This window comes from Rhodococcus sp. NPDC059179 (genome assembly GCF_042754885.1).
GTDB lineage: Bacteria > Actinomycetota > Actinomycetes > Mycobacteriales > Mycobacteriaceae > Rhodococcus_G.
This window is the reverse complement of record NZ_JBHZBV010000002.1, coordinates 344929-401729: the sequence shown is the minus strand read 5'-3', so window position 1 is coordinate 401729 and position 56801 is coordinate 344929. Positions and strand designations below refer to the sequence as shown.

General features: G+C 68.8%; 55 protein-coding genes (1 of these 55 running past the window's edge). 36 read left to right on the top strand and 19 right to left on the bottom strand.

Annotated features, from left to right (window positions below; all coding sequences use genetic code 11):
• Window positions 1-46 precede the first annotated feature (46 nt).
• Window positions 47-400: a VOC family protein gene (locus tag ACFXMV_RS06810; RefSeq protein ID WP_378501700.1), complete on the bottom strand. Its 354-nt coding sequence runs from the start codon at window positions 398-400 to the stop codon at window positions 47-49.
• 114 nt (window positions 401-514) lie between these two features.
• On the opposite strand from ACFXMV_RS06810, the gene ACFXMV_RS06805 reads away from it, so the two are divergent.
• A complete protein-coding gene (locus tag ACFXMV_RS06805) occupies window positions 515-1564 on the top strand; it encodes a biotin/lipoate A/B protein ligase family protein (RefSeq protein WP_378501701.1) in 1050 nt (349 codons plus the stop codon).
• 181 nt (window positions 1565-1745) lie between these two features.
• On the opposite strand, the gene ACFXMV_RS06800 is transcribed toward ACFXMV_RS06805, so the two are convergent.
• Entirely contained in the window at window positions 1746-2102 is a 357-nt protein-coding gene (locus ACFXMV_RS06800) for an Rv2640c family ArsR-like transcriptional regulator (protein WP_378502786.1), read from the bottom strand.
• 92 nt (window positions 2103-2194) lie between these two features.
• Here ACFXMV_RS06800 and ACFXMV_RS06795 point away from each other — a divergent pair, with 92 nt between their 5' ends.
• From ACFXMV_RS06795 to ACFXMV_RS06730, 14 genes are all read left to right on the top strand, one after another.
• Window positions 2195-2677: an ArsI/CadI family heavy metal resistance metalloenzyme gene (locus ACFXMV_RS06795; RefSeq protein WP_378501332.1), complete on the top strand. Its 483-nt coding sequence runs from the start codon at window positions 2195-2197 to the stop codon at window positions 2675-2677.
• Between the two features lie 153 nt (window positions 2678-2830).
• Window positions 2831-5860 carry a toll/interleukin-1 receptor domain-containing protein gene (locus tag ACFXMV_RS06790; protein ID WP_378614224.1) on the top strand — a complete coding sequence of 1010 codons (3030 nt, stop codon included), beginning with the start codon at window positions 2831-2833 and terminating at the stop codon, window positions 5858-5860.
• Window positions 5861-5919: 59 nt separating this feature from the next.
• Complete coding sequence (locus ACFXMV_RS06785; RefSeq protein ID WP_378501333.1) at window positions 5920-6447, top strand: hypothetical protein; 528 nt, start codon at window positions 5920-5922, stop codon at window positions 6445-6447.
• A gap of 55 nt (window positions 6448-6502) precedes the next feature.
• Window positions 6503-6850 carry an MmcQ/YjbR family DNA-binding protein gene (locus ACFXMV_RS06780; RefSeq protein ID WP_378502785.1) on the top strand — a complete coding sequence of 116 codons (348 nt, stop codon included), beginning with the start codon at window positions 6503-6505 and terminating at the stop codon, window positions 6848-6850.
• Between the two features lie 67 nt (window positions 6851-6917).
• Window positions 6918-7337 carry a group 1 truncated hemoglobin gene (locus ACFXMV_RS06775; protein ID WP_378501151.1) on the top strand — a complete coding sequence of 140 codons (420 nt, stop codon included), beginning with the start codon at window positions 6918-6920 and terminating at the stop codon, window positions 7335-7337.
• 11 nt (window positions 7338-7348) lie between these two features.
• Window positions 7349-8032 (top strand): ribulose-phosphate 3-epimerase, encoded by a 684-nt coding sequence (gene rpe / locus ACFXMV_RS06770; protein WP_378501152.1) that lies wholly within the window; start codon window positions 7349-7351, stop codon window positions 8030-8032.
• Between the two features lies 1 nt (window position 8033).
• The gene (gene ribD, locus ACFXMV_RS06765; protein ID WP_378501153.1) at window positions 8034-9095 is read left to right on the top strand and encodes a bifunctional diaminohydroxyphosphoribosylaminopyrimidine deaminase/5-amino-6-(5-phosphoribosylamino)uracil reductase RibD; all 1062 of its coding nucleotides are present in this window, start codon (window positions 8034-8036) and stop codon (window positions 9093-9095) included.
• Window positions 9096-9108: 13 nt separating this feature from the next.
• Window positions 9109-9732 (top strand): riboflavin synthase, encoded by a 624-nt coding sequence (locus ACFXMV_RS06760; protein WP_378501154.1) that lies wholly within the window; start codon window positions 9109-9111, stop codon window positions 9730-9732.
• A gap of 94 nt (window positions 9733-9826) precedes the next feature.
• On the top strand, window positions 9827-11080 hold the full coding sequence (locus tag ACFXMV_RS06755; RefSeq protein WP_378501155.1) for a bifunctional 3,4-dihydroxy-2-butanone-4-phosphate synthase/GTP cyclohydrolase II: 1254 nt from the start codon (window positions 9827-9829) through the stop codon (window positions 11078-11080).
• On the top strand, window positions 11077-11574 hold the full coding sequence (gene ribH, locus ACFXMV_RS06750; protein WP_378501156.1) for a 6,7-dimethyl-8-ribityllumazine synthase: 498 nt from the start codon (window positions 11077-11079) through the stop codon (window positions 11572-11574). The genes ACFXMV_RS06755 and ribH overlap by 4 nt, the downstream gene beginning before the upstream one ends.
• 47 nt (window positions 11575-11621) lie before the next feature.
• Window positions 11622-12020 carry a PH domain-containing protein gene (locus ACFXMV_RS06745; RefSeq protein ID WP_378501158.1) on the top strand — a complete coding sequence of 133 codons (399 nt, stop codon included), beginning with the start codon at window positions 11622-11624 and terminating at the stop codon, window positions 12018-12020.
• 99 nt (window positions 12021-12119) lie between these two features.
• Complete coding sequence (locus tag ACFXMV_RS06740) at window positions 12120-12320, top strand: dodecin family protein (protein ID WP_378501157.1); 201 nt, start codon at window positions 12120-12122, stop codon at window positions 12318-12320.
• 139 nt (window positions 12321-12459) lie between these two features.
• Window positions 12460-12783 carry a PadR family transcriptional regulator gene (locus ACFXMV_RS06735; RefSeq protein ID WP_378501398.1) on the top strand — a complete coding sequence of 108 codons (324 nt, stop codon included), beginning with the start codon at window positions 12460-12462 and terminating at the stop codon, window positions 12781-12783.
• Window positions 12780-13745: a permease prefix domain 1-containing protein gene (locus ACFXMV_RS06730; protein ID WP_378501399.1), complete on the top strand. Its 966-nt coding sequence runs from the start codon at window positions 12780-12782 to the stop codon at window positions 13743-13745. The genes ACFXMV_RS06735 and ACFXMV_RS06730 overlap by 4 nt, the downstream gene beginning before the upstream one ends.
• Window positions 13746-13752: 7 nt before the next feature.
• Here the strand turns inward: ACFXMV_RS06730 and ACFXMV_RS06725 are convergent, their stop codons facing one another.
• A complete protein-coding gene (locus tag ACFXMV_RS06725) occupies window positions 13753-14094 on the bottom strand; it encodes a YciI family protein (protein WP_378501400.1) in 342 nt (113 codons plus the stop codon).
• A 342-nt stretch (window positions 14095-14436) separates the two neighbouring features.
• Window positions 14437-16377 carry a gamma-glutamyltransferase gene (gene ggt / locus ACFXMV_RS06720; protein ID WP_378501402.1) on the bottom strand — a complete coding sequence of 647 codons (1941 nt, stop codon included), beginning with the start codon at window positions 16375-16377 and terminating at the stop codon, window positions 14437-14439.
• A gap of 131 nt (window positions 16378-16508) precedes the next feature.
• On the opposite strand from ggt, the gene uvrC reads away from it, so the two are divergent.
• The 8 genes from uvrC to ACFXMV_RS06680 all read left to right on the top strand — a co-directional run bounded on the left by uvrC (window position 16509) and on the right by ACFXMV_RS06680 (window position 25228).
• Window positions 16509-18683: an excinuclease ABC subunit UvrC gene (gene uvrC / locus ACFXMV_RS06715; RefSeq protein ID WP_378502784.1), complete on the top strand. Its 2175-nt coding sequence runs from the start codon at window positions 16509-16511 to the stop codon at window positions 18681-18683.
• A gap of 25 nt (window positions 18684-18708) precedes the next feature.
• Window positions 18709-19575, top strand: coding sequence for an RNase adapter RapZ (gene rapZ / locus ACFXMV_RS06710; protein ID WP_378501168.1), 867 nt, complete (start codon window positions 18709-18711; stop codon window positions 19573-19575).
• Complete coding sequence (gene yvcK, locus ACFXMV_RS06705) at window positions 19572-20594, top strand: uridine diphosphate-N-acetylglucosamine-binding protein YvcK (protein WP_378501166.1); 1023 nt, start codon at window positions 19572-19574, stop codon at window positions 20592-20594. Before rapZ ends, yvcK begins: the two co-directional genes overlap by 4 nt.
• The gene (gene whiA, locus ACFXMV_RS06700; RefSeq protein WP_027499697.1) at window positions 20585-21568 is read left to right on the top strand and encodes a DNA-binding protein WhiA; all 984 of its coding nucleotides are present in this window, start codon (window positions 20585-20587) and stop codon (window positions 21566-21568) included. Before yvcK ends, whiA begins: the two co-directional genes overlap by 10 nt.
• Before the next feature lie 55 nt (window positions 21569-21623).
• Complete coding sequence (gene gap, locus ACFXMV_RS06695) at window positions 21624-22643, top strand: type I glyceraldehyde-3-phosphate dehydrogenase (RefSeq protein ID WP_378502783.1); 1020 nt, start codon at window positions 21624-21626, stop codon at window positions 22641-22643.
• A 5-nt stretch (window positions 22644-22648) separates the two neighbouring features.
• Window positions 22649-23860: a phosphoglycerate kinase gene (locus ACFXMV_RS06690; RefSeq protein ID WP_378502782.1), complete on the top strand. Its 1212-nt coding sequence runs from the start codon at window positions 22649-22651 to the stop codon at window positions 23858-23860.
• Entirely contained in the window at window positions 23860-24645 is a 786-nt protein-coding gene (gene tpiA, locus ACFXMV_RS06685; RefSeq protein WP_378501895.1) for a triose-phosphate isomerase, read from the top strand. Before ACFXMV_RS06690 ends, tpiA begins: the two co-directional genes overlap by 1 nt.
• 133 nt (window positions 24646-24778) lie before the next feature.
• Window positions 24779-25228: a nitroreductase family deazaflavin-dependent oxidoreductase gene (locus ACFXMV_RS06680; protein WP_378501894.1), complete on the top strand. Its 450-nt coding sequence runs from the start codon at window positions 24779-24781 to the stop codon at window positions 25226-25228.
• A gap of 71 nt (window positions 25229-25299) precedes the next feature.
• On the opposite strand, the gene ACFXMV_RS06675 is transcribed toward ACFXMV_RS06680, so the two are convergent.
• Together ACFXMV_RS06675 and ACFXMV_RS06670 are read right to left on the bottom strand one after the other, a co-directional pair.
• Window positions 25300-26229 (bottom strand): tyrosine-protein phosphatase, encoded by a 930-nt coding sequence (locus ACFXMV_RS06675; protein ID WP_378501893.1) that lies wholly within the window; start codon window positions 26227-26229, stop codon window positions 25300-25302.
• 189 nt (window positions 26230-26418) lie between these two features.
• A complete protein-coding gene (locus ACFXMV_RS06670) occupies window positions 26419-27336 on the bottom strand; it encodes a tyrosine-protein phosphatase (protein WP_378499279.1) in 918 nt (305 codons plus the stop codon).
• 210 nt (window positions 27337-27546) lie between these two features.
• Here ACFXMV_RS06670 and secG point away from each other — a divergent pair, with 210 nt between their 5' ends.
• The 3 genes from secG (at window position 27547) to ACFXMV_RS06655 (ending at window position 31334) form a co-directional block, all read left to right on the top strand.
• On the top strand, window positions 27547-27780 hold the full coding sequence (secG, locus tag ACFXMV_RS06665; protein ID WP_378408093.1) for a preprotein translocase subunit SecG: 234 nt from the start codon (window positions 27547-27549) through the stop codon (window positions 27778-27780).
• An 85-nt stretch (window positions 27781-27865) separates the two neighbouring features.
• Entirely contained in the window at window positions 27866-30682 is a 2817-nt protein-coding gene (ppc, locus tag ACFXMV_RS06660) for a phosphoenolpyruvate carboxylase (RefSeq protein ID WP_378499278.1), read from the top strand.
• A 31-nt stretch (window positions 30683-30713) separates the two neighbouring features.
• Window positions 30714-31334, top strand: coding sequence for an isochorismatase family protein (locus tag ACFXMV_RS06655; protein WP_378499277.1), 621 nt, complete (start codon window positions 30714-30716; stop codon window positions 31332-31334).
• 32 nt (window positions 31335-31366) lie between these two features.
• Here ACFXMV_RS06655 and ACFXMV_RS06650 read toward each other — a convergent pair whose 3' ends face one another.
• A complete protein-coding gene (locus ACFXMV_RS06650) occupies window positions 31367-31909 on the bottom strand; it encodes a hypothetical protein (RefSeq protein WP_378499276.1) in 543 nt (180 codons plus the stop codon).
• A 94-nt stretch (window positions 31910-32003) separates the two neighbouring features.
• Here ACFXMV_RS06650 and ACFXMV_RS06645 point away from each other — a divergent pair, with 94 nt between their 5' ends.
• The 3 genes from ACFXMV_RS06645 (at window position 32004) to ACFXMV_RS06635 (ending at window position 35182) form a co-directional block, all read left to right on the top strand.
• The gene (locus ACFXMV_RS06645; RefSeq protein WP_378499275.1) at window positions 32004-33635 is read left to right on the top strand and encodes a LuxR C-terminal-related transcriptional regulator; all 1632 of its coding nucleotides are present in this window, start codon (window positions 32004-32006) and stop codon (window positions 33633-33635) included.
• Window positions 33636-33752: 117 nt separating this feature from the next.
• Entirely contained in the window at window positions 33753-34403 is a 651-nt protein-coding gene (locus ACFXMV_RS06640; protein ID WP_378499274.1) for a hypothetical protein, read from the top strand.
• Entirely contained in the window at window positions 34400-35182 is a 783-nt protein-coding gene (locus ACFXMV_RS06635; RefSeq protein WP_378499273.1) for a class I SAM-dependent methyltransferase, read from the top strand. The genes ACFXMV_RS06640 and ACFXMV_RS06635 overlap by 4 nt, the downstream gene beginning before the upstream one ends.
• 276 nt (window positions 35183-35458) lie before the next feature.
• Here the strand turns inward: ACFXMV_RS06635 and pgl are convergent, their stop codons facing one another.
• From pgl to tkt, 5 genes are read right to left on the bottom strand one after another with little or no spacing between them, the layout of a single operon-like run.
• The gene (pgl, locus tag ACFXMV_RS06630) at window positions 35459-36208 is read right to left on the bottom strand and encodes a 6-phosphogluconolactonase (RefSeq protein WP_378499272.1); all 750 of its coding nucleotides are present in this window, start codon (window positions 36206-36208) and stop codon (window positions 35459-35461) included.
• Window positions 36201-37109, bottom strand: a complete 909-nt coding sequence (gene opcA / locus ACFXMV_RS06625; RefSeq protein WP_378499271.1) for a glucose-6-phosphate dehydrogenase assembly protein OpcA — start codon at window positions 37107-37109, stop codon at window positions 36201-36203. Before opcA ends, pgl begins: the two co-directional genes overlap by 8 nt.
• A gap of 19 nt (window positions 37110-37128) precedes the next feature.
• Complete coding sequence (gene zwf / locus ACFXMV_RS06620; protein ID WP_378499270.1) at window positions 37129-38733, bottom strand: glucose-6-phosphate dehydrogenase; 1605 nt, start codon at window positions 38731-38733, stop codon at window positions 37129-37131.
• A complete protein-coding gene (gene tal / locus ACFXMV_RS06615; RefSeq protein ID WP_378502781.1) occupies window positions 38678-39811 on the bottom strand; it encodes a transaldolase in 1134 nt (377 codons plus the stop codon). Before tal ends, zwf begins: the two co-directional genes overlap by 56 nt.
• A gap of 5 nt (window positions 39812-39816) precedes the next feature.
• On the bottom strand, window positions 39817-41919 hold the full coding sequence (tkt, locus tag ACFXMV_RS06610; RefSeq protein WP_378502780.1) for a transketolase: 2103 nt from the start codon (window positions 41917-41919) through the stop codon (window positions 39817-39819).
• Window positions 41920-42181: 262 nt separating this feature from the next.
• Here tkt and ACFXMV_RS06605 point away from each other — a divergent pair, with 262 nt between their 5' ends.
• Complete coding sequence (locus ACFXMV_RS06605) at window positions 42182-43165, top strand: heme o synthase (RefSeq protein WP_378501468.1); 984 nt, start codon at window positions 42182-42184, stop codon at window positions 43163-43165.
• Window positions 43166-43789: 624 nt separating this feature from the next.
• Here ACFXMV_RS06605 and ACFXMV_RS06600 read toward each other — a convergent pair.
• Window positions 43790-44755, bottom strand: coding sequence for a quinone oxidoreductase family protein (locus tag ACFXMV_RS06600; protein WP_378501469.1), 966 nt, complete (start codon window positions 44753-44755; stop codon window positions 43790-43792).
• Between the two features lie 33 nt (window positions 44756-44788).
• Here ACFXMV_RS06600 and ACFXMV_RS06595 point away from each other — a divergent pair, with 33 nt between their 5' ends.
• Complete coding sequence (locus ACFXMV_RS06595; RefSeq protein WP_378502779.1) at window positions 44789-45154, top strand: hypothetical protein; 366 nt, start codon at window positions 44789-44791, stop codon at window positions 45152-45154.
• Between the two features lie 91 nt (window positions 45155-45245).
• On the opposite strand, the gene ACFXMV_RS06590 is transcribed toward ACFXMV_RS06595, so the two are convergent.
• From ACFXMV_RS06590 to mptB, 6 genes are all read right to left on the bottom strand, one after another.
• Window positions 45246-45653, bottom strand: a complete 408-nt coding sequence (locus tag ACFXMV_RS06590) for a hypothetical protein (protein WP_378502381.1) — start codon at window positions 45651-45653, stop codon at window positions 45246-45248.
• 103 nt (window positions 45654-45756) lie between these two features.
• Entirely contained in the window at window positions 45757-46707 is a 951-nt protein-coding gene (locus ACFXMV_RS06585) for a heme A synthase (protein ID WP_378502382.1), read from the bottom strand.
• Between the two features lie 75 nt (window positions 46708-46782).
• A complete protein-coding gene (locus tag ACFXMV_RS06580) occupies window positions 46783-48243 on the bottom strand; it encodes a hypothetical protein (protein WP_378502393.1) in 1461 nt (486 codons plus the stop codon).
• A 57-nt stretch (window positions 48244-48300) separates the two neighbouring features.
• Window positions 48301-49095 carry an ABC transporter permease gene (locus tag ACFXMV_RS06575; protein WP_378502778.1) on the bottom strand — a complete coding sequence of 265 codons (795 nt, stop codon included), beginning with the start codon at window positions 49093-49095 and terminating at the stop codon, window positions 48301-48303.
• Complete coding sequence (locus ACFXMV_RS06570; protein WP_378499909.1) at window positions 49092-50036, bottom strand: ABC transporter ATP-binding protein; 945 nt, start codon at window positions 50034-50036, stop codon at window positions 49092-49094. The genes ACFXMV_RS06575 and ACFXMV_RS06570 overlap by 4 nt, the downstream gene beginning before the upstream one ends.
• A complete protein-coding gene (mptB, locus tag ACFXMV_RS06565; protein ID WP_378499916.1) occupies window positions 50033-51694 on the bottom strand; it encodes a polyprenol phosphomannose-dependent alpha 1,6 mannosyltransferase MptB in 1662 nt (553 codons plus the stop codon). The genes ACFXMV_RS06570 and mptB overlap by 4 nt, the downstream gene beginning before the upstream one ends.
• A 244-nt stretch (window positions 51695-51938) precedes the next feature.
• Between mptB and ACFXMV_RS06560 the strand changes: the two genes are divergently transcribed.
• The 5 genes from ACFXMV_RS06560 to ACFXMV_RS06540 form a co-directional block, all read left to right on the top strand.
• Window positions 51939-52607 carry a helix-turn-helix transcriptional regulator gene (locus ACFXMV_RS06560; protein WP_378499917.1) on the top strand — a complete coding sequence of 223 codons (669 nt, stop codon included), beginning with the start codon at window positions 51939-51941 and terminating at the stop codon, window positions 52605-52607.
• 61 nt (window positions 52608-52668) lie between these two features.
• On the top strand, window positions 52669-54126 hold the full coding sequence (sufB, locus tag ACFXMV_RS06555) for a Fe-S cluster assembly protein SufB (RefSeq protein ID WP_378499910.1): 1458 nt from the start codon (window positions 52669-52671) through the stop codon (window positions 54124-54126).
• Window positions 54126-55325 (top strand): Fe-S cluster assembly protein SufD, encoded by a 1200-nt coding sequence (gene sufD, locus ACFXMV_RS06550; RefSeq protein WP_378499911.1) that lies wholly within the window; start codon window positions 54126-54128, stop codon window positions 55323-55325. The genes sufB and sufD overlap by 1 nt, the downstream gene beginning before the upstream one ends.
• 37 nt (window positions 55326-55362) lie before the next feature.
• Window positions 55363-56154, top strand: coding sequence for a Fe-S cluster assembly ATPase SufC (sufC, locus tag ACFXMV_RS06545; protein WP_378499912.1), 792 nt, complete (start codon window positions 55363-55365; stop codon window positions 56152-56154).
• A 4-nt stretch (window positions 56155-56158) separates the two neighbouring features.
• On the top strand, window positions 56159-56801 hold the 5' portion of the coding sequence (locus tag ACFXMV_RS06540; protein WP_378499913.1) for a cysteine desulfurase. Its footprint extends 653 nt past the window's final position; the window shows 643 of its 1296 coding nt (coding positions 1-643); it begins with the start codon at window positions 56159-56161; the stop codon falls past the right edge of the window.

Sequence of the window (56801 nt, the reverse complement as noted above, 5' to 3'; positions counted from 1 at the left end):
GTGAAGGTGGAATCGAGCCAGAGGCCGCCCCGCCCGCGGACTCGGGTCAGTCGCGGTGCTGCACGACATTGACGACGGCGCCGTCCGGGGCGCGCACGAAGAATCGGCGCACACCCCATTCCTCGGTGGCGAGCGGGTGCACGATCTCGTAGCCGAGCCGAAGGGCTTCGTCGTAGGCGGCGTCGACGTCGTCCGCGTGGACCGAGATGACCGAGTCCTCGGGGGCGGTGGCGTCGTGGGTGACGAGCTGGACGTGCGCGCCGGTTTCCGGTGAGGCGAACCGGGCGACCCAGCCCAGGTTGAATTCCTCGGTTCGCAGGCCGAGGAATTCGGTGTAGAAGCCCTTCGCGCTGTCGATGTCGGCCACCGGGAGATTGGTGGTGATGCGGGTGACTCGCATTCTGTTCTCCTGTCTGCGCCGGATGTGCCTCGATGATCGTCGGAACGCTGACGTGTGTCGACCCGAGCGCTGTGCCAATCCGGGGGCGGGACGCGCGGCCGTTAGGCTGCGGGGATGCGTGGCGAGTACAAGGTTCCCGGCGGCAAGCTCGTGGTGGTCGACGTCGTGGTCGACGACGGGCGGTTGTCACGGGTGTCGCTGTCCGGCGACTTCTTCTTGGAGCCGGACGACGCCCTCGACGACATCGTGGCCGCGGTGACGGGCATGTCTGTGAATGCCGATGCGGCGCAGCTCGGTTCGGCGATATCGGATGCCCTCGATGACGGGGCGTCGATGATCGGTTTCACGCCGGACTCCGTCGGCATCGCGATTCGCCGCGCTCTCGGCCACGCGACCAGCTGGCACGACCACACTTTCGACGTGATCGCGCCGGTGGTCATCGACCCGGCCATGCATGTCGCGCTCGACGAGGTGATCACCCGCGAGGTGGCGTCCGGCACGCGCGGCCCGACATTGCGGTTCTGGGATTGGGACTCGCCACTGGTGGTGCTCGGCTCCTTCCAGTCGGTGCGCAACGAGGTCGACGAGGAGGCGGCCGCGCGCCACGGCATCGGGATCGTGCGGCGCATCTCCGGCGGCGGCGCGATGTTCATGGAGCCCGGCAACTGCATCACCTACTCGCTGTCGGTGCCCACGTCGCTGGTCGATGGGCTCAGCTTCGAGCAGTCCTACGAGTTCCTCGACCAGTGGGTGATGGGCGCGCTCGCCAACGTCGGCATCACCGCCCGCTATGTGCCGCTCAACGACATTGCCACCGACCAGGGCAAGATCGCCGGGGCCGCCCAGAAACGAATCGCCGCAGGCGCCGTGCTGCACCACGTGACCATGGCCTACGACATCGACGCCGACAAGATGACCGAGGTGCTGCGCATCGGGCGGGAGAAGATCTCCGACAAGGGCATCACCAGTTCCGGCAAGCGGGTCGACCCGATGCGGTCGCAGACCGGCATGACCCGTGACGACATCATCGCCGCCTTCATCGCGCACTTCCGTGCCCGCTACGACACTCGCGAGAGCGTATACACCGACGCCGAACTGGCTGCCGCGCGCGAACTGGTCGAGACCAAGTTCGCCACCCCGGAATGGACGTATCGGGTGCCGTGACCGATGCGAAAGCCATCGGTGAAGGGCTGACGAGAAGCTAGGAGTTCGGCCGACGGGGTAGCCGTCAACCGAACTGGTCCGGCCGGGCGGGGTGGGTAAGCCGAGTAGCGACGTAAGCGAACGGGTGGTTGTCGGAGCGTTCGTCGAGAGGCGATCTCGATAACCGCCCGTTCGGGACGGTCTAGCAGCAGTTCGGGTCGAGCACGAGGCGCAGCGCCTCGAGTGAGTCGGTGCGGGCGCGGTAGTAGACGTTCATGCCGCGCCTGGTCGATTCGACCATGCCCGCCTTCTTCAGCTGGGCGAGGTGATGGCTCGCCGTGGACTCGGTCAGGTCGATCGCGGCGGCGAGGTCGCAGGTGCAGGCCTCACCGTCAGGGCTGGTGAGCAGGATCGACATCAGTTTGATCCGGGTCGGGTCGGCGAGCGACTTGAGGCGGAGCGCCACGTGCAGCGCGGCCTCGTCGGTCATCGGACCCGCCGCCACCGGCGCGCAGCAGATCGGTGCGGTCACGTCCAGCAATGGCAGGGCCTTTGGCATGACATCCATCATGCCAGCGTCTTGACATATGTCAAAAAGGTGCCACAGTTGTAGGCAGTAATTCGATATATGTCTCACCAATGGAGGTTCTCATGTCACGCGTACAGCTCGCCCTCAACGTCGACGACCTGACCGAATCGGTCGCGTTCTATTCGAAGCTGTTCAACACCGAACCGGCCAAGCTGCGCGAGGGCTACGCGAACTTCGCCATCGCCGAGCCGCCCCTGAAGCTGGTCCTGCTGCAGAACCCGGGCAAGGGCGGCAGCATCAATCATCTTGGCGTGGAGGTGGAATCGAGCGAGATCGTGCACGAGGAGATCGCCCGGCTGACCGGCGAGGGACTGTTCACCGACGAGGAGATCGGCACCACCTGTTGCTTCGCGACCCAGGACAAGGTGTGGGTCACCGGGCCCGCTGGTGAGAAGTGGGAGGTGTACACGGTGCTCGCCGACAGCGAGACCTTCGGCACCGGCCCGGCCTCGCTTCAGATGGCCGAGAGCGCCGCGCCCGCGGGTGGAGTGTGCTGCGCGAGCACGGCCGACGAAGCCGAGCCCGCGCAGGGCGCCTGCTGCTGAGCATCAATCCGGTGCCCGTCCGTTTCTGACGGGCGTGCACCGGATGAACTCTGCGAAAGCCGAGTAGTCGACTACCCGCGACATCCGTTCCCGGCTGCGTCAGGCTCAGAGAATCCCGTCCATGCGAATCGATATCGCCTGGAGATCGGGGAGATGGCCATGGGTGCTCAGGCTGCGGAGGTTCGGGAACAGCAGGCTGGGGGACAAGGGGAGTCGTTCGCCTACGACGCCTTCATCTCTTATGCCCACGACGATCGGCCGGTCGCCGCCGGGATCCAGAAGGGCCTGCACCGCATCGGCAGGCGAATGGGCCACCTGCACGCGCTGCGGGTATTCCGCGACGCCACCGACCTCACCGCCAGCCCCGACCTGTGGGGCAAGGTCGCCGACGCAATGGACCGCGCCCGCTATTTTCTCGTGGTGCTCTCCCCGCACGCGGTCGCCTCGGGCTGGGTGAACAAGGAAGTCGCACACTGGCTGCAGCGGCGCGGGCCGGACCAGCTGCTGTTCGTCGTGGTCGGCGGCCAGCTGGAATGGGACGAGGAGAGCGGACGGTTCGACCCGGACCGGTCCGATGTGGCGCTGCCGGTGCTGACCGAGCCCGGGGCTCTTCCCACCGAGCCGTTCTACGTCGACGTCAGCGAGGACGCGCCGTGGGATCCCCGGGCGCCGATGTTCCGGGAGAAGGTCACCGACCTGGCCGCCCCGATCCACGGCAAACCCAAGTACGAGCTGGCCAGCGAGGATCTGCGCGAGCAACGCCGCTTCCGACGGTTGCGGCGCGCCGCCGTTGTCGGTCTGGTCCTACTGACGGTCCTTGCGGTCGTCGCGGCAACGATCGCGCTCGTTCAACGACAAGAGGCGATAAACCAACGGAACCAAGCAATAGCCCTGCGGCTGGAGTCCGAAGCTGAATCCATGCTCGCCGGCGCCCGCACCCGCGACGACGTCCGTGCAATTAACGGAACGCTCGCCGCACAGCAGATCTCGTCGACGCCTCATCCCGGCGCCGCGCTGCGAACGCTCGACGCCATGGCATCGACTGAGAAGATCATCAGGACCGGTTACCCATACTCCATCCCGACGGCCGCCAACGTCGATGACCTGAAGCGTGCAGTCGAAACAGCACGGCCGGTCTTCAGCATGGTCCTGAGCCCGGACGGTCGCCGCATCGCAACGGGTGGAGTCGAACTGAGGCTATGGGACGCAGACTCGGGCGAGCAGGTCGATCTACCGTTCCGATCGGATCGTGGCGCATTCGCCCTGGCCTACAGCCCTGACGGGCACAGAATCGCGTCCAGCAACGCCGACAACAGCCTCCAGCTTTGGGATGCCGACACAGGGATGTCGATCGGCGATCCCCTCACCGGTCACACGAATCTCGTCAACAGGATCGTCTTCAGTCCCGATGGTCATCGCCTCGCGTCCGCGAGTGCAGACAAATCGATTCGTGTGTGGGACCTCGAGCCCCGTCTGTCCGGTGCTCCGCTGCACCATGACGGCGCCGTGCTAGATGTGGCATTCAGCCCGGACGGTCATCGCCTCGTCTCGGGCAGCGACGACAAGACAGTGCGGGTCTGGGACGTCGACCAGGGGGAGCTCGCCGGCGAACCCATGCGACAGCACGGGAACCGGGTGTGGAGCGTGGCGTTCAGCCGCGATGGCCGCCACATCGTGTCGGGTAGTGAGGGGGTCGCTCCCGGCGCGGGCGCGCCGAGCGGCCTGACCGCGTCGATCATCCTGTGGGATGCCGAAAACCGCATGCCAGTCGGGGAGCCTCTCGCCGGTCACGACGGTGTCGTCACCAGCGTGGCATTCAGTCCGGACAGCCACCGCATCATTTCGGGGGGATCCGACGGCGGCCTGCGCCTTTGGGAAGTCGAGACCGGCAGGCAGATCGGTCCGACGCTGCTCGGGCACACCGGATACGTCAGGAGCGTCGATTACGGCACCGTCGACGGGCATGGGCGCATTGCCTCGGCCAGCTTCGACGGAACAGTGCGGGTATGGCGAGACGACCGGCAAGGGGGCGTCGGCCACTCGTGGACAGAGCCAACCACTCCGTCAGGTGCACCTGTTGACGGACCCATGCTGGCGATGGCGCCCGACGGACGACGGATGGTGCGAGCCGACGCGAGCCTCGACGCCATGTGGGTACTCGACCTCGACGAGGGAAGTGCGGTACCCGTTCAGCGGCCGTCCGCCGAACGCCCAAGCACCCTTGTTATCGCCGACTTCAGCCGGGACGGAAGTCGCATCGCATTCGCGCGTGAGGACAGGTCGATCGTGGTCATCGACGCCGACTCTGGCGGAGTGCTCCGCGTCATAGCAACGGGTTTCGAAGGCGCTCTATCGAGTCTCGCGTTCAGCGCCGATGCGCGTCTGATCGCCGCGGGCGGCGAAGATAAGTCCGTCCAGATATGGGACGTCACCTCCGGACGGGAGGTCGGTGTGCCGCTCACCGGTCCAACGGGCAGCGTGTCACATCTCGTCTTCGGTCCCGACGGACGGCGGCTCGCCGCGGGTGAGGGCACGTCGGTGTGGATCTGGGACGTCGAATTGGCGCGGCCGATCGGTGGGCCGTTGCAAGGCCACGAGTGGGACATCACGTCTGTCATGTTCGGCGCTGACGGGCACCGGGTAATTTCTCACAGCGGGGACTCAGTGGCCGTGTGGGACGCCGACACGGCACGCCAGGTCGCGCGTCCCGCCGCGTCGCCGTCGTTCGACCGGTTCGCCATCAGTCCAAACGGGAAGTACTTCGTCGTCGCTGAGGGGCTCGATCTGCGGCGTTTCGACGCGCTGACCGGCGAGCCGATCGGTAGCCCGATGCGGGGCCACACGAGTGTGATGGTCAGCAGCGTCGCGGTTACCGGCGACGGACGATTCATCGTCTCCGGCGGCGCGGATCACGAGCTTCGATTCTGGGACGCCACGACGGGCGAACAGGTGGGGGAGCCACTGAAGGGTCCCGACGGTTGGATCATCGAGATACGTGTCGCGCCGGACGGCCGCACCGTGCGAGCGGTGTGGCTCGACCTGAACAACTCGAGCGGCATCTATATATGGCCCGGACCGGCGTCCTGGGAAGACGAGCTGTGCTCGAAACTCACCGAGGACATTAGCCGCGAGCAGTGGTCCAAGTGGGTTTCGGACAAGATCGAATATGACCCGCCGTGCTAGGTAGCTAAGCCCCGAGCCGCGCAAGCCACAGGACACAGCGGCACGTCAGGAGGTTGGCGATGTATGACGACGATCACCGGTCCGAACTCCGCGGCCGACTGTGGAACGACGCACCGGCACAGTCCGGGCCTGACAGCCGCACAACGACCTACGAAAGCGCGGTACTCGACCAGTACCGCCTCTACGTCGAGATGGCCGACCGAGTCAGCGCGCGCCGAGGACTCGCGAACTCGTTCTTCCTGACGCTGAACACCGGCATTTTCACCCTCGTCGCCGCCTTCGCCGAGGCTCCACCGCAGGACAAGGCGGGGTGGCTGGCGATCCCACTCGTCGCGATCCTCGGCCAGTGTTTCGCCTGGTTCTACCTGGTGCGCAGCTACCGGCTCCTGAACAGCGCCAAGTACCAGGTCGTCGGCGCCCTCGAGGAACGACTCCCAGCCTCGCCGTTCTGGCGTGCCGAATGGTGGGCCCTGGGCGAGGGGAAGGACCGGTCACGGTACTGGCCGCTGTCCCACATCGAGCAGTGGATTCCCATCCTCTTCGCACTCGCGTACGTGGCGGGATTCCTCGCCGTTGTTTTCGCCTGAGTTCGCGTTCCCGTTTGTCCAAGCCGCGGGCGGCGCGTGGGCGCATGCTGATCCCATGCACACCTGGGACGACGTCGTCGACATCGCGAAGCGCCTGCCGGACGTCGAGGAATCCACGTCGTACAACACGCCCTCGCTCAAGGTCGGCGGGAAGGGCTTCGCACGGCTGCGTAGCGAGGCGGAGGGCGGCCTGATGCTGTTCTGCGCCCTCGAGGAGAAGGAGGCGCTGCTGGCCTCCGGCGATCCTGCGTTCTACACGACCCCGCACTACGACGGCTACGGCGCGATCCTGGTCGACCTGGAACGGGTGGACCGCGACCAGCTGTGCGAGCTCGTCGCGGAGGCCTGGCGGATCAAGGCCCCGGCGAAATCGCGTCGGTCCGCCGACCGACGGCGACCGTAGACTGTCCATGCAGGGTCCCCGCTCGCACAGCGACCGACAGTCACGGGAAACGACCGAGGTGAATCGGATGTCCACCCAGCAACAGCAGCCAGCCAAGCCGTCGCCGAAGGCCCTCTACAACCGGCTCGGCGGCATCTACAGCATCGCGACGGTGGTCGACGACTTCGTCGACCGCATCATGGTCGACCCGCGCCTCAACGCGAACCCTCGGGTCGACGCGGCCCACCACAAGGTCGCGCCGGCCGGGTTCAAGTACCTGGTCACCGAGATGGTCGGCGCGGCGGCAGGCGGCCCGCAGCATTACACCGGGCGCTCCATGGTCGATTCGCACGTGGCCCTCGAGATCACCCCCGGCGAGTGGGAGGCGTTCCTCGACGACTTCCGTCAGAGCCTCGACAAGTTCCACGTCCCGGAGGCGGAGCAGGCCGAACTGCGCGCGATCGTGCAGAGCACCTACGGCGACATCGTGGTCTCGAAGGGCGGCTAAGCTGGCCACTTGTGGCTCACCCGATGATCGCTCCGTCCATCCTGTCCGCCGACTTCGCCCGACTCGCCGACGAGGCCGCCGCCGTGGCCGGCTCCGACTGGCTGCACGTCGACGTCATGGACGCGCACTTCGTGCCGAACCTGACGCTCGGACTCCCCGTCGTGCAGAGCCTGCTCAAGGCCACCGATATCCCGCTCGACTGTCACCTGATGATCGACAACCCGGGTCGGTGGGCACCGCCGTACGCGGAGGCGGGCGCGCACAACGTCACCTTCCACGCCGAGGCCACCGACGATCCGATCGCCGTCGCACGCGACATCAGGGCGGCGGGCGCGAAGGCGGGCCTGAGCGTCAAGCCCGGCACCCCGATCGAGCCGTACCTGGAGATCCTCAAGGAGTTCGACACCCTGCTCGTGATGAGCGTCGAGCCCGGCTTCGGCGGCCAGTCCTTCATGGCCGAGGTGCTGAGCAAGGCGCGCGCCGTGCGCAAGCTCGTCGACTCCGGCGAGCTGACCCTGCTGGTCGAGATCGACGGCGGGATCAACACCGACACCGTCGAGGCGGCCGCCGAGGCGGGCGTCGACTGCTTCGTCGCCGGGTCCGCGGTGTACGGCGCGGCCGATCCCGCCGCCGCGGTCCGCGGACTGCGCGCCCAGGCGGCCGCGGCGTCCCCGCACCTGACGATCGCCCACTAGCGTGTCCGAGGACACCCTGCTCGCGGCGCTGCGGCTGGCCGTCGACGCCTCCGAGCGGGTGCGGGGGACCACCAGCCCCAACCCGCCGGTCGGCGCGGTGATCCTCGACGAGAGCGGCGCGATCGCCGGCGTCGGCGCGACCAGTCCGGCCGGCGGACCGCACGCCGAGGTGATGGCCCTGCGGGCCGCGGGCAGCCGGGCCAGGGGCGGCACCGCGGTGGTGACACTGGAACCGTGCAACCACCAGGGTCGCACCGGGCCGTGCTCGCTCGCCCTGCTCGAGGCGGGCGTTGCGCGGGTCGTGTACGCCGTCGCCGACCCGAACCCGCAGGCGTCCGGCGGCGCGGACACCCTCCGCGCCGCAGGCGTCGAGGTGATCCCGCACATCGGGGCCGACCTCGTCGAGCTCGGCCCCCTGCGTGCCTGGCTGCACCGCCAGCGAACCGGCCGCGCGCACGTCACCTGGAAGTTCGCCGCCAGCCTCGACGGGCGCAGCGCCGCCGCTGACGGGACCAGCCAGTGGATCACCGGCCCCGAGGCGAGGGCGCGGGTGCACCGGGAGCGCGCCAAGCTCGACGCCATCGTGGTCGGCACCGGGACCGTCCTCGCCGACGACCCGTGGCTGACCGCGCGCAACCCGGACGGCAGCCTCGCCGAGCACCAGCCGCTGCGAGTGGTGGTGGGGGAGCGCGACATTCCGGCCTCGGCCCGGGTGCTCGACGATGCCGCGCCGACCCTGGTGCTGCGGACCCGCGACCCGCGCGAGGTGCTCGACGCGCTGGCCGACCTGCCCGACGTCCTGCTCGAGGGCGGCCCGCATCTGGCAGGCGCCTTCCTCGAGGCGGGATTGGTCGATCGGATCCTGGCGTTCCTCTCACCGGTACTGCTCGGCGCGGGCGCGGCGGCGGTGGAGGATGCTGGGGTCACGAACATCGCACAGGCGCTCCGGTTTCACCGTGAGTCGGTCGAGGTGCTCGGGCCGGATCTGCTGCTGAGCCTGACGCCCGGCGACCGCGGCACCGGAGCCGAAGGCCAGAATGAACAGAACAGCATCAACAACTGAGGAGCGGACTGAAGTGTTCACCGGGATCGTCGAAGAACTGGGTGAGATCGTCGCCAAGGAGGACCTGGCCGACGCCGCCCGCTTCACCGTGCGCGGCGCGCTGGTGACCTCCGATGCGGGGCACGGGGATTCTATCGCGGTCAACGGCGTCTGCCTGACCGTCGTGGAGGTGCTGGGCGGCGACTCCTTCACCGCCGATGTGATGGCGGAGACACTCAACCGCTCCAGCCTCGGTGCGCTCGAGGTCGGCAGTCGGGTGAACCTGGAGCGGGCGGCCGCGCTGAACAGCCGGCTCGGCGGCCACCTCGTGCAGGGTCACGTCGACGCCACCGGGTCCGTCATCAGCCGCTCGCCGTCGGAGAACTGGGAGGTCGTCCGGATCTCGCTGCCCGCGTCGATCACGCGGTACGTGGTGGAGAAGGGCTCGATCACCGTCGACGGTGTCTCGCTCACCGTGTCGGCCCTCGGTCGCGACGGCGGCGAGACCGGTGACGGGGATGAGTTCTTCGAGATCTCGCTGATCCCCACCACCCTCGAGATGACGACCCTCGGTGGCGCGGCACCCGGGACGCCGGTGAACCTGGAGGTCGACGTGATCGCGAAGTACGTCGAGCGCCTGCAGGCCGCAGGCCGGTAGACGCAATTTCGGCCTCCGGGCTCCGGGGTAATACTGTTGAGGTGCACTTACGGGTGCACGGAGAGCTATTCATGACTTTGATGGAGCGCACCACGTGACCAGGTTCGACAGTATCGAGCGCGCAGTCGCCGATATCGCCGCAGGCAAGGCCGTCGTCGTCGTCGATGACGAGGACCGCGAGAACGAGGGCGACCTCATCTTCGCCGCCGAGAAGGCGACCCCGGAACTGGTGGCCTTCATGGTCCGCTACACCTCCGGTTACCTCTGCGTCCCGCTCGACGGCGACGACTGCGACCGGCTCGGCCTGCCGCCGATGTACTCGAGCAACCAAGACAAGCACGGCACCGCGTACACCGTGACCGTCGACGCCAAGGAAGGCATCGGCACCGGCATCTCCGCCTCCGACCGTGCCGCGACGATGCGCCTGCTCGCCGACCCGAACTCCGGCGCCAGCGATTTCACCCGACCCGGTCACGTGGTGCCGCTGCGCGCCAAGGAGGGCGGCGTGCTGCGCAGGCCCGGCCACACCGAGGCCGCGGTCGACCTGGCCCGGATGGCCGACCTGCGTCCCGCCGGCGTCATCTGCGAGATCGTCAGCCAGAAGGACGAGGGCCACATGGCCCAGACCGACGAGCTGCGGGTCTTCGCCGACGACCACAACCTGGCCATGATCTCGATCGCCGACCTCATCTCGTGGCGCCGCAAGCACGAGAAGCACGTGGTGCGGATCGCGGAGGCGCGGATCCCCACCCGGCACGGCGAGTTCAAGGCCGTCGGCTACCAGAGCATCTACGACGAGGTCGAGCACGTGGCCCTGGTCCGCGGTGACCTGGCCGGTCCGGACGGCGACGGCGGCGACGTGCTGGTCCGCGTGCACTCGGAGTGCCTGACCGGCGACGTGTTCGGCTCGCTGCGCTGCGACTGTGGTCCGCAGCTCGACGCGGCGCTGGACATGGTCGCCCAGGAGGGCCGCGGCGTGGTGCTGTACATGCGCGGTCACGAGGGCCGCGGCATCGGCCTGATGCACAAGCTGCAGGCCTACCAGCTGCAGGACGCGGGGTCGGACACCGTCGACGCGAACCTGGAACTCGGACTTCCCGCCGATGCTCGCGATTACGGCATCGGCGCACAGATCCTCGTCGATCTGGGTATCTCCTCCATGCGGCTGCTGACCAACAACCCCGCCAAGCGGGTCGGGCTGGACGGCTACGGACTGCAGATCACCGAGCGGGTGCCGATGCCGTTGCGCGCCAACGCCGAGAACCTCACCTACCTGCGCACCAAGCGGGACCGCATGGGCCACGACCTGATCGGACTCGACGACTTCGAGACCGGGGGCGCGGTATGAGCGGCGAGGGGCTGCCGGAGCTCCAGCTCGGCGAGGCCAAGGACCTCAAGCTCGCGATCGTGGCGGGACGGTGGCACTCCGAGATCTCCGAGGCGCTGATCGCGGGCGCCCAGCGGGTCGCCGAGCAGGCCCACCTCGAGGACGTCACCCTGGTCCGCGTCGCGGGCGCCATCGAGCTGCCGGTCGTCGCGCAGGCGCTGGCCCGCACCCACGACGCGGTGGTGGCGCTCGGCGTCGTGATCCGCGGGGGCACCCCGCACTTCGAGTACGTCTGCGACGCGGTCACCGCCGGGCTGACCCGGGTCTCGCTCGACGAGGGCACCCCGGTCGGCAACGGCGTGCTCACCACGGACACCGAACAGCAGGCCAGGGATCGCTCGGGCCTGCCGGGCTCCGTCGAGGACAAGGGCGGCCAGGCCTGCGCCGCCGCGCTGGACACCGCGGTCACCCTCCGTCATCTGCGCCAGCCCTGGACCGAAGAGTCCTTCCGGTGAGCGCCTGGGAGTTGGAGGTGCGGTCCAAGCGGTCCGCCCGCTACGCGATGGCGGTCGCCTCGGTGTTCGTGCTGGTGTTCGTCGTGCTGGCGGTGCTGCTGCGCAGCTCGGCCACCGGCGTCTACTTCCGGCTGATCGACCAGCTCGCGATGGTCGGGATCGGTGCGATCCTCGCAGGCGGCGCGCTGCTGCTGACCCGCCCGCGGCTGCGCGCGAACGCGTCCGGCGTCTGGGTGCGCAACGCGTTCGGCGAGCGGTTCGTCGAATGGGACCTGGTGCGCGGCCTGACCTTCCCGGACGGGGCGGCGTGGGCGCGGATCGAGTTGCCCGACGACGAGTACATCCCGGCCATGGCGATCCAGGCGAATGACCGCGAGTACGCGGTGAACGCGGTCAGGAAGTTTCGCGAGCTCGAGTCGAAGTACGCGCAGGTGGACGCCGAATAGACCTGCCTCGCAGGGGAACTGGGCAACCCGTCTTCGTTCCCCGGCATTCGTGACACGATTGAACGCGCCATGATCGCTCCACCACAGAGGAGACGAACAATGTCGGTCGCGAAAGTTTTGGAGATTTCCGCCAGTTCCACCGTCAGCACGGACGACGCCGTCAAGCAGGGCATCGCGAAGGCTGCCGAGACCGTGCACGGCATCACCGCCGCCTGGGTCAAGGACACGCAGGTCGTTGTCGAGAACGGCAAGGTGACCGAATGGCGCGTCAACCTGAAGATCACCTTCGTACTCGAGTAGGCGACCCCGCTCGATCAATGCGGCCCGACGCGACCTGAGCGCGTCGGGCCGTTCGACGTTCGGGTGACTCTGAGGCAATTCGACACTCCCGAGCCTCTCTGGGTGACAATAGTGTGTGTCACACAGTAATGTTCCAGCTATGGGTGATGACGTCCTTGCCGGACACCTCCAGGAGTTACGCCGGGGAACCGTGGTGGTCAGCGCACTCGCGAACCTCCGGAGGCCGACCTACGGCTACGCGCTCCTCGAGACGCTCGCCGCTGCGGGCTTCACGGTGGACGGCAACACGCTCTACCCCCTCCTGCGCCGCCTCGAGAAACAGGGCCTGCTCACCAGCGAGTGGGATACCGAGGAGTCCCGGCCGCGGAAGTTCTATCGGACCACCCCCGCCGGGGAGGATCTCCTGCGTCTGCTGCTCGCGGAATGGCGCACGCTGCACACGTCGATCGAAGGACTGATATGACCACGATTAGCCAGAGATACGTCCACGCCGCCACCCGTACGCTCCCCGAGGATCAGCGACTCGACGTCGCCGACGAACTGCGGGCGAGCATCGCCGATCGCACCGAGTCACTCCTCGCCGATCAACCCGGCCTCGCACCCGACAAGGCGGAGTACATCGCCGTCGAGGAGTTGGGGGACCCGGACCGACTGGCTGCCGGGTATGCCGGCCGCCAGCTGTACCTGATCGGACCGGAACTCTATCCGGCTTACGTCCGAGTGCTGCGGGCAATCGTCGTCACGGTGATCCCTGTCGTGGCAATCGTTCTCAGCGTCCTGGCGGCCATCGAGACGGACGGCCGCACCGTGGGCGCGGTGATCGGCGGCGTGATCTGGACCCTGTTCGCCACGACCGTGCAGATCATCTTCTGGGTCACGCTGACGTTCTGGCTGGTCGAGCGAGGGTCCGCACCTGCTGAGATGCAGCGAAACCTCGCCGTGGAGTGGACCCCGGACAGCCTCCCCGACGTCCCCGCGTCGGCGCGACAGAATCGCGCCGAGACCGCGATGAAACTGGTCTGGCTGGCATTCCTCGGCGTCGTGATCGTGGGCCAGCAGTTCCGCTCGGCCTTCACCGTGGACGGCGATCCGGTGCCGGTGCTCGACCCTGACCTGTGGTCGTTCTGGCTGCCACTCGTGCTGGTCTTCCTCGTCGCCGAGATGGTCCTCGAGGTCATCCGGTTCCGGGCAGGCCCGATGACTCGCGGGTTCGCCGTCTGGAACATTCTGCTCGGTGCCCTCTTCGCCGCCCCGCTGGTGTTCCTTGCCGCCACCGACCGGCTCTTCAATCCGGTCTTCGTCAGCCATCTCGCCGAGGACTGGCCTGGCTTCGACGTGCACTCCGCCAACATGGTCGTGATCGTCGCCGCTCTCGTCATCTGGGCCTGGGACTCCGTTGACAGCTGGCGCCGGATCGAGCACTGATCGGCTATCAGCTTGCGGGATCGTAGTGGAACGCGCGCACCTCCTGCGCGCACCGGCAGGCAGCCGCGAACTTCGCGGCCCATTCCACTGCCGCCGCACGGGAGGGCACCTCCAGTACCGCGTAGCCGCCTTCGAGCTGCTTCGTCTGCGGGTACGTGCCCTCGGTCACCGTGCCATCCCCATCGACCAGGACCGGCGGAACGCTCTCGTCGATGCCACCGCCGAACACCCAGACCCCGGCTTCCTTCGCCTCCTCCACCACCGCGTGCGACGCATCCGACACCGCCGGCAGATCCTCGTCGGGAACGACCATTGCGCCACTCGGGAACGAGATCAGGTATTTCGTCATCGCGTCGGCTCCTTCTGCCCGTTTCGGGGATCGGACCCATCCTCACCGACGCGGCGCGCCGCGCACAAGACTCGCTCGCCCACCCCCCCCCCAACGGATGCCAGGGTTTTCGGCGCCGCGTCGGCTGTGGGCCATCTCACGGTCGACTCACCCCCGAGTTCACCTGGCCGTCACCGAGTTACGCCGTCAACGCATTAGCGTGGGACGAGTCCGGCATTCGGTTGTTCGACTCCAGTTGAATTGGAGGCGCCCGTGGAAATCCTGCTGATACTCGCGTGCGGCCCGATCATCATGGCCGCCATCTACCTTGCGATCGGTGCTGTGTATTTCGTCGAACTCCGCCTACTCGACGAGGTCGCCGGTCACCGCGCCCTCACGCCGCGGGTCGGCGCCACCGACCCAGCCCGGGTCGTGACGCAACAGCGCACTCAGTCCACTGGACTGAGGGGCGGTGGAGACCTGATGTCCCATCGAGGTCAACGCCCGCACCAGTGGGTCCGCGGCGCCGTTGTCGGCCGCGTCGATGCTGGGATGCTCGCCGCCGACATTGGTCATCGGCGAGTTCGCGGCACCGAAGTCGACCATCGACACGGCCTGCTGCGGATCGAGTCCCCAGTCGAGCACGCCGACCAGGGTCTTGACCACGAACTGGATGATCACCGAACCGCCGGGTGACCCGGTGGCCAGCAGCAGGTCGCCGCGGTTCCCCGCCGCATCCTGATCGAAGACCAGGGTGGGTGCCATCGAACTGCGCGGCCGTTTGCCCGGTTGGACCCGGTTGGCGAGCGGCGATCCGTCCTCCGCGGTCGGCTGGGCCGAGAAGTCGGTCAGCTCGTTGTTGAGCAGGAAGCCGTCGACCATGTGGAAGGAGCCGAATGCCGACTCGATGGTGGTGGTCATGGCCGCGACGTTTCCGTACCGGTCGGCCACGGTGATGTGGCTGGTGCCGTGGTCGTTGCCCGGTTCCGTGCCCATGGGGACCGGGCCGAAGTCGCCCGGCTTGGCGGTACCCATGCTGCGTTGGGGGTCGATCAGCGCCGACCGGCTGCGCAGGTAGTCCGGATCGATCAGCGTGTCGGCCGAGTTGCCGGGGAGCGGCACGAAGTCCGCGTCGGCGACGTACTTGTCGCGGTCGGCATAGGCCAACCGCTCCGCCTCGGAGATCAGGTGCACGCCGGTGGCGGTGGGTTCGCCGCCGTTCGCGTCGACGGCCGTCGGCCCGTGCGCGGTCAGGTCGAAGTTGCTCAGGATTCCCAACGTGGCGGCCACCGCGGTGCCGCCGGACGACGGGCTCGGCATCCCGCAGACCTCGCGCTCCCGGTAGTCGGTGCACAGCGCGGCGCGCTTCTTGGCCTGGTAGCCGGCCAGGTCCGCGGTGGTCATCGCGCCGGGTGTCCGTCCGCCGGTCGGGTCGGCGGTCGCGGTCACGATGGCCTCGGCGATCGACCCGGTGTAGAACGCGTCGGCGCCGTCGGAGGCGATCGCCCCCAACGTCTTTGCCATCGCCGGGTTCGTCAACACGGTGCCCGCCGGTTTCGGGGATCCGTCGGGGTTCAGGAAGTAGGCCCGTGCCTCCTCGTCGACGGCCAGGTCTTTCGCGGCGTCGGCGATCGAACCGGCCATCCGGGGGCTGATCTCGATCCCGTTGTCCGCGAGCGTGATCGCGGGCGCGAACAACGTGTCCCAGGGTTGCTTGCCGTGCTCGCGGTGGCTCGTCTCCAGCAGCCGCAGCACCCCGGGGACGCCGATGGACCGGCCGCTGGCGCGTACAGAGGGCGTCGGCTCGGTCCGGTTCGCGTCGTCGACGAAGCGCAGGTAGTTCTCGGTGGCGGCCATCGGTGCGGTCTCGCGGCCGTCGTAGGCGTCGACGGTCCCGGTCGCCGCGTCGTGGTACAGCAGGAAGGCGCCGCCCCCGATACCCGACGATTGCGGCTCGACCAGGCCGAGCACGGTCTGCGCGGTGATCAGCGCGTCCGCGGCGGTTCCGCCGTCCGCCAGCACCCGGCACGCGGCCTCGGTCGAGACCGGGTTGGCGGTGGACACCGCGAACGTGGCCGTCGCGACGGGGGTCATCCCGGCGCGGTATCCGGTGGCGATCTCCGGATCGGTCGACAGGTTCACCGTCGTGGACAGATTCGCGCCGGTGGGCGCGTCGGTCTCGGGGGCGGCGGCGACGGGGGTGCCGTTCGGCTCGATGGTGCACGGGTCGCGCTCGCCGTCGCCGGGGGAGGAGCATCCGGCCGCAAGGGCCAGGGCCAGGGCCGTCGCCATCGCGAGGCGCATCGCATCGCCTGTTCTCACACCGATCACCCCGAACGAGTGGCCTTCGTGTTGCGTCCTTCGAAACTAGCAGGCACGCGGGGTCCTCGGTACGGTTGTCCGGGGCCGTCGGTGGGGACGACTAGCCTGGTGGTGTGCCCGATCCAGCCACCTATCGCCCCGCCACGGGAACCATTCCGGTGGCGCCCGGCGTCTACAAGTTTCGCGATCCCCACGGCCGGGTCATCTACGTCGGCAAGGCGAAGAGCCTGCGGAGCCGTCTGAGCTCGTATTTCGCGGACGTCGCGTCGCTGCATCCGCGCACCCGCCAGATGGTCACGACGGCGGGCAGCGTGGAATGGACGGTGGTCGGCACCGAGGTCGAGGCGCTGCAGCTCGAGTACAACTGGATCAAGGAGTTCGACCCCCGCTTCAACGTCCGCTATCGGGACGACAAGACCTACCCGGTCTTGGCGGTGACGCTGGGCGAGGAGTACCCGCGGTTGTTCGTCTACCGCGGTCCGCGGCGCAAGGGGGTGCGGTACTTCGGTCCGTACGCGCATGCCTGGGCGATCCGGGAGACGCTGGATCTGCTGCTGCGGGTATTCCCGGCCCGCACCTGCTCGGCCGGTGTGTTCAAGCGGCACAACCAGATCGGTCGGCCCTGCCTGCTCGGCTACATCGACAAGTGCTCGGCCCCGTGCGTCGGCCGGGTGAGCGCCGACGAGCATCGGCAGATCGTGGAGGACTTCTGCGACTTCCTGTCCGGTCGCACCGACAAGCTGGTGCGCGAGCTCGAGGCGCGAATGCTGCGCGCCTCCGACGACCTCGACTTCGAGAGCGCGGCGCGGCTGCGCGACGACCTGGGTGCGCTGCGCAAGGCACTCGAGAAGCAGGCCGTTGTGCTCGGCGACGGGACCGATGCCGACGTGGTGGCGTTCGCCGCCGACGAACTCGAGGCCGCCGTCCAGGTGTTCCATGTGCGCGGCGGACGGGTGCGCGGTCAGCGTGGTTGGGTGGTCGAGCGCTCAGGCGAGGCCGGCGACAGCGCTGACGGCGGGAATGGGGATCTCGTCGAGCAGTTCCTCACCCAGTTCTACGGCGAGCAGGCCGCCCTCACCGATCAGCCGGGGTTGACCGCGGACAAGAACACGGTGGTGCCTCGCGAGGTGCTGGTGCCGGTGCTGCCGCCGAACGCCGAGGAACTCCAGGTCTGGCTGAGCGGCCTGCGGGGGTCGGCGGTGACGCTCCGGGTGCCGCAGCGCGGCGACAAGAAGGCGCTCGCCGAGACGGTGCAGCGCAATGCCCAGGAGTCGCTGGCGCAGCACAAGCTTCGCAGGGCGGGCGATCTCACCTCGAGATCGGCGGCGCTGCAAGGGATTCAGGACGCTCTCGACCTCGATCAGGCGCCGCTGCGGATCGAGTGTGTAGACATCAGTCACGTTCAGGGCACCGACGTGGTGGCCTCGTTGGTCGTCTTCGAGGACGGTCTGCCCCGCAAGTCCGACTACCGGCACTACTCGATCAAAGAGGCTGCGGGGGAAGGGCGTTCGGACGACGTCGCCAGTATTGCGGAGGTCACCCGTCGACGGTTCCTGCGGCACGCCGCGGACACGGCCGCGGTCGCGGAGGGCCCGGCCGATGCGGGCTCGGCCGATGCGGACACCGGGGGAGACCTGGCGCCGGAGGCGGCGCTCGACCCGCAGACCGGCAGGCCGCGGCGGTTCGCCTATCCGCCGAACCTGTTCGTCGTCGACGGCGGCGCCCCGCAGGTCGCGGCGGCGGCGGCCGTCCTCGACGACCTGGGGATCACCGACGTCGCCGTGGTCGGGCTCGCGAAGCGACTCGAGGAGGTGTGGGTGCCGGGGGATGCGGACCCGGTGATCCTGCCGCGCACCAGTGAGTCGCTGTACCTGCTGCAGCGGGTCCGCGACGAGGCGCACCGCTTCGCGATCACCTTCCATCGCAGCAAACGCTCGCGGCGGATGACGGCGTCGGCGCTCGATTCCGTCCGAGGGCTCGGCGAGGCCAGGCGCACGGCGCTCGTCACGCACTTCGGGTCGGTCGCGAAGCTCAAGCAGGCCACGGTGGAGGAGATCATCGAGGTCCCCGGGATCGGGATCACCACCGCGAAGGCGGTGCTCGTCGCGCTCGGGGCCGAGCCGGACTCGACCGCCGCCGAGGCGGCAATGGGCGCGGATGAGCCGGTGGTGAACGGCGCGGTGGGGGATGATGATCGCAGCGCGACCGCCGAGGCGGCGCGCGAGTGCGAAATCGGGGGCTCTGACCAGCACGGACACGGACTGAGAAGGGCGGGCGTCGGTGAGTGACCAGACCGAGCGGGGGGAGTCGGACATGGAGGTGGCGCTGGTCACGGGCCTGTCCGGGGCCGGCATGGGTACCGCGGCGAAGGTGCTCGAGGATCTCGGCTGGTACGTCGCGGACAATCTGCCGCCGGAGTTGATCTCCCGGATGGTCGATCTCGGGCTCGAGTCGGCGTCGCGGATCCCGAAGCTGGCCGTGGTCATCGACGTGCGGAGCAGGAGGTTCACCGGTGATCTCGTCTCCGTCATCAAGGAGGTCGAGTCGAAGACGGCACGGACCCGGGTGCTGTTCCTCGAGGCGACCGACCAGGTGCTGGTGCGGCGATTCGAACAGGTCCGGCGCAGCCACCCGCTGCAGCAGGACGGCGTCGACGGCACCCTGATGGAGGGGATCGAGGCCGAGCGGGCGCAGCTCGCCCCGGTGAAGGCCGACGCCGATCTGGTGATCGACACGTCGTCGTTGTCGGTGCACGAGCTGCGGCAGCGGATCGAGTCCGCGTTCGGCGGCGAAACGACCGGGACGATCGCGATCACCGTCCAGTCCTTCGGCTTCAAGTACGGGCTCCCGATGGATGCGGACCTCGTCTGCGACGTGCGGTTCCTGCCGAACCCGCATTGGATCCCGGAGCTGCGCGAGCACACCGGCCGGGACGCGGCCGTGAGCGACTACGTCCTCGCCCAGGACGGTGCCAGGGACTACCTGGACACCTACCGGCATTTGTTGGAGTTGACGACCAACGGATACCGTCGGGAAGGTAAGCGGTACATGACAATTGCGGTGGGGTGCACCGGCGGGAAGCATCGGAGTGTGGCAATGACAGAGGCCCTGGCGGGCATGCTGGAGCGGGAACAGGGTGTGACCGTCAAGGTCGTGCACCGGGATCTGGGGCGCGAATGACGTCCGACCCCCTCTCGGCCGTCCACGCCGACCCCGCGATCGTCGCCCTCGGCGGCGGTCACGGTCTGTATGCCACCCTCAGCGCCGCCCGCCGGGTGAGCTCCGACGTCACCGCGGTCGTCACGGTCGCCGACGACGGCGGCTCATCGGGTCGGCTCCGGTCCGAGCTCGGTGTGATCCCCCCCGGTGACCTTCGGATGGCGCTGGCGGCGCTGGCCGCGGACACGCCCGAGGTGCAGACATGGACGGCGACCCTGCAGCACCGTTTCGGCGGTACCGGCGCGCTCGCGGGCCACTCGGTCGGCAACCTGATCCTCGCAGGGCTCACCGAGGTGATGGGCGACACCGTCGCCGCCCTCGACGAGATGGGCCGGGTGCTCGGCATCCACGGGCGGGTGCTGCCGATGTCCCCGATCGCCCTCGACATCGAGGCCGACGTGGTGGGGCTGGAGACCGATCCACGGGTGAGCCGCTGCATCCGCGGGCAGGTGGCCGTCGCCACCACCCCGGGGAAGGTGCGACGGGTGCGGTTGCTGCCGCCGGATCCGCCCGCGTGCCCCGAGACGGTGACCGCGATCGAGCGGGCCGACCTGGTGCTCCTCGGTCCCGGGTCCTGGTTCTCCAGCGTCATCCCGCACATGCTGGTGCCCGAGTTGGTGCAGGCGCTGATGGAAACCGGCGCGCGCAAGACGCTGATCCTGAACCTGGTGCCCGAGTTGGGCGAAACGACGGGGTTCTCCGCGGAGCGGCACCTGCACGTACTGTCCCAGCATGCACCGGAACTGACGGTCGACGACATCGTGGTCGATTCGGCGTCAGTGCCGGAGGGCAGCGAACGTGACTATCTCCACCGGGCCGCTCAGCTCCTGGGAGCGGCCGTGACCTATGCCGACGTTGCGAACAACGGCGGTGCGACGCACCACGCGGGCAAGCTCGCCGCGGTCCTCGACCGCCTCGCAGCTGCGGCGCCGAAGAACCACCAGACAACCCCCGGAAGGGAGACCACTTCGTGGCAATGACAGCGGAGGTCAAGGACGAGCTGAGCCGGCTTGCGGTGACCCAGGTCTCCGCCCGCAAGGCCGAGGTCTCGTCCCTGCTTCGATTCGCGGGCGGGCTGCACATCGTCGGTGGGCGCGTAGTGGTCGAGGCGGAGGTGGACCTCGGCAACACCGCGCGCCGGCTCCGCCGCGAGATCTTCGACCTGTACGGCTATGCCTCGGATGTGCACGTGCTCGGTGCGGGCGGGCTGCGCAAGAGTTCCCGCTACATCGTGCGGGTGGCCAAGGAGGGTGAGGCCCTCGCCCGCCAGACCGGGCTGCTCGACCTGCGCGGCCGTCCGGTGCGCGGGCTGCCCGCCCAGGTCGTCGGCGGCAGCGTCGTCGACTCGGAGGCGGCCTGGCGCGGCGCGTTCCTCGCGCACGGTTCGCTGACCGAGCCCGGCCGCTCGTCCGCCCTGGAGATCAGCTGCCCCGGTCCGGAGGCGGCGCTCGCCCTGGTCGGTGCGGCCCGCAGGCTCGGAGTGGCGGCCAAGGCCAGGGAGGTGCGCGGAACCGACCGGGTGGTCGTCCGCGACGGCGAGGCGATCGGTGCGCTGCTCACCCGGATGGGTGCCCAGGACACCAGGCTGACCTGGGAGGAACGCCGGATGCGCCGCGAGGTGCGGGCCACCGCGAACAGGCTGGCGAATTTCGACGATGCGAACCTGCGGCGCTCGGCGCGGGCCGCCGTCGCCGCCGCGGCGCGGGTCGAGCGTGCGCTGGAGATCCTCGGCGACGACGTCCCCGATCATCTCGCCGCGGCGGGCAGCCTGCGCGTTCAGCACCGGCAGGCCTCGCTGGAGGAGCTCGGCCAGCTGGCCGACCCGCCGATGACGAAGGACGCGGTCGCCGGCCGGATCCGGCGGTTGCTGTCGATGGCGGACCGCAAGGCCAAGGACACCGGGATCCCGGACACGGAGTCCGCGGTGACCGCCGACCTGCTCGACGAGGCCTAGGCTCAGAATCGCATCTGGATTTTGCCCACGAGAGCTGGTCGAAAAGGAGCGAATTGTGACTGTTCGGGTAGGCGTGAACGGCTTCGGTCGCATCGGACGCAACTTCTTCCGAGCCGTCGATGCGCAGAAGGCACTCGGCACCACCGACATCGAGATCGTGGCGGTCAATGACCTGACCGACAACGCGACCCTCGCTCACCTGCTCAAGTACGACTCCATCCTCGGCCGTCTGCCCTACGACGTCTCCCTTGACGGCGACGACACCATCGTCGTCGGCGACCAGCGGATCAAGGCGCTCGCGCACCGAGGCCCGCTCAGCGAGCTGCCCTGGGGCGACCTGGGCGTCGACGTCGTGGTCGAGTCCACCGGCATCTTCACCGACGCCGCCAAGGCCAAGGGGCACCTGGACGCAGGTGCCAAGAAGGTCATCATCTCCGCGCCAGCCAAGGGCGAGGACATCACCATCGTGATGGGCGTCAACGACGACAAGTACGACGGCAGCCAGAACATCATCTCCAACGCCTCGTGCACCACCAACTGCCTCGGCCCGATCGCCAAGGTGCTCGATGACGAATTCGGCATCGTCAAGGGCCTGATGACCACGGTCCACGCCTACACCCAGGATCAGAACCTGCAGGACGGCCCGCACAGGGACCTCCGTAGGGCCCGCGCCGCCGCCCTCAACGTCGTCCCCACCGGCACCGGCGCCGCCAAGGCCATCGGCCTCGTGCTCCCGCAGTTGCTCGGCAAGCTCGACGGCTACGCGCTGCGCGTGCCGATCCCGACGGGCTCGGTCACCGACCTCACCGCCAACCTGAAGAAGCCGGGCACGGTCGCGGAGATCAACGCCGCCATGAAGGCCGCCGCCGAGGGACCGCTGAAGGGAATCCTCAAGTACACCGAGGACGCGATCGTGTCCTCGGACATCGTCACCGATCCGCACTCGTCCATTTTCGATGCCGGCCTGACCAAGGTCATCGACGACCAAGCGAAGATCGTATCGTGGTACGACAACGAGTGGGGCTACTCGAACCGCCTCGTTGACCTCATTGACCTAGTCGGAAAGTCGATCTGATAACTGTGGCAGTCAAGACTCTGAAGGACCTGCTGGACGAAGGCGTCGCGGGACGCTCCGTGTTGGTGCGTTCGGACCTCAACGTCCCGCTGGACAACGGCTCCATCACCGACCCGGGCCGCATCCTGGCGTCGGCGCCGACCATCTCCGCGCTCGCGGAGGCCGGCGCCAAGGTCATCGTGATGGCGCACCTCGGCCGGCCGAAGGGCGCACCGGATCCGGCGCTGTCGCTGGCACCGGTCGCCGCGAAGCTCGGCGAGGTGCTCGGGCGCAACGTCCAGCTCGCTGGCGACGTCGTCGGGCAGGACGCGCTCGCGCGTGCCGAGGGACTCACCGACGGTGACGTGCTGCTGCTCGAGAACATCCGCTTCGATCCGCGCGAGACCAGCAAGGACGACGCGGAGCGGCTGGCGCTGGCCAAGGCGCTCGTCGAGCTGACCGACTTCAACGGCGCGTTCGTGTCGGACGGGTTCGGTGTCGTGCACCGCAAGCAGGCGTCGGTCTACGACGTGGCGACACTGCTGCCGCACTACGCGGGCACCCTCGTCGCTACCGAGGTCGAGGTGCTGCGCAAGCTCACCGAGGAGTCGGAGCGGCCGTACGCGGTGGTGCTCGGCGGCTCGAAGGTCTCCGACAAGCTGGCAGTGATCGAGGCGTTGGCAGGCAAGGCCGACACCCTGGTCATCGGCGGCGGCATGTTCCCCACATTCCTGGCCGCGCAGGGGGTGTCCGTCGGTAATTCGCTGTGCGAGGAGTCGATGATCGACACCTGCAAGGACCTGCTGGAGCGGTTCGCCGACGTCATCCACATCCCGCAGGACGTGGTGATCGCCGACTCGTTCTCGGCCGACGCCGAGTCGAAGACGGTCTCCGTGCTCGAGATCCCGGACGGCTGGATGGGACTCGACATCGGACCGGAGTCGGTGGAGCGGTTCGCCGCGATCCTGTCCGGCGCCAAGACGGTGTTCTGGAACGGGCCGATGGGCGTGTTCGAGTTCGCGAAGTTCTCGGCCGGCACCAAGGGTGTCGCCGAGGCGATCATCGGCGCGACCGCCAAGGGCGCGTTCAGTGTCGTCGGCGGCGGCGACTCCGCCGCGGCCGTGCGTCAGCTCGGCCTGTCCGAGGACGGCTTCTCGCACATCTCGACCGGCGGCGGCGCCTCCCTCGAGTACCTCGAGGGCAAGACGCTTCCCGGCATCGAAGCGCTGGAGGGCTGATGGCGCGCAAGCCGCTCATCGCGGGCAACTGGAAGATGAACCTCAATCACTTCGAGGCCATCGCCCTGGTGCAGAAGATCGCTTTCTCGCTGCCGGAGAAGTACTTCGAGAAGGTCGACGTGACGGTGATCCCGCCGTTCACCGACATTCGCAGCGTCCAGACGCTGGTCGAGGGCGACAAGCTCCTGCTCACCTACGGCGCGCAGGACGTCTCCGCGCACGATTCCGGTGCCTTCACCGGTGAGATCAGCGGCGCCATGCTGGCGAAGCTGGGCTGCACCTTCGCGGTGGTCGGGCACTCGGAGCGTCGGACCCTGCACGGGGAGTCGAACGAGACGGTTCTCGCCAAGACCAAGGCGGCGCTGAAGAACGGGCTCACCCCCATCGTTTGCATCGGCGAGGGGCTCGACATCCGCGAGGCGGGCAACCAGGTGGAGTACAACCTGGAGCAGCTGCGTGGATCGCTGGCCGGACTGTCCGCGGACGAGATCTCCAAGATCGTCGTCGCGTACGAGCCGGTGTGGGCCATCGGCACCGGCCGGGTGGCGACCCCGGCGGACGCCCAGGAGGTCTGCAAGGCGGTGCGCGGCGAGCTGGCCGTGCTGGCGTCGGCGGAGGTCGCGGCGGGCGTTCGCGTCCTCTACGGCGGCTCGGTGAACGCGAAGAACGTCGGCGAGATCGTCGGCCAGTCGGACGTGGACGGCGCCCTGGTGGGCGGCGCCTCGCTCAAGGCCGACGAATTCGCGACGCTCTCGGCGATCGCCGCCGGCGGTCCGCTGCCGTGAGCGGCACATCGTTGCTGCCCTGATCGGCTGATATTCGTGACGCCGGTGGGCGCGGGGTCTTCGGACCGCGCGCCCATCGGCGTTTCATGTGTCGCGGAGTAACCTGTACCGCAATCGATCAGAGGAGCGTCCGGTGAAGTTCGAGGAGATCCCCGCGGTGAAGAAGCTCGGGGTTCAGGTGTTGAAGGTGCACCAGTGGGTGTACGAACGCACGGACGGCCGGATCGGCCACCGGATCCTCGGGGTCCCGTGCCTGCTGCTCGACACCGTCGGCGCGAAGACGGGACAGGCGCGGGTCAACAGCCTCACCTACGTGCGCGACGGCGAGGCCTACGTGGTGGTGGCCTCCAACGGCGGTGCGCCGAAATCGCCCGGGTGGTATTTCAACCTGCGGGCGCGTCCGGAGGCCTCGATCCGGGTGGGTACCACCGCCGTGCCGGTCACCGCCCGCCTGATCGGGCCGGAGGATGGGGACTACGCCAGGCTGTTCGCCGCCGCCGACGCGAACAACGGCGGTCGCTACGCCGGATACCAGCGGCACACGGACCGGCCGATCCCGCTCGTCGTGCTGACGCCGCGGTAGGAGAAGGCAAAGCCGGTGGGCGCGTGGTCATCTGACCGCGCGCCCACCGGCGTTCGTGCGTGTGTGTCACATCAGCGGAGCAGCTTCGTCTTCAACTTGCCGATGGTGTCCGGGCTCAGGCCCAGGCCCTCGGTGAGGTACTTGTCCATCGAGCCGTAGGACGTGGTGACCTGGTCGAGCCCGGCCTGCAGGAAGCTCTGCTCGACGGTGACCAGCGGGAGGAAGTTGACGTACGCGTCCCCGAAGGCCTGCTTGAGGCCCTCGATGCTCTTCGCGATCGAGTCCTTCACGTACTCGTTGGTCAGCAGGTAGTCGTCCATGATCGTCTGGCTCGACACGCCCGCGATGCTGAGCAGCACGGCGGAGGTCCAGCCCGTGCGGTCCTTACCCGCGGTGCAGTGGAAGACCTGGCCGCCGTCCGTGTTCGCCATGGCGGTGAGCAGTTCGGCGAACTTCGACCGCTCGACGTCGCCGACGACGAACGCGCGGTTCATCTCCTGCATCATCTTGCGGGCGTCGTCGGGGGCCGTGATCTTCCCGAGCATCTCGTTGATGTTGCCGGAGAGGATCGGGATCCGCTTGTAGGCGACGCCTGCGGGCAGCACGTCCTGCTTCTTGCTGACCTCGTCGTCGGTGCGCAGGTCATAGACCGTGGAGAGCTTCAGGCTGGCGAGCGTCGCCATGTCCGCTTCATTCGGGACGATGGCGTTCGCACGGTAGAACACCCCCTTGTTGACGTTCTTGCCGTGTGCGCCCGCGTAGCCGGCTCCGGTGCCCGCGACGTCGCGGAAGTTGTCGATGCTGGCGAGCCGGGGCGCGTCCGGTGCGGTCTGGCCGGCGCCGACGCTACCGAGGCCGGCGGAGCCGGACTCGAGCAGTCCGGCGAGCGCCGGGGGGAGGACCGGCTGGGCCTGCGCGAGGCCTGCGCCGCCGAAGCCGGTGAGGAGCACTGCGCTCGTTGCCAGCAGGGCGCCGGTGATCCTGGAACCGTGTCGAGACATGAACAACCTTCCGATCGAATGATTGACGTCTGTCGGGAGGCGAAGGTAGCCATGCGGGCGCGTCGCTGTCTCGATCGACGGCCGTTCCTCCCGCTGAGCGGTCACAATTCGTGTTGGACGGCAGAAAGCGCAGGAACGTCGGTGGGCGCGGCGACAGTCGCGCCCACCGGCGTTCTTGCTTTTGCTACATCAGCGGAGCAGCTTGGCCTTCAGCGCGACGACGGTCTGCGGGGAAAGCCCGAGGCCCTCGGTGAGGTAGCCGTCGACCGTGCCGTAGTCGGCGGTGAGCTGGTCGATGCCGGCCTGCAGGAAGCTCGCCTCGACGCCGACCAGCGGAGCCATGCTCGCCGCCGTGTCGGGGAAGAGTCGCTCCAAGACCGCGAGGTGCGACGCGATCGAGTCCTTCGTGTACTCGTTGGTGAGCAGGTAGTCGTCCATGATCGTCTGCGCGTCGACTCCGGCGAGGGACAGCAGCAGGTAGGACGCCCACCCCGTCCGGTCCTTGCCCCCGGTGCAGTGGAACACCGTCGGGCCCGTGGCGGTCGCCATGTCGGTGAGCATCGCCCCGAACTGGGCGCGACTGGTCGCATCGGTGACGAAGCGTCGGTTCGTGTCCTGCATGTAGGTACGCGAATCCTCCACGGTCTTGATGTCGGCGAGGATGGTGGTGTAGTCACCGCCGCCGATCGGCAGATGCGTGTAGGTGACACCGGAAGGAAGCACGTCGGGCTTCTTCGCGGCCTCGGCGTCGCTGCGCAGGTCGTAGACGGTGGAGAGCCCGAGGCTCGTGAGGGTCGCCAGGTCCGCCTCGTTCGGCACCATCGCGTCCGCCCGGTAGAACACGCCCTTGTTCACGTGCAGTCCGGCGAGGCCGGTGTATCCCGCGCCGGTGCCGGCGACGTCTCGGAAATTGTCGATGCTGGCCAGTCGCGGCGCGTCCGCGGCGGGAGCCGAACTGCCGAGGGCGGCGGAGCCGGAGTCGAACAATGCCGTGATCGACGCCGGAAGCGTCGGGTCGGCCTGGGCGACGCCGACGCCGCCGATGCTCGAGAGCAGAGCCGCGCCGGTGACGACGAGAACTCCGACAGTCCTGGAACGATGAGACATTGATAGACCTTCCGATCGAATGGCGGGGGGGTCATGCGTGGACGTTGAAGTGATACGTCATTTCTGGCGCAGGTCTCATGCGCGTCCCGTGCGGCGGGATTGCCATCGTGGAGGTGGCCTTCGTGGGATCCGATTGCCGGTCGATGGGCGCCGTACCGGTAAGATCGGGGAGCTTGTGGCCGTATCCGTCAGCGAAGGCGTGGAGATTACATGGAACTGTTCCTGGACATCCTGCTGGTGATCACCAGCCTGCTGCTGATCCTGCTGGTGCTGCTGCACCGCGGCAAGGGCGGCGGCCTGTCCAGCCTGTTCGGTGGCGGCGTGCAGTCCAGCCTGTCCGGATCCACCGTGGTGGAGAAGAACCTCGACCGGCTCACCGTGTTCACGGCCGTGATCTGGCTGATCGCGATCCTCGGCATCGGTCTCCAGATCAAGTTCAGCTGACCGTCAAATACAGCTGACCGCGGGGGAACGGTGACCCGGGGGTCGTAACACTGCCTGGGGGCGGGTCAGCGCCGATACTGGTTCCATGAGCCCGTCTCCCGAGCACGCGGTCCGTCGCCTCGATCACCCGGCCGAGCCTCCCCGGGAGGCCACCGAACCGCTTCGCGAGGACATCCGGCTGCTCGGCGGGATCCTCGGGGAGGTCATCCGCGAGCAGGCGGGCGACCAGGTCTTCGAGCTGGTCGAGCGCGCCCGCGTCGAGTCCTTCCGGGTACGCCGATCCGAGATCGACCGTGCCGAGCTGGCCGCATTGTTCTCGAGCGTCGAGGTGGACGTGGCGATCCCGGTGATCCGCGCCTTCAGTCACTTCGCCCTGTTGGCGAATCTCGCGGAGGACCTGCACCGCGAGCGGCGCCGCGCCCTCCGGGTCCGGGCCGGCGAGCCACCGCAGGACAGCACCCTGGCCGCGACCTACCGGAAGCTCGATGCGGCGCAACTCGATTCGTCGACCGTGGCCCACGAGCTCGAGGGTGCGTCGGTGGTGCCGGTGATCACCGCGCATCCGACGGAGACCCGGCGTCGCACGGTGTTCGAGACCCAGCACCGGATCACCGAACTGATGCGGTTCCGCGAGCGCACCGACCTCGATCCGGCCGAACAGGCGGACGTCGACCGCGACCTGCGACGGCAGATCCTCACCCTGTGGCAGACCGCGCTGATCCGGCTCTCGCGGCTGCGGATTCAGGACGAGATCGAGGTGGGCCTGCGGTACTACGACGTGGCCCTGTTCGAGGTCGTGCCGAGGATCAACGCGCAGCTGCGCGCGGAGCTCCGGCGGCGCTGGCCGGAGGCGAACCTGCTGTCCGAACCAATGCTCACGACCGGGTCCTGGATCGGCGGTGACCGTGACGGGAATCCGTTCGTGACGGCGGAGGTCGTGCACCGGGCGACCCACCGGGCAGCGGCCACCGTGCTCGAACACCACCTCGGCGAACTGGAGGCGCTCGAGCGGGAGCTGTCCATGTCGGATCGGCTCGTCGAGGTCTCGGCGGCGTTGCGGGCCCTGGCTGACGCGTCGGGGGACGACTCGCCGTTCCGCTCGGACGAGTCGTATCGGCGTGCGCTGCGCGGGATCCGGGGACGGCTGACGGCGACGGCGCTCCGCATCCTCGGCGCGGCCGAGGTCTCGTTGTCCCGGTCCGCCCTCCACCATCCCGGCGCGGAGCCGTTCGGCTCGCCCGCGGAGTTGCTCGCCGACCTGGACGCGATCGACGCGTCGCTGCGCGGGCACGGCGACGAACTGCTGGCGGAGGAGCGACTGGCGACGATGCGCGAATCGGTGCAGGCGTTCGGGTTTCACCTGTCCGGGCTGGACATGCGCCAGAACTCGGAGGTGCACGAGCAGGTGATCGCGGAACTGTTCGCCTGGGCGGGGGTGCACCCGGACTACCGCTCGCTGACCGAGGGGGAGCGCGTCGCGCTGTTGACGGCGGAGCTGGGAACCCGACGGCCGCTGGTGGGTCCCGGCGCCGAGTTCGGCGAACTGACCACCTCCGAGCTGGCGATCCTGGCAGCGGGGGCGGAGGCCGTGAGAAGCATTGGCGCCGGCGCGATCCCGAACTACGTCATCAGCATGTGCACGTCCGTCAGCGACATGCTGGAGGCTGCGGTGCTGCTCAAGGAGGTCGGCCTGCTCGACCCGGGCGCGAACGGCTCCGCGCCGTCGTGCCCGGTCGGGATCGTGCCGCTGTTCGAGACCATCGAGGACCTGCAGGGCGGAGCCGCCACCCTGACCGAGGTGCTGGACGTGCCGGTGTATCGCGGGCTGCTGACCGCGCGCGGCGGCCGGCAGGAGGTGATGCTGGGCTACTCGGACTCCAACAAGGACGGCGGGTACCTCGCGGCCAATTGGGCGCTGTACCGGGCTGAGCTGGACCTGGTGGAGGCGGCGCGCACGGCGGGGATTCGGTTGCGGCTGTTCCACGGTCGCGGCGGCACCGTCGGTCGGGGCGGAGGGCCGAGCTACGAGGCGATCCTGGCGCAGCCGCCCGGCGCGGTGGCCGGCTCGCTGCGGATCACCGAGCAGGGTGAGGTGATCGCGGCGAAGTACGCCGAACCCCGGCTGGCGCATCGCAATCTGGAGACCCTGATCGCCGCGACGCTCGAGTCCACGCTGCTGGACGTGGAGGGCCTCGGCGCCGATGCGGGACCGGCGTACGCGGTGCTCGACGAGCTGGCCGCGGCGGCCAGGACCGCCTACGGCGACTTGGTGCACGAGACGCCCGGGTTTGTCGAGTACTTCACCACCTCGACGCCGGTCGCCGAGATCGGTGCGCTGAACATCGGCAGTCGGCCGGCGTCGCGCAAGGCCACCAAGTCGATCTCCGATCTGCGCGCGATCCCGTGGGTGCTGTCCTGGAGCCAGTCCCGGGTGATGCTGCCGGGCTGGTACGGGACGGGAACGGCCTTCGAGGAGTGGGTCGGTGGCGATCCGGCGAGGCTCGCGAGGCTGACGGAGTTGTACGAGCGGTGGCCGTTCTTCCGGACCGTGCTGTCGAACATGGCGATGGTGATGTCGAAGTCGGACATGGGCCTGGCCGCGCGGTATGCGGAGCTGGTGCCGGATGTGGCGTTGCGGGAGAGGGTCTTCGGCAAGATCGCCGCCGAGCACGCGCGGACGATCGCGATGTACAAGGCGATCACCGGCAACGACGACCTGCTCGCGGACAATCCGGGCCTGAGAAGGTCGGTGCACAACAGGTTCCCGTACCTGGAGCCGCTGAACCACCTGCAGGTGGAGTTGCTGCGCAGGTACCGATCCGGCGACGACAGCGACCCGGTGCGGCGCGGTATCCAGTTGACGATGAACGGACTGGCGACCGCGCTGCGCAACAGCGGATAGGTGTTCGGGCAAGCGATGGGATGATCCCTCGGTGGCGACATTTGATGTGGCGGTTGAGGAATACGACTCGCGCGACCTGCTCCCGATGTCCGGAGGGCCGGGGTGGACGTTGGACGTCGAGCGGGCGGCGCTTCTCGTGCATGACCTGCAGCCCTACTACGTGGACGTGCTCGCGGGTGCCGTCCGTTCGCGCGTGGTCGCTGAGACCGCGCGTTTGGTGGATTGGGCGGTCGCTCGGGGAGTGCCCGTCGTCGCGAGCGCACCCCGCGCGGCGTCCGATCCGGTGCAGCGCGGATTGCTCGGGGAACTGTGGGGGATGGGGCCGACGGAGAGCCAGTCGGCCGAGACGACGATCGATTCCCTCGAATCCGGCGTGATGTGGGTGAGGAAGCGCAGCTACAGCGCCTTCTTCGCAACCGATCTCGCCGAGGAGCTGCGCCGCACGCGGCGCGATCAGTTGATCGTCGCGGGCGTCTTCGCGTCGGCGGGCATCCTCGCGACGACGTTCGATGCGTTCGCGCGAGACGTGCAGTGTTTTGTCGCCGTCGAGGCGACCGCCGACCATACGAAGGACAGGCACGCGACAGCGCTCGGACTCATCGCGGAGCTCGCGGGCCGGGTGGTGCCGGTAGCCCAAGTCCTCGCGGCGTAGTCGCCGATGGAGGGTGGGATCCCACCGTCAGGTCACCAGACCAGCGTCTCGCCGCACGTACGGACCCTGCCGAAGAACCGCTTCTCGATGTCCGCACCGTCGCGGTTGTAGCCGTTCATGATCTCCGCCAGCTCGGCGGCAAGAGCTCGTAGCGGCGGGCTGACAGCGGCGATGCCGCCTTCGGATACCCACCCCCAATCCGGGGGCACGTCGTCGATCGTGATGACGATGCCGGCTTCGTGTGGCGTCTCCACGACGAAGCGGATCTCGGCAGGGGCGTCGCCGATCGGATCCTTGACGGCGACCCGTCCCGGCGAAGTCTCAGCCGAGGAGACCGCTCGTGCCAGCGCGATGTCGTCGCGGATCATGTCCGCGATACTCGACAGACCCGCGTGACGTCCGGGTCGATCGTGCCGGGCACCATACATGCGGTCACCGGGGTCGTGCCGGATGCGCGACTTGTCCAGAATCCGGTCGAGCATCCGCTGCGCCGCGGCCCGTTCGCTCTCGCCGGTGCGCGGGTGCTCGATCAGCGTTCGCAGGCGGATGATTCGAAGGCTTGCGTTGCCGGCCATCCATGCAGGATATCGGACGGGGGTCGGGGTAACGTGCGAGGTGATACCGGGCCTCGGTGCCTGATCTTGCGCCGCTGTCCGGTGAGGAGGACGGATGGCTTCGCGGGCACTCGCACAGGGCCGGAATTCGTTTCTGCATTCGGCGTGGGCTGACGCGTATTCGCAACTGTCGGCCGCCGACAGTGACCGTCGGCTCGGACCCGAAGACACTGAACGGCTCGCCGTGGCGGCCGAGCTCATCGGGAACGCCGACGAGAGCAGTCAGGCCTGGGAGCGGGCGCACCGGGATTGGCTGGGATCCGGCGAAATCGCTCGCGCCGCGCGCTGCGCGTTCTGGCTCGGAATGGGTCTGGTCCAGCGCGGCGAGATGGCCCGAGGAGGGGGCTGGTTCTCGAGGGCCGGGCGGCTGTTGGCAGGCGAGGGGCTCGAGTGCGCCGAACGCGGTTACCTGCTCATCCCCGCGGCGCTCCAGAGCATCGGAGTGGGCGATCTCGCAAGCGCCACCGCGAACTTCGACGAGGCCGCCAGGATCGGCGCGCGGTTCGAGGACACCGACTTGGTGGCGCTTTCGCGGCTCGGCCTCGGCCAGTGCCTGGTCTGCGGCGGGCGCGTCGCCGAGGGCATGGTGTTCCTCGACGAGGCGATGATCGCCGTCACGTCGGGCGAGACGAACCCGATCGCGACCGGCATCATCTACTGTGCGGTGATTTTGGCGTGCCAGGATGTGTTCGACCTCCACCGGGCGCAGGAGTGGACGGAGGCTCTCGATCGGTGGTCCGGGCCCCAGCCGGGTCTGGTTCCGTTCCGAGGTCAGTGTCTCGTGCATCGTTCGCAGCTCATGCAGCTGCGCGGCGCCTGGGCGGACGCGTTGGCCGAGGCGCGGCTGGCCCGCGATCGGCTCTCTGCACCGTACGGCCAGCCCGCGGTGGGCATGGCGTTCTATCAACTCGCGGAGCTGCACCGGCTGCGTGGCGAGTTCGATGAGGCCGAGGAGGCCTACCGCGCGGCTGGTGAGTGGGCCCGAGAACCACAGCCGGGGCTCGCTCTGCTGTGGCTGGCGCAGGGCCGCCTCGATGCCGCCCTGAATGCCATCCGTCGGGTGCTCGACGAGGGGCAGGACCGAACGACGCGATCGAAGATGCTGCCCGCCTTCGTCGACATCGCCCTGTCAGCAGGCCAGGTGCCTGCTGCGCGGCAGGCCGCCGACGAACTCTCGCAGATCGCCGTCGATCTCGACGCCCCCTTGCTGCATGCCATCTCCGCTCGCGCCACCGGAGCTGTCCTGCTCGCCGAGGGCGAGGCTCGAGCGGCCGCCGAGGAACTGCGTCGATCATGGCGGATCTGGCAGGACCTCGAGGCCCCCTACGAGGTGGCGCAGGTTCGTGTCCTGATCGGACTGGCCTACCGGGAACTCGGCGATGTCGAAACCGCGAACTCGGAGCTTGCCGCCGCCGCAGGCGTGTTCGAGAGGTTGGGCGCCGGTCCGGACCTGGCACGCGTGCAGCGTCTTTCGACGAAGGGAGCGACGGCGGAGGGTGGTCTCACCGGCCGCGAGTTGCAGGTGCTCGCGCTGGCGGCGACGGGGAAAACCAATCGCGAGATCGCGGAGGAGCTTGTCTTGAGCGAGCACACAATCCGTCGTCACCTGCAGAACGTGTTCACGAAGATCGGTGTTTCTTCGCGGGCGGCGGCCACCGCGTATGCATTCCGGCACGACCTCGTCTAGGTCGCGCCTGGTACGAACGGACCATTTCCGGTGCACCGGCGATGTGGTACTCGCGTGCGATGAGCGCCACCCCTGTCCTCCGTAGCGTCGACAGAACACAGAGGTCAGGAGAAGATCATGAGTACAGCCGAGATGAAGCGAAGCCGCTACGGCGCGGCCATTGTGCTGATAGCGCCCGCGGTGCTGGCAGGCGGGCTGCTGACTCATCCCTATATCGGACTGGGCCCCCCGGACCCCGCGAATGTCGCGGCGGCGGTTGCTGCGGACACGACACGATGGGGCATCGCGCACCTGATGGTCGCGGTCGGATCCGGACTCATGATCCTCGCGTTTGTGGCGCTAGGCGCCCTTCTTCGCACCGCAGGGGAGCGGCGCTGGGTCGAGTTGGCAGTGCCCTTCGCCGTCTTCGGCAGCGCGTTGTTCATGTTGCCGCCTGCTTTCGAGTTCGCGCCACTGGTCGTGGCCGAGATCGGGGGGAATATCGAGAAGGCGCAGTCCGCACTCCTGCCATGGTTCCTGCCCGTGCTGCTGATAGGCGCGTGCGTGTTTGCTGTCGGTGCGGTCGGCTTCGCGATCAGCATTCATCGCAGCCGAATCCTGAGCATGCCGCTCACCCTGTGTGTCGCCGGTTCGCTCGCGATGATCGCCGTTTCGCGTTTGGTGCCCCTCATCGCCGTGCAGCTCTACGTCCAGGCCGCGGTGGGCCTGCTCGCCCTGTGGCCGCTGGCGTATCGAATGTGGCGCGATCCCGGGGTGCAACCCCGGTGACCGGTCAGCCCCCGACTGCCGAACCGAGCGGCGCCGCGACCGGCCGACGCGCCGCGATCCTCGACGATGCCACTACGCCTATCACCGTCGGGTTGGCCGAGCATGCGCTCCGCATCGTCGGACTCCGAGCTGGTGAGCGATTCCTCGAGGTGGCGGCCGGGCGTGGCACGCTGGGCATCCCCGCGGCGCGTCTCGGCGCGGAGGTGGTGGTCATCGACGCCGCGACGATGATCGACCTGGCCGCCGACTCGTTCGACGTCGTCGGATCGCAGGACGGCCTCACCCGCGTGCCGGACCTCCGTCGTTGTCTCGTTGAGATGGTGCGGGTGACCAAGCCGGCGGGGCGGGTGCTCATCGTCGCACTGGGATCTCCAGCCGAAGCGGAGTACCTCGACTACTTCCGCGGCGCCATGCACGCCGTCGTCCCCAGATCCGCCGGTCTGGCGGCGACGCCAGCAGCGTGGCCACCCCTACTGGCGGATCCGGCTGCACTGCGAGGTGCAATGGCCGACGCCGGGCTGCGGGAGGTCTCGGTCGAGACCACCACCTGTGGCATGAGGTTCCGATCGGGCGGTCATTTGTGGGACGTCGCCACGTCCACGATCGCCGAAGGCGGGCGACTCGACGCCGAGCTGAGCGGAGATCAGCGGTCGGTCGTTCGCCAGGTACTCGACGGCATGCTCCGTGAGCGTTCGGCCGGTGGCTCGTCGGCGGTGCTGAGCATTGGGATCAATGTCGGCGTCGGCAGGAAGCGGACGGCGGCCATGACAGCGGATTGATCCCAACTGCGTAGCCGTCCTAACGGTGGAACCGTGGCGCCCGCGCCCGCGTCAAACTCCCCAACGGTCGCAAAAGGCCGAGGAGGGAGTCCCGCGATGACCGACTGTTCAGGAGCGCAGGCAGCATGGCGTGGGGGAATCGACAAGCGGTCGCGGCGACGACCCGCGATCCGAACCGGCTGCAGGCCCGCAGGTTCGCGTGAGGTGTGGGATGTCCCCGAGATACACCCGGTCCGTCCTCCCGCCACGGAGGACGACCCGGACCAAGCCTGAGGGTCAGCCGGTGGGCAGGTTCGCCGCAGCGGCCCGGTCGAGCATCCAGATCGTCGACTCGGAGCCGACGGCGCCCGCCGCCGGAATGTCCTCGGGGCTCGCGCCCGTCAACGCCGCGCCGACCGCCTCGGCCTTGTCCGCGCCCGCGACCAGCAGCCACACGCGCTTTGCCCGCCGCACCCCTGGCAGCGTCAGGGTGACTCGCTCGGCAGGCGGCTTGGGGGAGTCGGTGACCCCGACGACGAAGCGCGTGGCCTCGCGGACGGCGTCGGTGTCCGGGAACAGGGAGTTGACGTGGCCCTCGCCGCCCATGCCGAGCAGGTGCACGTCGAACTCGGGGATCGAGTTGGAGCCGGCGTGCGCGCTGAGCAGGTGGCTGTAGGCGACGGCCGCGGCGTCCGGGTCACCGGCGTACAGTCCGTCGCCGTACGGCATCGGGTGCAGGCGGGCGGGCGTGACCGGCACGTGGTCGAGTAGCGCCTCGTGGGCCTGCACCTCGTTGCGGTCCGGATGTCCCCGGGGGAGGAATCGTTCATCGCCCCAGTAGAAGTCGACCTTCGACCAGTCCACGGCGCCGGCATTCTCGCGGACCTTGCGCAGCAGACCGATTCCGTTCCCACCTCCGGTGAGCACGACCGCGGCCTCGCCGCGCTCGGCCTGCGCGGCGACGATCACGTCGACGAACTGCGCGGCCGCGGCCGCCACCAGCTCGTCGGAATCGGCGTAGGTCTGGACGCTCACGTTCTCAGTCATAGGTCACTTTCGTCAGCCCGGCGAGCGCCGCGTGGTAGATCTCGTCCGGGTCGAGGCGGCGCAGCTCCTCGGCCAGGCAGTCGCGGGTCTCCCGACGGGCAAGCGAGACAAGCGAATCCGGGGCCCCGGACCGGCTCAACGTCGCGGTCTTGCCGGTCTGCGGCCTGCTGAGGGTGACCGAACTGTTCTCCCGATGCAGTACGACCTTCAGCTCGCCTGCATCCCTGGTGACGGGTCCGTCGATGCGGCTGGCCAACCAGCCCGCGATCATGTCCACCGCCGGCTCCTCGGGGATGCCGGACACCGTCGCCGAGATGATCGGCTCGTACGGCGGCTGATCCAGCGCGGAGGTGAGCAGCGCCCGCCAGTAGGTGATGCGGCTCCATGCCAGGTCGGTGTCGCCGGGGGAGTAGGACTCCAACCGCGACTTGATCGTGGCCAGCGGGTCGGGCGCCCCCGTCGCATCCGTGATGCGACGAATCGCGAGCTTCCCCACGGGATCCTCCGCGGGGAAGGGTGGGCTCTTGTCGGGCCACCACGCCACCACCGGGGTGTCCGGCAGCAGGAAGGGCACCACGACACTGCTCTCGTGGTTGGCCAGCTCGCCATGCAGTCGCAGCACCACGACCTCCGATGCGCCGGCGTCGCCGCCCACCCGGATCTGAGCGTCGAGCCGCGTCTCGGCGGACCGGTCGCCGCGCGCGACCACGATCACCCGACACGGATGCTCGCGACTCGCCTCGTTGGCCGCGTCGATCACGTCCTCGGCGTTCTCGCTGTCTCGGGTGCAGACGACCAGCGTCAACACCCGGCCGAGGGTCACCGCGCCGCCGGTCTCGCGGACCTCGACGAGCTTCTTGTTGACCTGCTCGGTGGTCGTGGAGGGGATGTCGATGATCACTGGAGCGCCTCCAAAGTCGTCACGGCCTTCTCCATTCACGTCCGGTGCGGCGCAGCATCTCCTGCGCGGACGCCGGACCCCAGGTGCCCGCCTCGTACGGTTCGGGCTTGCCGGACTCGGCCCAGTGCTCGATCACCGGGTCGAGGATCTTCCAGGACAGCTCGACCTCGGCGTTGACGGGGAACAGGGACGGCTCGCCGAGCAGCACGTCGAGGATCAGCCGCTCGTAGGCCTCGGGGGAGGACTCGGTGAACGCCTGGCCGTAGCTGAAGTCCATGTTGACGTCGCGGACCTCCATGGAGGAGCCGGGCACCTTGGAGCCGAACCGCATCGTGACGCCCTCGTCCGGCTGCACCCGGATCACCAGGGCGTTCTGTCCGAGTTCCTCGGTCATGGTCTTGTCGAAGGGCAGGTGCGGTGCCCGCTTGAACACCACCGCGATCTCGGTGACCCTGCGGCCCAACCGTTTTCCGGTGCGGAGGTAGAAGGGGACGCCCGCCCATCGGCGGGTGTCGACCTCGAGGGTGATCGCGGCGAAGGTCTCCGTGGTGGAGTCCTTCGAGAAGCCCTCCTCGTCGAGCAGGCCCACCACCTGCTGGCCGCCCTGCCATCCGCCCGCGTACTGGCCGCGCGCGGTCGTCTCGTCGAGCGGTTCCGCGAGCCTGGTCGCGGAGAGCACCTTGATCTTCTCGGACTGCAGTTCCGACGGCTCGAAGCTGACCGGTTCCTCCATCGCGGTGAAGGCGAGCAGCTGCAGCAGGTGGTTCTGGATGACGTCGCGGGCCGCGCCGATCCCGTCGTAGTACCCGGCCCGGCCGCCGAGCCCGATGTCCTCGGCCATGGTGATCTGTACGTGGTCGACGTAGTGCGCGTTCCAGATCGGGTCGAACAGCTGGTTCGCGAACCGCAGCGCCAGGATGTTCTGCACCGTCTCCTTGCCGAGGTAGTGGTCGATGCGGAACACCGAGTCCTCGGGGAAGACCGTGTTGACGACGGCGTTGAGGTCCTTCGCGCTCTCCAGGTCGTGCCCGAAGGGCTTCTCGATGACGACCCGGCGCCACTGGTCCTCCACCGGCTGCGCCAGCCCGGACTTCGAGAGCTGTTCGCACACGGTGGGGAAAGCGGCAGGCGGAATAGCAAGGTAGAAGGCGTGATTGCCGCCGGTGCCGCGTTCCTCGTCGAGCGCGGTCAGGGTCTTGGTCAGCTCGACGAAGGCCGCGTCGTCGTCGAAACTGCCCTGCACGAACCGAATTCCCTCGGCGAGTCGCTCCCACACCTCCTCGCGGAAAGGGGTGCGCGAATGCTTCTTGACCGCGTCATGGACGACCTGACCGAAATCCTCTGCCGCCCAGTCCCTGCGGGCGAACCCGACCAGGGCGAAGCCGGGCGGGAGGAGACCCCGGTTGGCCAGGTCGTACACCGCGGGCATCAGCTTCTTGCGTGCCAGATCGCCGGTGACCCCGAAGATCACCAGCGCGCACGGGCCCGCGATTCGCGGTAGTCGTTTGTCCCTCTCGTCCCGGAGTGGGTTGTCCCACCGCGGCGCGGAGCCCGTGCCCGGCACCGGGTCAGCCCTTGTCGGACGCGGCCGCGAGTTCCCCGGAAATGGCCTCGAGCAGCTCATTCCAGGAGACCTCGAACTTGTCGACTCCTTCGGTTTCCAGCTTGTCGAACACATCGGGGAGCGAGACCCCGACCGCGGTGAGCGCGTCGAAGACCTGCTGCGAGGCGGCGGCGGTACCGGTGATGGTGTCGCCGGTGATGACGCCGTGATCGGCCACCGCATCCATCGTCTTCTCCGGCATGGTGTTCACCGTGTTCGGCGCGACCAGCTCGGTGACGTAGAGCGTGTCGGGGTAGTCGGGATTCTTCACGCCCGTCGACGCCCACAGCGGTCGCTGCACCCGGGCACCCGCGGAGGTCAGGCCCGCGTAGGTGCCACCGCCCTCGAACACCTCCTGGTAGGCGGCGTAGGCGAGGCGCGCGTTCGCGAGCCCGGCCTTGCCGCGCAGGGCCAGCGCCTCCTCGGTGCCGATGGCGTCGAGGCGGGCGTCGATCTCCGCGTCCACGCGGGAGACGAAGAACGAGGCGACGGAGTGGATGGCCCCGAGGTCGTGCCCGGCTGCCTTCGCGGCCTCGAGGCCGGCCAGGTACGCATCCATCACGGCCCGGTGCCGCTCCACCGAGAAGATCAGCGTCACGTTGACGCTGATGCCCTCCGCGATCACCCGGGTGATCGCGGGCAGCCCGGCCAGGGTGGCCGGGATCTTGATGAGCAGGTTCGGGCGATCGACGATCTTCCACAGCTCGATGGCCTGCGCGACGGTCGCATCCGTCTCGTGCGCCAGCCGCGGATCGACCTCGATCGAGACGCGGCCGTCCACGCCAGCGCTGGCCTCGTACTGCGGGGCCAGCACGTCGCAGGCGTCGCGGACGTCGTCGGTGGTCAGCGCGCGGACCGTGTCATCGACGTTCGCGCCCCGGCCGGCCAGGTCCTTGAGCTGGATTGTGTACTCGTGACCCTTGGTGATCGCGCCCTGGAAGATGGTCGGGTTCGTGGTGACGCCGACGACGCTCTTCTCCCGGACGAGCGCCGCGAGGTTGCCGGACTCGAGGCGCCCGCGGGACAGGTCGTCGAGCCACACCGAGACCCCCGCCTGCGACAGCGCGGCCAGGTTGGCGTTCTGTACTGATTCGCTCATCGAGGTCATCCCTTCACTCGGTCGAGGGTGCGGCGGGCCGCGGCGGTGACGGCCTCGGCCGTGAAACCGAACTCGCGGAACAGCGTCTTGTGATCGGCGGACGCGCCGAAGTGCTCGATGGAGACCGCCTCGCCTGCGTCGCCGAGTAGACGCCACCACGGCATCGCGATGCCGGCCTCGACGGAGACACGGGCGCGGACCGCGGGCGGCAGCACCTCGTCGCGGTAGGCCTGGTCCTGCTCCTGGAACCAGTCCATGCAGGGCACGGAGACGACCCGGGTTCCGATGCCATCGGCCTCGAGCGCCTCGCGGGCCGAGGTGGCCAGGTAGAGCTCGGAGCCGCTGGCCATCAGGATCACCTGCGGGGTGCCGGTGGAGGCCTCCGCGAGGACGTACGCGCCGCGGGCGACGCCGTCGACGGATCCGGCCTTGGTGCCCTCGAGCACCGGAATGTCCTGGCGGGTCAGCGCGAGCGCCGTCGGCCCGGTCTTGTTCTCCAGGGCGGTCTTCCACGCGTGCGCCGTCTCGTTGGCGTCGCCCGGACGGATCACCGCAAGGTTCGGGATCGCACGCAGCGCCGCGAGGTGCTCGATCGGCTGGTGCGTCGGGCCGTCCTCGCCGAGGCCGATGGAATCGTGCGTCCACACGTAGATCGCGGGCGTCTTCATCAGCGCGGCCAGCCGGACGGCCGGACGCATGTAGTCGCTGAAGACCATGAAGGTGCCGCCGTACGGGCGGGTCGGCCCGTGCAGTGCGATGCCGTTGAGGATCGAGCCCATCGCGTGCTCGCGGATGCCGAAGTGCAGGGTGCGGCCGTAGGGCTGCGCGGTCCAGTCCTTCGTCGAGATGGACGGCGGGCCAAACGAGTCCGAGCCGTCGATGGTGGTGTTGTTGCTGCCGGCGAGGTCGGCCGAGCCGCCCCACAGCTCGGGCAGGATCGGGCCGAGAGCGTTGAGCACCTTGGCCGAGGCCTTGCGGGTGGCGGCGCCCTTGGCGTCGGGCTCCCAGGTCGGCAGGATGTCGGTCCAGCCCTCGGGGAACTCGCCCGCCTGCAGGCGGTCGAAGAGTGCCTTGCGCTCGGGCTCGCGTCCGGCCCACGCCTCGAACTCGACCTCCCAGGCCGCACGCGTGGCTGCGCCGCGGACCGCGACCTCGCGGGCGTGCGCCAGCGCGGCCGGGTCCACCTCGAACGACTTCTCGGGATCGAAGCCGAGCGCCTTCTTGACGCCCGCGACCTCGTCCGCGCCGAGCGCCGCGCCGTGCACATCGCCGGTGTTCATCTTGGTGGGCGCCGGGTAACCGATGATGGTGCGCAGCACGATGATCGACGGCTTGTCCGTCACGGCCTCGGCGGCGGCGACGGCGTCGAGCATCGCGGAGACGTTCTCGCCACCCTCCACACGCTGCACGTGCCAGCCGTACGCCTCGTAGCGCTTGGCGACGTCCTCGCCGAACGCGATCGCGGTGTCGTGCTCGATGGAGATCTCGTTGTCGTCGTAGAAGACGATCAGGTTGCCGAGCTGCTGGACACCCGCGAGCGAGGAGGCCTCGGAAGTTACGCCCTCCTGCAGGTCACCGTCGGAGGCGATGACGTAGATGTTGTGGTCGAACGGGCTGGCGCCTGCGGCGGTGTCCGGGTCGAACAGGCCGCGCTCGCGGCGCGCCGCCATCGCCATGCCGACGGCGGAGGCCAAGCCCTGGCCGAGCGGGCCCGTGGTCATCTCGACGCCGACGGTGTGGCCGTACTCGGGGTGGCCAGGAGTGAGCGAACCCCAGGTACGCAGCGCCTCGATGTCGGCGAGCTCGAGGCCGTAGCCCGACAAGTAGAGCTGCAGGTACAGGGTGAGGCTGCTGTGACCACAGGACAGCACGAAGCGGTCGCGGCCGACCCATTCGGGATCGGCCGGGTCATGCCGCATGACGCGCTGGAACAGCGTGTATGCGAGCGGAGCGAGGCTCATCGCGGTGCCGGGGTGGCCGTTTCCCACCTTCTGCACGGCGTCGGCGGCGAGGACACGGGCGGTGTCCACGGCCTTGGTGTCTAGCTCCGTCCAGTCGGCGGGGTGCACCGGCTGGGTGAGGACGCGGATCTCGTCTGTGATCGACACGAGCAGAAGTCTCCTGACATTGGGGTACGGCGACGCGTAAAGCCAAGGGTAGTTCCGGGACAACACTAGTGCTCGGGCGCATCCCGGTCGATCGACAGAAGGGTCGTGTCGAGACCGGGCGGTCTGTGCCGAACCGGCGTTAGTGCGACCTGCGGTTCGGATCTGTTCGCCGCGCCGTCTACCATCGTCTGTAGTAGTGCGAAGTCAGGCGCGCAGCGGTGCGCGACAGGATCAGGTGGTCACTCGCGTGTCGCAAGGAGAAATGGTGCGGATTGTGGAGCATGGCGGACACGGTCTCGCTGGTGGCTCCGAGCCCGCCCAGACGAGCCAGCCCGCCACTCTCTGGGGACGTGCGACCGGGAAGGTGCTCGCCTATCTGGCGCTGACCAAGCCGCGGGTGATCGAGCTGCTGCTCGTCGCGACGATCCCGGCGATGCTGCTCGCGGACCGCGGCAACGTCAACTTCCCGCTGATCCTGAGCACGCTCTTCGGCGGATGGATGGGCGCGGCCAGCGCCAACACCCTCAACTGCGTGGTCGACGCGGACATCGACAAGGTGATGAAGCGGACCGCTCGCAGGCCGCTCGCCCGGCTGGCGGTGCCGACCTCGCACGCGCTGATCTTCGGACTGCTCCTCGGCGCGGCGTCCTTCGTGTGGCTGTGGTGGGCGACCTATCCGCTCGCGGCCGTGCTGATCGTGTTGACCATCGCGTTCTACGTGCTCGTCTACACCATGGTCCTCAAGCGTCGCACCTGGCAGAACGTCATCTGGGGCGGTGCCGCCGGCTGCATGCCTGTGATGGTCGGCTGGGCCGCGGTCACCGGCTCGATCAGCTGGGAACCGATCGTGTTGTTCCTGGTCATCTTCTTCTGGACGCCGCCGCACACCTGGGCCCTCGCCATGCGCTACAAGGAGGACTACAAGGCGGCGGGCGTCCCCATGCTCCCGGTCATCGCGACCGAGGAGCGCGTCACCAAGCAGATCCTCGTCTACACGTGGCTGACCGTGCTGACCACGCTGGCCCTGGTGCCCGCGGCCGGCTACATCTACGCGGCCGTCGCCTTTGTCGCCGGTGCCTGGTTCCTGCTGATGGCGCACCAGCTCTACGCAGGCGTCCGCCGCGGCGAGCCGGTGAAGCCGCTGCGCCTGTTCCTGCAGTCGAACAACTACCTGGCCGTCGTGTTCTGCGGCCTGGCCGTCGACGCGGTGCTCGGGTGGGACACGATCGGCTCGCTCTTCAGCTGATCGTGGGGCACTGGCTTCGCGCCTTCACCTCTCGCGAGTGTCTTTGATTCGGCGGGATGGCCCCGCTCGGCGGCCCACGAGCAAGTCGTCCTGCCGAAGGTAGAACGCCCACAGGTCCTCGGTCCACGCGGTCACCGCCGCGCGCCAGCCCACGCTCATTCGTGGTCGGTGGGCAGTTCGGCCCGCACCCGGTCGTACATATCAGGTCCACCAGCTCGCTCTTGCTCGGGACGTCGGTGTACGTGGCCATCGGCGCGAAGGTTCACCCACCGCTCGCCTCGGCAGACCTGCCATCCCGGCGTCGTCCGCTACCTCGATCGAGGTAGCGACGATTTTGTCCTCGGTCAGCGCTCTTGGGACCGAGTCCGCTTCCGGCGGCGGGCGCTCGCCGCAGCAGCGCGATAGAGCGCGTGAAATCACCTTGACCTGCAAATACTGCCGCCTGCAGTGTCTCCTTATGGTGTAAGCGATAGGTGCTTTACGTCGTAAAGAGATTGCGGGGCCTCGCGTGTCCGGGCCGCACCCCTGCGCACACCTTCTGACAAGAACACACACATTGCAGGCCCAAAGGGGTGCGACGCTGTCAAAAGGTGTGCGCCGACGGCTGGCCTGTGACCTACGCGCCTAGGGGATCAGCACGATCGAGCCCGTGGTCTTCCGGCCCTCCAGATCCCGGTGCGCCCGCCCCGCCTGCTTGAGCGGGTACTGCGCCCCGACCCGGATCTTCAGGGAACCGTCCCTGATCGCCTCGAACACCTCGCCCGAGCGCCACAGCAGCTCGTCGCGGTCGCGGGTGTAGTGGCCGAGGGTGGGGCGGGTCAGGAACAGCGAGCCCGCCGCGTTCAGGCGCTGCGGGTCGAACGGCGGCACCGGACCGCTGGCCGCGCCGAACAGTGCGAGGGTTCCGCGTATCCGGACCGACGCCAGGCTGGCCTCGAAGGTGTCCGCGCCGACACCGTCGAACGCCGCAGCCACGCCCTCCCCGTCGGTGAGTGCGCGAACCTGCTGTGCGAGGTCGTCGCTGTAGCGCAGCACCTCCGAGGCGCCGGCCTCACGGGACAGCAGTTCCTTCTCGTCCGAAGACACCGTGGTGATCACGCGCGCGCCCCTGGCGACCGCGAGCTGCGTAAGCACCAGGCCCACCCCGCCCGCGCCCGCGTGCACCAGGACGGTGTCGCCGGGCTCGACGTAGTACACCGAGTTCATCAGGTAGTGCGCCGTCATGCCCTGCAGGAGCACCGAGGCGGCCTCGGGGGCGCCGACGCCCTCCGGCACGGGAACCGCGACCGCGGCGGGCACCACGACCCGCTCCGCGTAGCTGCCCGACGCCGATGACCACGCCACCCGGTCGCCGACCCGGACCCCGGAGACGGCGGAACCGACCGATTCGACGACGCCGCTGCCCTCGAGCCCGGGAACGTAGGGCAGGTCGACCGCGTAGGCGCCGGTGCGGTAGTAGGTGTCGATGTAGTTGACGCCGATCGCGTCCGTGTGGACGACCAGGTCCGCGTCGCCCGGGACGGGGTCGGGAATCTCGGACACACGGAGGACGTCGGGGCCGCCGAACTCGGTCACGGTGATTGCGCGCATGACCTCATTTTTGCACTTCGGTATTCTGACTCCATGACTGTCGAGACCCAGGACTCCGGCGCGACCGCACCGGCCGTATCGCTGCCCCCGCGGACCGTGTCCGCGGTGAAGAAGTTCGTTGCCGAGCACGGCGGTTCGGCCTCCGCGGTGATCCAGCCGGTCGGCCTGGACGGCGTGCGGATCACCCTCGTCGGCGCCGACGGCGTCCTCGGCGATCAGGTGGTCGACGACCTCGCCACCGCGAACGCCGTGGTGGCCGCGGTGGACAACGTGACCGTCTCCGAGTGGGAGCGGGCCATCACCAGCATCGTCACCCCGCGGGTCGGGCACTGGCGGAAGATGGCCGGCTGGGTGGCGAACCAGACGCACTTCCCGAAGGCGCGCAACGGCCTCGGCTGAGCAAGGCCAGACAACGAACGCGGGCACCCCGGTCATGGACCGGGGTGCCCGCGCGTCGTCGAGGACTGTCACCGGGCAAGACCATGCCTCATCAGGGAACGAAGAAGGTCCCGAAGCCCGGCGACGCGATCGCCTGTGGGTCGACGAACGCAATAACCTGACCTGTGCCCGGATGAATGGTCACGGGCGCGGCGTTCAATGTCGGAAACGCCGCGGACCCTGATGCGCCGGTGGCGAGGCTGACCCAATGGACGACCGCGCGGTGTGGGTTTCCGGACTCGGGAGTCCTGAGCACACTCAAGGTGGCGACGCCCGGTTGTTCGCCCACTGTCGCGGCGAGCCTAGGAGAGGGCAGGCTGGTCAGCGGGATATAGGGACTGACCTGGAACGGAATGGTATTTGGCGCAGCCGCCGCCGGGCCGACCGCCAGCAAACCGACGGTCGAGACGGACAATGCGCCGGCGACAAGGACGCGTCTGACTGTTCTGGATGCGCTCATGCGGATGGACGGTACCCGCGACGCATCCCCTCGGGCACTCCATCGGGTCCATTGCTTCGCCGCGTCGTCGTTCCTTCGGCCGTGAGCTAGCGGAATCTCGATTTCATCGCTCGGCCGGGGCGAGCTCACGGACCCGGCCGGAGGCGTACAGCGCGGCGGTGGCGGCGGTGCAGGCCGCGGCCAGCGCGACGTGGAACGTGACCAACGCGGCGGGGACGTGGGTCCAGAACTGGATCAGTCCGACGCCCGCCTGCGCGACGACGAGCGCGACGACCACCTTCAGTCGCAGGGTCACCGCGGCCCGCGCGCCGACCGCGTACAGCCCGAAGCCGAGGCCGACCAGCAGCGCGAGGTAGGCGACCAGCATCTCGGCGTGCAGGTGCACCAGGTTGGTGATGTCGAGGTCGAGCCGCTCCACCGTGCGCTCGGGGTTCTTGTCGCCCGCGTGTGGGCCCGCGCCCGTCACCATGGTCCCGGCGACGAGCGTCCCCGCCAGCGCCACGCCGGACAGGGCGGTCAGCCACCGGAGCTGCTTGGGCAGCGTGGTCACCTCGGTGCCGTCGTCGGGCTGGTCGATCTTGTGGAACAGGATCACCGCGAGCCAGACCATCGCCATCGACACCAGCAGGTGCACCGCGACGGTCCACCACAGCAGCCCGGTCAGCACGGTGATGCCGCCGATCACCGCCTGCGCGACGGTGGAGAGCGGCATCAGCCACGCGTAGAAGAGCACCTCGCGACGGCGGGCGGCGCGGGTCACCGCGAGCACGACGGCCGCCGCCGTGGCCACCACCAGGAACGTGAGCAGGCGGTTGCCGAACTCGATGGCCTGGTGGAACCACGGCGCGGTCGACGACGCGGTGGGCACGAAGCTGCCCGGGTGGCACTGCGGCCAGGTGGTGCAGCCGAGGCCGGACGCGGTCACCCGCACGACGGCGCCGGTGACGGCGATGCCGCCCTGGGTCACGATCACCGCGACCGCGATCCACTTCTGCACCGCCAAGGAGGGGAGCGGCAGACGGTTGACCAGGCTCAGGAACCCTCGATACAGCACGCGTTCGATGGTAGAGCCCGGTCAACTACACGGTGTAGTCGGGGCGGCCCGCCGCCGTGTCGTTGGGGCTGCCGATCAGCTTCCCGAACTTCCCGAACTCCCCAGACTGCCGACACTGCCCAGGCTGCCGAGTCCGCCGCCTGCCCGGACCCGCTGCACGCCGGTGATGGTGCCCTGCAGATAGTCGCCGCGCGGGGTGATCAGCGCGGACATCTGCAGGGTGTCATTCGCCGCGGTGATGCCCATGCTCGACTTGCGGAGCACCGCGCCAGTCGCCGGGTCGATCGCCGCGAACGCGAAACCGTCAAGCGGGGTGGTCGTCGGGGCGCCCTCACGCAGGACCGTGTAGATCAGGCCGTCGGCGGTCGACAGGTGCGGCACCGCCGAGCTGCGCACCGCGTTGTCCCACACGACGTGGCAGCCGGATCCGTCCAGATCGACGCGGGTCATGCCGCCGGTGAACGGGGCACTGGCAGGCACGGCCGGTCCGGCACCCTCGGGCACTTTCGGATACGGGTAGCCGTACGTACTCGCCACGAACACCGAGTTCCCGATCCCGATGGGGGAGTTCTCGCTGCCAGGACCGCCCGACGCGAGCACGGGGATCTGACACACCTGCTCACCGGTGCTCACGCGGCGCACGATCAGGTTCACCCGGGTGTCCGCGCTGTCGACGATCGCGACGTACTCGTGCCCCGTTGCGGGGCCGAAGTAGGTCGGCGTGGAGCCGGTTCCCCAGCTGAGCTGCCCGGGCTTCCGCGCCGATCCGCGGTCGTAGGCCTGTCGCCAGTCGATCCGGGGCGTCCCGTCCGAGGCGAGGGAGAGTTGGTACAACGCATGCGTCGTCGCCACGGACACGCCGTCGGGGGAGCTGGAGATGCTGTTCTGCACCTGCTCGCCCGCCGGCACGCGGACGGTCCTGGCTACGCCTGCGGAGTCGACGGCGCCGATCACTCCGCCGCCGGTGGCGAACCAGATGTTGCCCGCCCAGTCGGGAACCAGTCCGGTGACCGCGTCATCGGCAGGGACCGCGCCGGACAGGTCGACGGTGGAGTCGACGAACAGCGTGTTGGCGGTGTGGCCGATTCGCTGTAGCTTCCGGTCGCCGTCGACCGCGACGAGCCGGTTCTGGTTGTCCAGGAACGCGTACACCCCGCCGAGCAGGCTGCCCTTGGCCAGCTTCAGCGATGCCACGGACTTCGTGACGTCGGCGTCGAACAGGTGCACGGTCGGGGTCTGGCCTGCGATGGCGGTGCAGAGCGCGAGCACTCGTCCGTCGGAGCCCTGCAGCAGCGTGGGGCACGCCGACAGCAGAGGGATGCCGGTGACCCCGACGTCGCCCGACCCTGGGCCGGCCAGGGGGGTGGCGTCCGAGGATCCGGCGTCGCCGTGCATGGTCGAGGTACCCACCGGCCCGAGGAACGGGTTGGGCGGCGCGAGCGGTCCCCAGGCGGGCTGCGCGGAGGCGAGGCCGCCGCCGAGGGTGATCGCGGAGACGGCGGCAAGTGAGGCGAGGGCGCGGAGTGTTTTCGGCACGGCTCCGAATACTGCCGCTTCACACCGAGAAAAAATACGTTTCGCCGGTGATTCGAATTAGGTGAACTTGAACAGCCGGGTCGCGAGCCACGCCGCGACCGCACCCCAGACCGCCAGAACCGCGACCGCGAACAGGTCGATCGAGCCGCCGATCGCCTGCTGGAGGGCCTCGGCGAGAGCGCCGGATGGGATCAGGCGAGCGGCCGTGTGCAGCGGTCCGGGGATCGAGTCGCCCGCGAACACGACGGAGCCGACGCCTGCCATGACGAACCAGAGAACGTTCGCCAGGGCGAGCACGATCTCCGCCCTGAGAGTGCCGCCGAGCAGCAGCCCGAGGGCGGCGAAGGTGACGGTCCCCAGCGCGATGATGATCGCGCCGAGCAGCAGTCCGGTGAGGTCGGGCCGCCAGCCGAGCGCGAATCCGATGCCGCCAAGGAGGAGTGACTGCAGGGCGACCACGATGATCACCGCGGCGCTCTTGCCCGCGATGATTCCCCAGCGCGGCAGCGGGGTCGCGCCGAGCCGTTTGAGGGCGCCGTAGCGGCGGTCGAATCCGACGGCGATGGCCTGGCCGGTGAACGCGGTCGACATGATGGCGACCATCATCACGGCGGGCAGCACGGTGTCGACACGCGGATCGCCGAGGTCGCCGACCGGCAGCAGGCACAGCCCGATCAGGAGGGTGATCGGGATGAACATGGTGAGCAGCAGTTGTTCACCGTTGCGCAGGAGCAGCTTCAGCTCGAGCCGGGTCTGGGCGGCGAGCATCGGCAGCGGTGCGTTCGGTTGCGGGTCGGGCCGGAAGGTCCCCGCCTCGAACCTGTTGTCGGCGAGCCGGTCTTGCACGTTCAACCCCTCAGATCCCGTCCGGTCAGGTCGAGGAAGACGTCCTCGAGCCTGCGTTGATCGACCCGCAGTTCGGTGGCGAGAACGTCGAGTTCGGCGCACCACGCGGTCACCGTCGCCAGCACCTTCGGGTCGACGATGCCCTCGACGAGATAGGAGCCGGGGGAGACCTCGCGCGGGGTGAATCCCGCGGGCAGTGCGGCGCGCAACCCGCTCAGGTCCAGGCGCTCGGGCGCCAGGAACCGGAGCTGTCCGGCCGAACCGTGCCGGGTCAGCTCGGTCGGCGTGCCCTCCGCGACGATCCGGCCGTGGTCGATGATGATCAGCCGGTCGGCCAGCGCCTCCGCCTCGTCCATCAGGTGCGTGGTGAGCAGCACCGCGACGCCGTCCCGGCGCAGCGCGTCGATCAGCTCCCAGACCAGCAGCCGGGCCTGGGCGTCCAGTCCCGCGGTCGGCTCGTCGAGGAACACCAGCTCGGGGCGGCCGACGAGCGCGCAGGCCAGCGCGAGGCGCTGCTGCTGGCCGCCGGAGAGCCTGCGGTATGGCGTGCGGGCCGCGTCGGCGAGGCCGAGGGTCCGCAGCAGCCAGTCGGGGTCGAGCGGATCGGCCGAGTACGCGGCCACCAGGTTGAGCATCTCGCCTGCCCGGGATCCCGGGTAGGCGCCGCCGCCCTGCAGCATGACGCCGATGCGCGAACGCACCGCGCCGGAGTCTGCGATCGGGTCGAGGTCGAATACCCGCACGGTCCCGCTGTCCGGGCGCTGGAAGCCCTCGCACATCTCCACGGTGGTGGTCTTGCCCGCACCGTTGGGTCCGAGCAGGGCCAGCACCTCGCCGCGGTGCAGGGACAGGTCCAGTCCGTCGACGGCCGCGACGCTGCCGAAGGTCTTCACCACGCCGTCGAGCCGGAGAACAGGAGGCGCCGTGTCGGACGCGGAAGAGCTCACGGGGTGCCAGCGTATTCGTCAGCCGACCGGGTACCGGTCGGTGCCCCGGCGCCTGCCCGCCACGGCAGTCGATCGCGCGTGATGAACATGGCGATTCCGACCACGGCGATGGTGGCGATGGCGGCCTGCACGATCATGAACGGCTGATACTCGCCGCCGTTGGGCATCACGATCAGGCTGACCGCCGAGGAGAAGGCGATGGCGGGGATGCGGAAGACGGGCCGGGTGGCCCAGGCGGCCAACGGGATGACCGCCCACAGCAGGTACCAGGGCTGGACCACAGGGAATAGCAGCACCAGCACGCCGAGGGACACACCGAGCGCGCCGACCGGGTGCACGCGCCCCACGAGCACCGCTATGAGCATCCGCAGCGCGACGAACGCGGCCGCGAGAGAGGCGATCGGTCGGGTCAGGTTGAGTACGGCGGTGGTGTGGTCACCGAGGCCGAGGAACACCCCGGCCAGGCCGGTGCCGAGCCCGAGCAGCGTCGGCAACGACATCCAGCTGCGGACCTCGTTCGCGGTGCCGAGCGTGCCAGGCGAGAGCCAGCCGAAGCCGAGGCCGCTGGCCAGGCTTACCGCGAGGACGACGACCGCGGTCACCGCCGCCAACAGTCCGGCGGCGGCCAGCACGGATCTGACGGTGCCGCCCCAGCGCCGAGCCAGCGCCATCCCGATGAACCCCAGCGCGAGCAGCGACGGGATCTTCACCGTCGCGGACAGCGCGATCACCCCTGACCCGGCCACGAGATACATCAGGTTCTGGCCCCGGATCGGGTCGGCGCTCTCGATCGCGCGCAGGGCCAGTTCCATGCCTGCCAGCATCAGGCCGAGCATCAGCGCCTCGTTGTGGATACCCGCTACCAGGTGGAACAGCAGGAGCGGGTTCGCGGCGCCGAGCCAGAGCGCGGTGACGCTGGCGACGCCGCAGCGGCGGGCCAGCCGGGGCAGCGCCCAGACGATCAGGGCGACGCCCGCGAGCGCGAGCAGCCGGTGCAGGAAGACGCCTGCGACGATGTTCTCACCGGTCAGCGCGGAGATGCCCTTGCCGATCCAGAGGAAGAGCGGTCCGTAGGGGGCCGGAGTGTCGCGCCAGATCGTCGGCACGGTCCTGGTCAGGACGTGATCGACGCCGAGCGCCTGGGCGGGGCCTATCGCGTAGGGGTCGAGCCCGCGCGCGGTGATCTCGCTCTGCGCGAGATAGGAGTAGACGTCCTTGCTGAACATCGGTGGCGCGATGGTGAGCGGAATCACCCACAGCAACAGGGTGCGGTCCAGCTGGGAACGGGTCAGGCGCCGTGGTGCTGCGCCGTCGCTGCGGTAGCGGCCGATCGCGAACCGGCCGAGCAGCAGCCAGGCCAGGACCACCATCACGCTGCCGGTCATCGTCAGGGTGAGGGCGGTCGCGCCGAGCCGGGCGGGCAGGCCGAGGATCCGCAGGCCCTGAACCGGGTTCTGCAGCACCGGCTGGGCTCCCGCCCCCAGCGCGCCGATCGCCATCAGCACCGCGCCGGTCGCGCCGAACCGCCTGATCCCGCGCAGTTGGCCGGTCTCGCGCGGGTTGAGGCCGGGGGCCTCCGCCTCGTCGCCGTGCAGGCTCGAGACCTCGAAACCGTGGTGCGGACCGTCGATGCCGAGTGCCCGTTTGGCGAGCGTCACCGTCCGTTCGCGGAATCGGGGCGCCTGGCCAGCGCTGGTGGTGTCACCGGAGTCCGGTGCGTCATCGGTCTGCGGCACATGGGGCAGCGTAGCTGTGTAATGCAGGGCACCCTTGGTGGACCGGGCCCGATAATTCCGTCACACTTGTGTTGTGAAATCGGCACCGGCTCGGGACGCACGGAGTGAAGGCGCAGGTCATGCACCTGTTTCGCCTGCACTCAGTGGTGCGCCAACCGCCACCGTGGTGAGCCAGGACGGGCATACCAGGGCCGCCGTCGTCCAACTCCTCCTCGAGCAGGGCCCGATCACGGCCCCCGAAATCGGCTCGAAGCTCGGTCTGAGCGCCGCGGGTGTCCGACGTCACTTGGAGGCCTTGATCGACGCGGGCGAGGCGAGGTCCTCGACCGCGGCGAGCTGGCAGCACAAGGGCCGCGGCCGCCCGGCCAAGCAGTTTCAGCTGACCGCCGCGGGCCGTTCGCGTCTCGGCCACTCCTACGACGATCTCGCCGGTGCGGCGATGCGGCATCTCCGCGAGGTCGGCGGCGAGGAGGCGATCGTCGAGTTCGCGCGTCGTCGCGTGCAGACGATCGTCGCCGACATCGATCCGGTCGTCGAGCACGCCCCCGGCGAGGTGGAGCACACCGCCGACGCCATCGCGGACGCGTTCACTTCGGCGGGTTTCGCGGCGACCACCCGGCCCGTCGGCAACGGCTTCCAGATCTGTCAGCATCACTGCCCGGTCTCGCACGTCGCGTCGGAGTTCCCCGAGCTGTGTGAGGCGGAGACGCAGGCCTTCGCCGAGCTGCTCGGCACCCACGTGCAGCGCCTGGCGACGATCGCGAACGGTGACTGCGCCTGCACCACCCACATACCTATCGCCCCACCCGACCAATCGAACGCATCCTCGAAGTAAGCACCACCCACGCCGATGCCCAGCCCGCACCGGCACGCACAAGACTCCGGAAGGAGCTCGCATGACAGTCACCCAAGATCAGGCAGCCGGCAGCACGGAGAAGTCGCCAGCCCTGACCCAGGATGAGGCCATCGCCTCGCTCGGCCATTACGGCTACGGCTGGTCTGATTCCGACGCGGCGGGGGCCAGCGCGCAGCGCGGACTGTCCGAGGCCGTCGTGCGGGACATCTCTGCGAAGAAGAGCGAGCCCGAGTGGATGCTCGACATCCGGCTCAAGGCCCTCAAGACCTTCGACAAGAAGCCGATGCCGCACTGGGGCTCCAACCTCGAGGGCATCCACTTCGACAACATCAAGTACTTCGTGCGGTCGAGCGAGAAGCAGGCCGAGTCCTGGGAGGATCTGCCCGAGGACATCAAGAACACCTACGACCGGCTCGGCATCCCCGAGGCGGAGAAGCAGCGCCTGGTCGCAGGCGTCGCGGCTCAGTACGAGTCCGAGGTCGTCTACCACTCGATCCGCGAGGACCTCGAGAAGCAGGGCGTGATCTTCCTGGACACCGACACCGGGCTCAAGCAGCACCCGGAGCTGTTCAAGGAGTACTTCGGTTCGGTCATCCCGGCGGGCGACAACAAGTTCTCCGCGCTGAACACCGCGGTGTGGTCGGGTGGCTCCTTCATCTACGTGCCGCCGGGCGTGCACGTGGACATCCCGCTGCAGGCCTACTTCCGGATCAACACCGAGAACATGGGCCAGTTCGAGCGGACGCTGATCATCGTCGACGAGGGCGCCTCGGTGCACTACGTCGAGGGCTGCACCGCGCCGATCTACAAGTCCGACTCGCTGCACTCCGCGGTCGTCGAGATCATCGTGAAGAAGGGCGGCCACTGCCGCTACACCACGATCCAGAACTGGTCGAACAACGTCTACAACCTCGTGACCAAGCGCACCAAGGTGGACGCGGGCGGTTCGATGGAGTGGATCGACGGCAACATCGGTTCCAAGGTCACCATGAAGTACCCGGCCGTGTGGATGATGGGCGAGCACGCCCGCGGCGAGGTGCTCTCCGTCGCGTTCGCCGGCGAGGGACAGCACCAGGACACCGGCGCGAAGATGCTGCACCTGGCACCGCACACCTCCTCGACCATCGTCAGCAAGTCGGTGGCCCGCGGCGGCGGCCGCGCCTCGTACCGCGGACTGGTGCAGGTCAACAAGGGCGCGCACGGGTCGAAGTCGACCGTCAAGTGTGACGCGCTGCTGGTCGACCAGATCAGCCGCTCCGACACCTACCCCTACGTGGACATCCGCGAGGACGACGTGTCGATGGGCCACGAGGCGACCGTGTCGAAGGTCAGCGAAGACCAGCTGTTCTACCTGATGAGCCGCGGCCTCACCGAGGACGAGGCGATGGCCATGGTGGTGCGCGGGTTCGTCGAGCCCATCGCCAAGGAGCTGCCGATGGAATACGCCCTCGAGCTCAACCGCCTGATCGAACTGCAGATGGAAGGGGCCGTGGGTTAGTGGCCAACGCAAGCGAGGCGACGACCGGCGTCAAGGCCGCCGTCGCCGGTGAGAACATCGTTCCTGCCACCAATAAGGGCGAGGTGTTCACCTCGTTCGACGTCAACGCCTTCGAGGTTCCCGCGGGACGCGACGAGGTGTGGCGGTTCACCCCGCTGCGCCGGCTGCGAGGCCTGCACGACGGCACCGCGGTCCGCTCCGGCTCCGCGACCGTCGAGGTTGCGGCGGGCGACGGCGTCACCGTCGAGACGGTCGGGCGCGACGATGCCCGCCTCGGTCAGGCGGGCGTGCCGGCCGACCGGGTCGCCGCTCAGGCGTACTCGGGCTTCGAGTCGGCGACCGTCGTGACCGTCGGCAAGGAGCAGGAGCCGACCGAGGCGGTCAACATCGTGGTCACCGGGCCCGGCGTTGACCAGGTCGCCTTCGGACACATCCAGGTCCGGCTCGAGGCGTTCTCCAAGGCCACCGTGGTCCTCGACCAGCGCGGCAGCGGCACCTACGCGGAGAACGTCGAGTTCGTGATCGGCGACAGCGCCAAGCTGACCGTGGTCTCGGTGCAGGACTGGGCCGACGACGCCGTCCACGTCGCGGCGCACCACTCGCGGCTCGGCCGCGACGCCGTGCTCCGGTACACCTCGGTGAGCCTGGGCGGCGACCTGGTGCGGCTGACCCCGACGGTCAAGTACGACGGGCCCGGCGGCGACGCCGAGCTGCTCGGCCTGTACTTCGCCGACGCGGGCCAGTTCTTCGAGCAGCGCCTGCTGGTGGATCACTCTCAGCCGCACTGCAAGTCGAACGTCGTCTACAAGGGCGCGCTCCAGGGTGACCCCCACTCGGGCAAGCCGGACGCGCACACCGTGTGGGTCGGCGACGTGCTGATCCGAGCCGAGGCCGAGGGCACCGACACTTTCGAACTCAACCGGAACCTGGTGCTCACCGACGGCGCGCGCGCCGACTCGGTGCCGAACCTCGAGATCGAGACCGGCGAGATCGTCGGCGCGGGCCACGCCAGCGCCACCGGCCGGTTCGACGACGAGCAGCTGTTCTACCTGCGCTCGCGGGGTATCCCGGAGAACCAGGCCCGTCGCCTGGTGGTCCGCGGTTTCTTCCACGAGATCATCAACCGCATTGCCGTCCCTGAGGTGCGCGAGCGCCTCGAAGCCGCCATCGAGGTCGAGCTCGCCGCGGTCGGCGTCTGACATCGCCGCCGACACAACACTTCTCAAAGGAATTTGAATGACCACCCCTGAAAACTCGGTTCTCGAAATCAAGGATCTGCACGTCAACGTCGCGACCACCGACGAGAACGCCGAGCCGATCAACATCCTCAAGGGCGTGAACCTCACGGTCCGCTCGGGGGAGACGCACGCGATCATGGGCCCCAACGGCTCCGGCAAGTCGACGCTCTCCTACGCCATCGCCGGCCACCCCAAGTACGTGGTGACCTCCGGCAGCATCACCCTCAACGGTGAGAACGTGCTGGAGATGAGCGTGGACGAGCGCGCCCGCGCCGGCCTGTTCCTGGCCATGCAGTACCCGGTCGAGGTGCCCGGCGTGTCGATGTCGAACTTCCTGCGCACCGCGGCGACCGCGGTCCGCGGCGAGGCACCCAAGCTCCGGCACTGGGTCAAGGAGGTCAAGGAATCCCTGACCGAGCTCGAGATCGACCCGGCGTTCAGCGAGCGGAGCGTCAACGAGGGCTTCTCCGGCGGCGAGAAGAAGCGCCACGAGATCCTGCAGCTCGGCCTGCTCAAGCCGAAGATCGCGATCCTCGACGAGACCGACTCCGGGCTCGACGTCGACGCGCTGCGCATCGTGTCCGAGGGCGTGAACCGCTACAAGGAGCGCGAGCACGGCGGCGTCCTGCTGATCACCCACTACACCCGGATCCTGCGGTACATCACGCCGGAGTTCGTGCACGTCTTCGTCGGCGGCCAGATCGTCGAGTCGGGTGGCGCGGAGCTCGCAGACGAGCTCGAGGAGAACGGCTACGTCCGATTCACGCAGGCTGCAGCGACAGGAGCCTAGTTCCATGACCACCTCGGTGCGGGAACTCGACATCACCAGGATCCGGAAGGACTTCCCGATCCTCGGCCGCACGGTGCGCGACGGTAAACCGTTGGTGTACCTGGATTCCGGGGCGACCTCGCAGCGTCCCGTCCAGGTGCTCGACGCCGAACGGGAGTTCCTCACCACCTGCAACGCCGCCGTGCACCGCGGGGCACACCAGCTCGCGGAGGAGGCGACCGACGCGTACGAGGGTGCGCGCGCGGCGATCGCCGACTTCGTCGGGGCGGACGCGGACGAGCTGACGTTCACCAAGAACGCCACCGAGGCGCTGAACCTGGTGACCTACGTGCTCGGCGATGCGCGCTTCGATCGGCATCTCGGCGCAGGCGACGAGATCGTGATCACCGAGCTCGAGCACCACGCGAACCTGGTGCCGTGGCAGGAGCTCGCCCGGCGTACCGGCGCGACGCTGCGCTGGTACGGGGTGACCGAGGACGGTCGGATCGACCTCGAGTCGCTGGAGCTGACCGACGCGGTGAAGGTCGTGGCGTTCACGCACCAGTCCAACGTGACGGGTGCCGTGGCGCCGGTGGCCGAGCTGGTCCGCCGGGCCAGGGCGGTCGGCGCGCTGGTCGTGCTCGACGCGTGCCAGTCGGTTCCGCACA

Bases quoted from the DNA above. Each gene is read 5' to 3' on its own strand.
- ACFXMV_RS06810 (WP_378501700.1), bottom strand. From the start codon at position 400: ATGCGAGTCACCCGCATCACCACCAATCTCCCGGTGGCCGACATCGAC.
- ACFXMV_RS06805 (WP_378501701.1), top strand. From the start codon at position 515: ATGCGTGGCGAGTACAAGGTTCCCGGCGGCAAGCTCGTGGTGGTCGAC.
- ACFXMV_RS06800 (WP_378502786.1), bottom strand. From the start codon at position 2,102: ATGCCAAAGGCCCTGCCATTGCTGGACGTGACCGCACCGATCTGCTGC.
- ACFXMV_RS06795 (WP_378501332.1), top strand. From the start codon at position 2,195: ATGTCACGCGTACAGCTCGCCCTCAACGTCGACGACCTGACCGAATCG.
- ACFXMV_RS06790 (WP_378614224.1), top strand. From the start codon at position 2,831: ATGGCCATGGGTGCTCAGGCTGCGGAGGTTCGGGAACAGCAGGCTGGG.
- ACFXMV_RS06785 (WP_378501333.1), top strand. From the start codon at position 5,920: ATGTATGACGACGATCACCGGTCCGAACTCCGCGGCCGACTGTGGAAC.
- ACFXMV_RS06780 (WP_378502785.1), top strand. From the start codon at position 6,503: ATGCACACCTGGGACGACGTCGTCGACATCGCGAAGCGCCTGCCGGAC.
- ACFXMV_RS06775 (WP_378501151.1), top strand. From the start codon at position 6,918: ATGTCCACCCAGCAACAGCAGCCAGCCAAGCCGTCGCCGAAGGCCCTC.
- ribH (WP_378501156.1), top strand. From the start codon at position 11,077: ATGAGCGGCGAGGGGCTGCCGGAGCTCCAGCTCGGCGAGGCCAAGGAC.
- ACFXMV_RS06745 (WP_378501158.1), top strand. From the start codon at position 11,622: ATGGCGGTCGCCTCGGTGTTCGTGCTGGTGTTCGTCGTGCTGGCGGTG.
- ACFXMV_RS06740 (WP_378501157.1), top strand. From the start codon at position 12,120: ATGTCGGTCGCGAAAGTTTTGGAGATTTCCGCCAGTTCCACCGTCAGC.
- ACFXMV_RS06735 (WP_378501398.1), top strand. From the start codon at position 12,460: ATGGGTGATGACGTCCTTGCCGGACACCTCCAGGAGTTACGCCGGGGA.
- ACFXMV_RS06730 (WP_378501399.1), top strand. From the start codon at position 12,780: ATGACCACGATTAGCCAGAGATACGTCCACGCCGCCACCCGTACGCTC.
- ACFXMV_RS06725 (WP_378501400.1), bottom strand. From the start codon at position 14,094: ATGACGAAATACCTGATCTCGTTCCCGAGTGGCGCAATGGTCGTTCCC.
- ggt (WP_378501402.1), bottom strand. From the start codon at position 16,377: ATGCGCCTCGCGATGGCGACGGCCCTGGCCCTGGCCCTTGCGGCCGGA.
- rapZ (WP_378501168.1), top strand. From the start codon at position 18,709: ATGGAGGTGGCGCTGGTCACGGGCCTGTCCGGGGCCGGCATGGGTACC.
- yvcK (WP_378501166.1), top strand. From the start codon at position 19,572: ATGACGTCCGACCCCCTCTCGGCCGTCCACGCCGACCCCGCGATCGTC.
- tpiA (WP_378501895.1), top strand. From the start codon at position 23,860: ATGGCGCGCAAGCCGCTCATCGCGGGCAACTGGAAGATGAACCTCAAT.
- ACFXMV_RS06675 (WP_378501893.1), bottom strand. From the start codon at position 26,229: ATGTCTCGACACGGTTCCAGGATCACCGGCGCCCTGCTGGCAACGAGC.
- ACFXMV_RS06670 (WP_378499279.1), bottom strand. From the start codon at position 27,336: ATGTCTCATCGTTCCAGGACTGTCGGAGTTCTCGTCGTCACCGGCGCG.
- secG (WP_378408093.1), top strand. From the start codon at position 27,547: ATGGAACTGTTCCTGGACATCCTGCTGGTGATCACCAGCCTGCTGCTG.
- ppc (WP_378499278.1), top strand. From the start codon at position 27,866: ATGAGCCCGTCTCCCGAGCACGCGGTCCGTCGCCTCGATCACCCGGCC.
- ACFXMV_RS06650 (WP_378499276.1), bottom strand. From the start codon at position 31,909: ATGGCCGGCAACGCAAGCCTTCGAATCATCCGCCTGCGAACGCTGATC.
- ACFXMV_RS06645 (WP_378499275.1), top strand. From the start codon at position 32,004: ATGGCTTCGCGGGCACTCGCACAGGGCCGGAATTCGTTTCTGCATTCG.
- ACFXMV_RS06640 (WP_378499274.1), top strand. From the start codon at position 33,753: ATGAGTACAGCCGAGATGAAGCGAAGCCGCTACGGCGCGGCCATTGTG.
- pgl (WP_378499272.1), bottom strand. From the start codon at position 36,208: ATGACTGAGAACGTGAGCGTCCAGACCTACGCCGATTCCGACGAGCTG.
- zwf (WP_378499270.1), bottom strand. From the start codon at position 38,733: ATGAGCTGCTCGAGGCCATTTCCGGGGAACTCGCGGCCGCGTCCGACA.
- tal (WP_378502781.1), bottom strand. From the start codon at position 39,811: ATGAGCGAATCAGTACAGAACGCCAACCTGGCCGCGCTGTCGCAGGCG.
- ACFXMV_RS06605 (WP_378501468.1), top strand. From the start codon at position 42,182: ATGGTGCGGATTGTGGAGCATGGCGGACACGGTCTCGCTGGTGGCTCC.
- ACFXMV_RS06600 (WP_378501469.1), bottom strand. From the start codon at position 44,755: ATGCGCGCAATCACCGTGACCGAGTTCGGCGGCCCCGACGTCCTCCGT.
- ACFXMV_RS06595 (WP_378502779.1), top strand. From the start codon at position 44,789: ATGACTGTCGAGACCCAGGACTCCGGCGCGACCGCACCGGCCGTATCG.
- ACFXMV_RS06590 (WP_378502381.1), bottom strand. From the start codon at position 45,653: ATGAGCGCATCCAGAACAGTCAGACGCGTCCTTGTCGCCGGCGCATTG.
- sufB (WP_378499910.1), top strand. From the start codon at position 52,669: ATGACAGTCACCCAAGATCAGGCAGCCGGCAGCACGGAGAAGTCGCCA.
- sufC (WP_378499912.1), top strand. From the start codon at position 55,363: ATGACCACCCCTGAAAACTCGGTTCTCGAAATCAAGGATCTGCACGTC.